We start from the raw sequence: 57,671 nt of genomic DNA on the forward strand, positions 1-57,671 counted from the left end.
AGGTTGCGTCGCACATGGTAGCGCGCCAGCAGCTCAGGCCCGCGATCCAGCAATCTCTCGTAAAGATTCCGCCGCTCGGCTGGTATCATCTCTCCGTACCGGTCGGTGAACCGCGCGAACTGAATTCCGAAATCTCGCAAGATCCTGTCCCAGGCATCTGCGTCGTACCAGCTCCCGACCGAATGACCGAGGCGTCGGTCGTCCCACCACGCCGCATGGATACGCGCGAGAGCCTCCACGATTTGCTCGGATTGCTGAGCCGTGGGTGGCAACGGCCACGCAGTCGCGACGAAATGCGAGTCCGTCAGGTCTTCCAGCAGCAGATGCCACGCGCTGGTATCCGTCGCCTCGACGGCCTCAAAACAGCGCGGCACCAATCGTTCCGATAACGCGGGGGCGATGTCGCGATAGAATGAAATCTCCCGGCCATTCGTGTAGGTCGAACGACCCGCATCATCGAGATGACCCATTTTGAGAATGACGGAGTTCGGGGCGTCTCCGGCCCGGCCTCCATAATCCAAGCGCAGCCGGAATGTGTGTGAACGCAACTTCTTTATCGGAGGTGTCATCCTCACGACGCTGCAAACCCGCGCCGGCCCCAGAACGCCGGACTTACGAAGCGCGTCGGTAAGACGTTCGGCATTTGCCGGCGGCGGCAAGGAGTCAGGTGTCATTGACAACCCACAGTGAGGCAGCGCAACCCGGCATATCCCCCAATGTCATACGCGGGCTTGACCCGCGTATCCATCGTTTCTTCGCAAGAAGCCTCTTTCGAAAGTGGATAGATGGCCGGGTCAAGCCCGGCCACGACGAGAAAACGCTGCGACGTCGGAACTTACACGTCGAAGAACACCGTCTCTTTGTCGCCCTGCAGGTGGATGTCGAAACGATAGACTGCATTGCCGCCCGGCTGGCGCGTCGCGATCAGCGTGGTGCGGCGATCGGCCGGCACCAGCGCCAGTACGGGATCTAACGCGTTGGCGGCCTCGCCGTCGAAATAGATCCGCGAATAATTGTGCAGCAGCATGCCGCGCGCGAACACCGCAAGCAGGATATGCGGCGCCTGCGGCTTGCCATCGGGATCGGGCACAGTGCCCGGCTTGATGGTGTCGAAGGCGTAGCCACCCTTGGCGTCGGTGCCGATGCGGCCGAATCCCTTGAATGACGTATTCGGCTGTGCCCGTTTATCCTGCGGGTGGGAGAAGCGCCCCTGGGCGTCTGCCTGCCAGATCTCCAGCATGCAATCCGGCACGACCGCGCCATCGCCGTCGAATACCTGCCCTTCGATGCGAATGCGTTCGCCCGACGTATCTGATGTCACCAGGTTGTTGTTGAACGCGTCGTTCCAGTCATATTTGCCGTTCGGCGTCAGGCCATAGGCGAAGTACGGACCGACGGTTTGCGACGGAGTAAGGCCGTCTGGCTTGGTCTGTTGCACTTACTTTTTCTCCATCGGCGTGGCGTTGCGCCCGCGCAGCACAATGTTGAAGCGGTAGCACAGCGCCCAATCCGGCTTGGTGTTCTCCAGATCGAACGACGAGATCATCCGGTTGCGCGCCTTCTCGTCGGTCACCGAATTGAAGATCGGATCGAACGGGAACAACGGATCGCCGGGGAAATACATCTGCGTCACCAGACGCGACACGAACGAGTGGCCGAACACCGAGAAGTGGATGTGGGCCGGCCGCCAGGCGTTGTGGTGATTGCCCCAGGGATAGGCGCCGGGCTTGATGGTGACGAAGCGGTAGTAACCCTGCGCGTCTGATTGCGCGCGGCCGGCGCCGGTGAAATTCGGATCGAGCGGCGCGGGATGCTGGTCGACGACATGGACATAGCGGCCGCAGGCATTGGCCTGCCAGAGTTCGACCAGCGTGTTCGGCACGCCGCGGCCGTCTTCGTCGAGCACGTGGCCGTGCACGATGATGCGCTCGCCGAGCGGCTCGCCCTTGCCCTGAACGGTGAGGTCGTGATCATTCTCGCGCACCGTCTCGTGGCCATAGACCGGCCCGGTCAATTCCGACAGCGTGTGCCGCATCGGAATCAGTGGCTTCGACGGCGAGCGCTTGACCGTGCTCTTGTAGGCGGGAGACAGCCGCGGCGGATGCGCCGCGAGACTTTGCACCGGATAGACCAATGTCATGACTTATCCCTCCCTCGCATCGCGATCGCGGCGCAAAATTGCTTTGCCCTTTTGTCGCAGAGCCGAGCCGCCGGATCATTATATGACATAACTAATTCGGGAAAGCGCTGTTTTTCGCTCTCCCAATTAGTTGTTTCAATTAATCTTTTCGATCGCGACCGCAACGCCCTGGCCGACGCCGACGCACATGGTTGCCAAGGCAAGCTTCCCGCCCCGCTTCTCCATGCCGTGCACCGCCGTCAACGCCAGCCGCGCGCCGCTCATGCCGAGCGGATGGCCGAGCGCAATCGCGCCGCCATGCGGGTTGACGAAGTCGGCGTCGTCCTTGACGCCCAGCTGCCGCAGACAGGCTATGCCCTGCGAGGCAAAGGCTTCATTGAGCTCGATCAAATCGAAGTCAGAGATCTTGATGCCGAGCCGCTCCATCAGTTTCTTCGTCGCCGGCACCGGGCCGATGCCCATGATGCGCGGCGGCACCGCGGCCGAGGCTAACCCAAGGATGCGCGCCCGCGGCGTCAGCCCGTGCTTCTTCGCAGCGGCTTCGGAGGCGAGGATCATCGCAGCCGCGCCATCGTTGACACCGGACGCGTTGCCGGCCGTCACCGTGCCGGGATTGCGCACGATCGGCTTGAGTTTGGTCAGGCCTTCTAGCGTGGTTTCGGGGCGTGGATGCTCGTCCTTGTCGACGATGACAGGCCCGGCCTTGCCGCCCGGCACCGACACCGGCGTGATTTCCTCGGCGAAGTAACCTGATGCGATCGCAGCACCTGCGCGTTGCTGCGAGCGGATCGCCATCGCATCCTGGTCGGCGCGCGACACCTGGAATTCCTCGGCAACGTTCTCGCCGGTCTCCGGCATCGCATCAACGCCGTACTGCGCCTTCATCAGCGGATTGATGAAACGCCAGCCGATAGTGGTGTCGTAGATCTCGGCCGAGCGCGCGAACGCTTCCGGCGCCTTGCCCATCACGAACGGTGCGCGGGTCATCGACTCGACGCCGCCGGCAATCGCGAAATCGATCTCGCCGGCTCGGATCGCCCGTCCCGCGGCGCCGACGGCATCGAGGCCCGACGCACAGAGACGGTTGAGGGTCTGGCCGGGAACCGATTCCGGAATGCCCGCCAGCAACAGCGCCATGCGCGCGACGTTGCGGTTGTCCTCGCCGGCCTGGTTGGCGCAGCCGAAAAACACCTCGTCCACCTGCGCCCAGTCGAGCCCGGGATGCTTCGCCATCAGCGCCTTGATCGGAACGGCAGCCAGATCGTCGGCGCGCACCTTGGCGAGCGAGCCGCCGAAACGGCCGATCGGGGTCCGGACGGCATCGCAAATGAACACATCATGCATTGAATTTCTCCCTGAATGCCGCGCTTTAGGCGTTGACCCGCTAGGTTTGATGGCGAGTTTTAGGAGCGCGCCCGCGACAGGTCAATTGAGGCGACGTTCCCGGGTGGTGCTTTCGCGGGAGGTCCGTCATGCCCTCAACGCTGGCGTGATGAACGGGAGGGCGGTGGGCGTGGAAAACTCTGACAACGCAGGTAAGGGAATAGGACCGGACGGCAAAATTTTGTAGTTTGCGGCCCCGGAGCCTGGCCGGCTCCAGCTTCTCATTTGGACGCGTTTTCCTGGCGCGAACCGGTACCCACTTCACTTGAAAACGCTCTGATGACGATCCAGCAATCCATCCCCGCCCCCGCGCCCCCTGAAGCCACGCCGGCTACCGACGCAAATTCGCGCGTCACGCCGATGATGGAACAATACTTGGAGATCAAGGCCGCCCATCCCGGGCTGTTGCTGTTCTACCGGATGGGCGATTTCTACGAGCTGTTCTTCGAGGACGCCGAAATCGCCTCCAGAACACTCGGCATCGTGCTGACCAAGCGCGGCAAGCATCAGGGCATGGACATCCCGATGTGCGGCGTGCCGGTGGAGCGCTCCGAGGATTATCTGCATCGTCTGATCAATGCAGGCCACCGCGTTGCCGTCTGCGAGCAGACCGAGAATCCCGCCGCGGCGCGCGCCCGCGGCAACAAGAGCGTGGTGGCCCGCGGCGTGGTGCGGCTGGTGACGCCGGGCACGCTGACCGAAGACACGCTCCTGGATGCCCGCACCAACAATTATTTGCTCGCAATCGCGCGCGCCCGTGCCTCCTCCGGCGGCGACCGCATTGGCCTCGCCTGGATCGATATTTCCACGTCCGAATTCATGGTCACGGAGTGCGCGACCGCCGAACTCGCGGCGACGCTGGCGCGCATCAATCCGAATGAAGTGATCGTCACCGACGCGCTCTATGGCGATGCCGATCTCGGTCCGCTGCTGCGCGAACTGCCATCAGTAACGCCGCTCACCCGCGACGTCTTCGATGGCGCCACCGCCGAGCGGCGGCTATGCGACTATTTCGCGGTCGCGACCATGGATGGCCTCTCCGCGATGTCGCGGCCGGAAGCGACCGCGGCCGCCGCCGCCGTCACCTATATCGACCGCACCCAGGTCGGCAAACGTCCGCCGCTGTCACCGCCGTCTCGCGAAGCCGCCGGCACCACGATGGCGATCGACCCCGCCACCCGCGCCAACCTCGAATTGACCCGCACGCTGGCCGGCGAACGGCGAGGATCGCTGCTCGATGCGATCGACTGCACCGTCACCGCGGCCGGCTCGCGACTATTGGCGCAACGCCTCGCCGCACCGCTCACGGACAGCGCGGGAATCGCGCGACGGCTGGATGCGATTGCAACTTTTGTCACCGATAGCGCTGCGCGCGACGATATCAGGACCACGCTCCGCGCTGCGCCCGACATGTCGCGCGCGTTGGCGCGGCTGTCAGTCGGACGCGGCGGCCCGCGTGATCTTGCAGGCCTGCGCGATGGCATTCTTGCCGCCGACCAGGCGCTGGCGCGGCTTGCGCAGCTCGAAGCGCCGCCATCAGAAGTCGTAGCCGTGATGGAAGCGCTACGCCGTCCCTCGCGCGACCTCGCGCGCGAGTTTGAACGCGCGCTCGCCGAGCAATTGCCGCTGATCAAGCGCGACGGCGGCTTCATCCGCGAAGGCTATGAGGCCGCGCTCGACGAGAGCCGGAATCTCCGCGATGCCTCCCGCCTCGTCGTTGCCGCGATGCAGGCGCGCTATGCCGACCTGACCTCCATCAAGGCGCTCAAGATCCGCCACAACAACGTGCTCGGCTATTTCGTCGAGGTTACCGCGCAGCACGGCGACAAGCTGATGGCGTCGCCGTTGAATGCGACCTTCATCCATCGCCAGACGCTGGCCGGCCAGGTTCGCTTTACGACGTCCGAACTCGGCGAGATCGAAGCCAAGATCGCCAATGCGGGCGACCGTGCGCTCAATCTGGAGCTGGAGATTTTTGAGCGGCTCTGCGCGATGGCGCTGGCGGCCAGCGACGACCTGCGCGCCGCAGCGCATGCGTTTGCACTGCTGGATGTTGCGACTGCGCTCGCAAAGCTGGCGGTCGATGACAATTATGTGTTGCGGCCCGAGGTCGATGGCTCGCTCGGCTTCGCCGTCGAGGGCGGCCGGCACCCCGTCGTCGAACAGGCGCTGAAGCGGGCCGGCCAGCCGTTCATCGCCAATGCCTGCGACCTGTCGCCCAGCCCCGCTCAGAAATCCGGCCAGATCTGGCTGGTCACCGGCCCCAACATGGCGGGTAAGTCGACCTTCCTGCGCCAGAATGCACTGATCGCGCTGATGGCGCAGATCGGTTCCTACGTGCCGGCGTCGCGCGCGCGGATCGGCGTCGTCGATCGCCTGTTCTCGCGCGTCGGCGCGGCGGATGATCTCGCGCGCGGCCGCTCCACCTTCATGGTCGAGATGGTCGAGACCGCCGTCATCCTCAACCAGGCCAGCGAGCGATCGCTTGTGATCCTCGACGAAATCGGCCGCGGCACCGCCACCTTCGACGGCCTGTCGATCGCCTGGGCCGCGATCGAGCATCTGCATGAGGCCAACCGCTGCCGCGCGCTGTTCGCCACGCATTATCACGAGCTGACCGCGCTTTCCGCCAAACTGCCGCGGATGTTCAACGCCACCGTGCGCGTCAAGGAGTGGCAGGGCGACGTCGTGTTCCTGCACGAGGTGCTCCCCGGCTCGGCCGACCGCTCCTACGGCATCCAGGTCGCCAAGCTCGCCGGCCTGCCGCCGGCGGTGATCATGCGCGCCAAGTCTGTGCTGGCAAAACTCGAAGCGCAGGACCGCGGCCAGACCGCCCGCGCGCTCGCCGACGATCTGCCGCTGTTCGCCGTCCCCTCCCGCGCCGCCGCCGAACCGGCACCACCGAGCGAAGCCGAGCAATTGATGGAAGCGGTGAAGGCGCTGCATCCCGACGAAATGTCGCCGCGTGAGGCGCTGGAGGCGTTGTATGCGCTGAAGGCGAAACTGCCGAAGTAGCAATAGTCTATTGCGGCACGCCGGCTCGCCCTTACCTTGGGTCGCTCGCCGGTGCGTGAGCGCAACTTCCAATTGTTGCAGATTCCTGCCAAGCTAGGCCATGGCATCGCATCGTCGATCAGTTCTCCCGCCGCCGCTGGCCGCCAAGTTGGCTGCGTTGGGCAACAAGCTCGGGCAATCTGACGACGAACTGGAAGACGTGTTGGCGGAGCTTTCTGCGCTTCCTGCCAATGAGATTGTGCCCGCCAGCCGAGAAATCGCGACAGCAGTCCGCTTCGGCTGGTGGCGAGAGCAAAATGGATTTTTGCTCCCGCCGCTATTTGGCGGGGCGGCGTCTACCCCGCAACTTCTCAGGAAAAATCACGATTATGCGTGGCTCTTTCTGTTTCACCCAAGTGGCTACGCGAGAGAAGCCGCACTGGACTCGATAAACGATCCTCCAGCATCAGCCTTCTTCTTTGCTACGCTGGCATGGCGGTTGAACGATTGGGTTCGACCGGTGCGCCAGGCAGCGCTGCGCTGCGCCGAACGGGTGCTGCATCAAACCACCACAGACGTCGCCGCGAAGGCCGCGCTATACTTACTTGATCGTCGTCTCGTATGGGGCCGTTGGACTGATGAGGCAAATATCCTGGATTCAGTGTTCGGGCGGAGAGATGTCATTGCAGGCTTGGCAACGCATTTGCAGGGGCAATCGACTGGAGCGGTCGCAACTTGCCTTCGCAGCGCTTCGCGTTATCCCGATATCGACGAGCACCTTCCACATATAGCCGCCGCGGCGGTTCAACCATCAGTTAGAGCGGTTGCTTACCAATGGCTGATTGCCGGGAAGGCGACTTGGCCGGTGGGCTTCGAATGGGCATGGATCGACAAGGTTTACGGCCTGCGAAGGCGCATACCGGTCCTTGCCTCGCGCGATATTCGAGCAACCCGTCCCGCCGCTGAATGGATCAGGGAGGGAATCCACGACAAGTCAGCATTCGTGCGAAGGATTGCCGCAGACGCCTTGGTCGGCGCTCGCGCGCAAATACCGGACGCGGACAATTTGATCGCCCATCTGGCGAAGGATCGAAGCCCTGCGATCAGATCGCGGGCGGACTTCATGCTACGACATCCGCTTTCAGCGCAGTCGTAGTGACTCCGTTAGCGCGTAATGTCCTTCCTCCGCCCGAGCCACCACAGGCTCAGATTCCAGCCGATACACGTCGCCAGCGCCAGGCCCAGGCCGATCGCCGAACCGAACTGCAGCGTGGCGACGTGCAGCACTGCGATCGCGATGCCGAGGCCGATCAGGCCCCAAGCGCTGTTGGCGAGTACGGCCGCGGTCGGCGGGCCGCCGATGCGCGGGTGGAGGATCAGCATCATGGAGGTGAACACGACCGGGAACAGCGCGATCATGCCGCTGACCTTGGGGCCGACCCAGTTCGAGGTGGTGACCACCGTCGCTACCAGCGTTGCGACCAGCGACGCCCGCAGCGGAATGTCGTACCAGCGGCGCTTGATCGGCGGCATTTTGGCGTGGCGATAGCGGGCGAGCAGCGGGACGCAGATCGCGTAAGCGACGGCGTTCGCGATCAGGCCGCCGGGCCAGCGACCATTGCACCGAGCGGATGATCGCAGCGAGCGACAGCCACACGGCCACGGCTGCGAAGCAACTGAGCAGCGCGCCATGGCGTTGCGCCAGCACGACATAGGTCAGCCCGAGGAAGATCGTCGCGGCGTTGATCGGCAGGCTTGCCAGCGCGCCCTCGGCGATGAAGGCGGCGTCATGATCGAGCGCGAGGAACACGTAGGACGGTCCCGCCGAGATCGGCAGCGTCGCGATCAGCGCGCCGATCACCGGACCTGATCGCTCAGTGACGATGGAAGCGGTCACCACGAACGCCGCGGTGACCGCCATGCGCAGAGCGAGCGTGAGGATGAAGGCGAGTTCGGGGGACATGGCGGCGGTCTCTTATCCTCCCCTGGAGGGGGAGGGTCGACGCTCATGAAATGAGCGGCGGGGTGGGGTGACAGTCTCTCCTCGCGAACGGTGCCCGAGTGGAGAGATCACCCCACCCCGTCTCGCATTTCGCTCCGCTCATGCGAGCCGACCCTCCCCCTCCAGGGGAGGGTTGCGAGCGCCTCACACCCGCTTCATCGAGACCGAGATCTTCGGGCCGTTCTTGATAGTCTGATACACCACGCAATAGCGTTCGGTGAGCTTGAGCAGCAGGTCGAGCTTGTCCTGCGGCGCGTCGGTGCCGACCTCGAAGCGCAGGCGGATTTCTTCGAAACCGACCGGGGCTTCCTTGTCGACGCCGAGCGTGCCGCGAAAATCGAGGTCGCCTTCGGCGATGACGTTGCCGCTTTTGAGCGGCACTTCAACGGCGGTGGCGACCGATTTCAGCGTGACGCCGGCACAGGCGACGAGGGCTTCCAGCAGCATGTCGCCGGAGCACAGCTCCAGCCCGGAGCCACCGGTGGCGGGGTGGAGTCCGGCCACAGCCAGCGCGCGGCCGGTCTCGACCTTGCAGGCGATGCCTTCATTGTCGATCGAGCCTTTGGCTTTGAGGGTGATGACGGCGGCCGAGGGATCGGACTTGTAACGTTCCTTGATCGGGGCCTGCATCGCGCGAAGTTCGGCGGCGTCCATTTTGTTCTCCCGACTTTGTTTGTGCACCGGATATAAAGCGCTATCGACGCGCTGTCATCCCGAGCCGCTGGTCATCCACACGCCGCGTCGGAAATCCACGTTTTTCCAACAGGTTATGGCTGGCATTCGCGGCGGCGGCAGCATAGCTTTGATCCGACCGTACAATCCACCGTGACAGCCTTTGTGCCGTCCGTTATCGGGTAGCCATGGACAGCATCGTGATTGAGGCCCCCTCGGGGGAAGATGAACGTTTCGATACCGCGCGGATCACCGCGGCGGTCGATGCGCTGGCCGAAAAACATGCCGGGCGCGAGGACGTGTTTCGCTCGGCGCTGGCGCAGCTCCTGAAGGCCGAGATGATCGCGGCGCGCGCGACCGCGCAGGCCGTGCTGCTCAGGGATCGCCACGGCCGCCGCTGCGCGGAGCGGCTCTGCTTCATGCAGGACGAAATCATCCGCATCCTCTACTCTGCCGCCACGCGGCATCTCTATCGCTCACATGTGCCCTCTGGCGCCGAGCGCATGGCCGTGGTCGCCACCGGCGGTTACGGCCGCGGCCTGATGGCGCCGGAATCCGACATCGATCTGTTGTTCATCCTGCCCTACAAGCAGACCGCCTGGGGCGAGCAGGTCGCGGAAGCCATTCTCTATTGCCTGTGGGACATGGGATTGAAGGTCGGCCACGCCACGCGCTCGGTCGACGAATGCATCCGCCAGGCGCGCGGCGACATGACGATCCGCACCGCGATCCTGGAGACGCGGTTTTTGACCGGCGACCAGCCGCTCTATGACGAACTGGTCGCCCGCTTCGACAAGGACGTCGTGCAGGGCACCGCCTCCGAATTCGTCACCGCGAAACTCGCCGAGCGCGAAGAACGCCACCGCCGCGCCGGGCAATCGCGCTATCTGGTCGAGCCCAACGTCAAGGACGGCAAGGGCGGCTTGCGCGACCTGCACACGCTGTTCTGGATCGCCAAATACGTCTACCGCGTGCGCGAGACCGGCGAACTGGTCGAGCGCGGCGTGTTCGACGCGCAGGAGTACCGCACCTTCCGCCGCTGCGCCGATTTCCTGTGGTCGGTGCGCTGCAATTTGCATTTCGTCTCGGGGCGCGCCGAAGAGCGGCTGTCGTTCGACATGCAGCGCGAGATCGCGGTCCGGCTCGGCTACACCTCGCATCCCGGCATGCAGGATGTCGAACGCTTCATGAAGCACTACTTCCTGGTCGCCAAGGACGTCGGCGATCTGACCGCGATCCTGTGCGCCAAGCTGGAAGAGGAACAGGCCAAACCCGCGCCGGTCTTGAGCCGCATGGTGGCGCGGCTGCGGCCGGGCACCAAGCGGCGGCGGGTGCCCGACAGCGACGACTTCATCATCGACAACAACCGCATCAACCTCGCCGCGCCCGACGTCTTCAAGCACGACCCGGTCAATCTGATCCGGATCTTCCAGCTGGCGCAGAAGAACAACCTCGCCTTCCACCCCGACGCGATGCGCACGGTGACGCGCTCATTGAAACAGGTGAACTCCCAGCTTCGCGAAAATCCGGAAGCCAACCGGCTGTTCATGGAGATCCTGACGTCCGACAACGCGGAGATCGTGTTGCGGCGCATGAACGAGACTGGCGTGCTCGGTCACTTCATCCGCGCCTTCGGCAAGATCGTGTCGATGATGCAGTTCAACATGTACCACCATTACACGGTGGACGAGCATCTGATCCGCTGCATAGGCCACCTGCAGGAGATCGAGCGCGGCGGCAATGACGAGTTCACGGTCGCGAGCGACCTGTTCCGCAAGATTCAACCCGAGCATCGCGCGGTGATCTACATCACCACGCTGCTGCACGACGTCGCCAAGGGCCGGCTTGAGGATCACTCGATCGCCGGCGCCAAGGTGGCGCGGCGATTGTGCCCGCGGCTCGGTTTCAGCACCGCCGATACCGAGCTGGTGGCATGGCTGATCGAAGAACATCTCACAATGTCGACGGTGGCGCAGTCGCGCGATCTCTCGGACCGCAAGACGATCGAGAATTTTGCCGCCGTCGTGCAATCCGTCGAGCAGATGAAGCTTTTGACCATCCTGACCACCGCCGACATCAGGGGCGTCGGCCCCGGCGTGTGGAACGGCTGGAAGGCGCAGCTGCTGCGCACGCTGTATTACGAGACCGAGCCGGCGCTGACCGGCGGCTTCTCGGAAGTGAACCGCGCGCAGCGCATTGCGGTAGCGCAATCCGAATTCCGCGCCGCGTTCAACGAGTGGCCGGAAGCTGAGCTCAACGCCTATATCGGGCGGCACTATCCCGCCTACTGGCTCAAGGTCGAGCTGCAACGCAAGATCCGCCAGGCCCGCTTCATCCGCGCCAGCGAACAGGCCGGACACCAGCTCGCGATCAATGTCGGCTTCGATGAGGCGCGCGGCGTCACCGAACTGACGATTCTCGCGACCGACCATCCCTGGCTGCTGTCGATCATTGCGGGCGCCTGCGCCTCGGCCGGCGCCAATATCGTCGACGCGCAGATCTACACGACCACCGATGGCCGCGCGCTCGACACCATCGCGATATCAAGGGAATACGACCGCGACGAGGACGAGGGACGGCGCGCGACCCGCATCGGCGAGATGATCGAGCAGGTGCTGGAAGGTAAATTGCGGCTGCCCGAAGTGGTGGCCCGCAAGGCGGCCAACCGCGGCAAGGTGCGCGCGTTCGTGGTCGAGCCTGAAGTGACCATCAACAATCAGTGGTCGGACCGCTACACCGTGATCGAGGTCTCCGGCCTCGACCGCCCCGGCCTGCTGTATCAGCTGACGACCGCGATCTCGAAGCTCAACCTCAATATTGCGTCGGCCCATGTCGCGACCTTCGGCGAACGCGCCCGCGACGTGTTCTACGTCACCGACCTCCTGGGTGCCCAGATCAACGCGCCGACCCGGCAGGCCGCGATCAAGAGCGCGCTGATTCATCTGCTCGCCAGCGAAGACAACGTCGCGCAACCGGCGGCGTGATAGGCTCGTGTCCTGTAGGATGGGTGGAGCGGAGCGATACCCATCAATGCCGACGCGGAAGGTGATGGGTTTCGCTTCGCTCTACCCATCCTACGAGCCCACCGGCCCCGCGTCGGTCTTCCGCTCTCTGCGATAGCGCAGCGCATCGATCAGCAGCGAGAGAATGGACGACCGCTGATGGCGCGTCGGGTAAGGCAGGTGGTCGTCCGTTATGTCCTGGTCGTCGTCGCAGAATTTCGGTGCGAAGGCGAGGAAGGCGCCGCCGAGATCCGAATGGTGGAATGGGTTTCGTGGTGGACGTCGCATCGGTCGTCAACCTTATGCAGGAGACGCGCGAGCTCGTTGCGATAGAGCCTCGCCCAGCTGACATTCAAGCTGGTGAGGAATTCGAGCTCGCGGCCTGTGAGTATCGACATGGGAAACGCCGGGATGCGGTAGCAGGAGACATCGGACCAATTACGCGAGGCCGTTACGTCTTCTGCATTCCGGCGAAGTGGCTGCTATAGGGCCGACATGTGACTGCGGAAGACAGGGCGATGCCGGAAACGGCGAGCGACAAGATAATGACCTGTGACGTCATGGGTAGACCTCCTCAACTAACCAACCAGACCTGCAACCGGCACGACGCCGATGCTGTCCGGAAACACGGTGCTTGCGAGCGCACGCTCGTCGACTCTCAGATGGTCGCGGAGCAGGCCCTTGAGCACGGCGCGCAGATCGGTGGTGGGTTTGAGATCGCGTTCCTCATGGAGCTGGGCTTGTTTCAGCCCCGGCCAGTCGGCGACCACGCGCCCGCCCCGCAAGGCGCCGCCGGCGAGAAACGCCACGGTGCCGGTGCCGTGATCGGTTCCGTTGGTGCCGTTGATGCGCGCGGTGCGTCCGAACTCGGTGATGACAGCGACTACCGTCTCGCGCCAGTCGTCGCCCATGTTCTTCTCGATCGCCGCAAGCGCGCCATCGAGCGCACCCAGTAGATTGGCGAGCTGACCGGAGGCCGCGCCCTCGTTGATGTGGGTGTCCCAGCCGATGAAGCCGACAGCCCCGACACGCGGGCCGTCGGGCTTGGCGAGAAAGCGAGCCGCGGTGCCGGCGGCCTCGGCAAAATAGGCCCGCACCCCGGCGATGCCGGGCGCTGAAAGCGCCGCGCCGTCGGCCATGGCGGCATCCGATAATCCGGTGGCGCCGAGCGCCGACAGACGCATCCTTGCCTCGAGCGCGACGGCCAGTTTCGGATCGGTATGTTTATAGAGATCGAGCAGCCGGGCCTGGGTGTCTTCGTTGGCCGGCAGCAATTTTTGCGGCACCCATGACAGCACCGGCGCGCGGCCACGGACCACCAGCGGGGTCACGGATCCGACGCCAAGGACGCGGCTGCCGCGCGGATCGACCCGGCCGTCCGACGCCAGCTCGGCCAGCGCGCGGTTGAGCCAGCCGGTGTCGACGGCGCCCGGCCGTGCGATGCCGCTTTCGAGAACGTCCTGGCCGTCGAAATGCGAGCGCTCGCGATAGGGCGTTGCGGTCGCGTGCACGATGGTTGCTTGCTGCGCCTGGTAGAGCCGGTGCAGGTTAGGCATCGCGGGATTGAGCGCGAAGAAACTGTCGAGCGGCAGCGCCGGCGGCTTGCCGTCGAGCACCAGCGCGCGGTCGCCGCGCAGGCCGATCCAGTCGGGATCGCCGACGGGGGCGACCGCACCGAGACCATCGAGCGCGCCCCGGAGCACGATGACGAGCATGCGCGGATCGCGGCCCTCGGCGCGCGCAAGCCGCGGCATCTGGCTCCACGCGAACAGGCTGCCGGCGCCGATCAGCGCCTCGCGGCGAGTTGGCAGATGACTTGGCAAATGACTTGGCAGATGGTGGCGAAAGGTCATGCTTCACCTCCTCTGGAATTCGGCCGACATGAACAACAGCACGAGCGCCTGCTGGCGGCTCTCGGCGCGGCCGACCGCCTGTTTCACCTCCGGCGACACCTGCGATCCGAGCACGGTCTCGATGACGTCCTGGGGATCGGTCCTGCCTGCGATGCGCTCGGCGAAATAATTGGCGACGTCGAGCCGCCGTCCCATGCCGTCGATCCAGGATGCTTCGTCGTCCGGGAAACCCTTGGGCGACGGCGGCCGCCACAACGGTTCGCCGAGCAGGACCTGTCCATCCGTGTACCGCACAGGGTCGGTCTGCGTGAGCCCGGTCGCGCGCACCATGCCGACCACCCACTCGCCGGGCCGCTTAAGTTTGGCCGGCGGCTCGCTCCACGCCTCGTCGGACGAGACCATCACCCTGGCGAGCTGCTTGAGATCGCCGCCGGTATCGAGGAACGCCTTCGCGATCCGTTCCACCAGCGCAGGCGGCGGCGTATCGGCCACGAAATAGCGGGCCAGCTTGGTCGCCACATGCGAAGCTGTCGCAGGATTGGCGGCGAGATCGCGCAGCGCGGCACGTCCCTGCTCCACCGTTTCGTCCTCGTAGGATTTTCCCAGCACCTTCTGCGCGCCGGGCTCGTGTAGGCGGGGATTGAAGGTGAATTCGCCGCCGTGCTCGGGATTGTCGCCGGGCGGCACCAGGGTCCATCCGGTGAGAATGTTGGCGAAGCCGATCACGTCATCCTGGGCGTAGCCGCTACGCACGCCGAGCGTATGCAACTCGAGAATCTCGCGCGCGAGATTCTCGTTAAGGCCGCGGCTGCGATTGAGGCCAGCGGTCGAGTTCGCGCCCATCGAAACCGTCTGGTCGAGATAGAACAACATCGCCGGATGGCCCTCGGCCGCCAGCAACAGGTCGGTGAAGCGGCCAAGCATATGAGGGCGGATGGCCTCGCGCTCATAAGCGCCGGACATGCTGCGGATCTTGTCGGCCGAGACGCAGAAATGATTGGACCAGAACCAGACCAGTCGCTCGACAAACCCGATCTCGGCGCCGAGCGCGGCCGCGATACGAATCCGCGCCTCGTCGAGATAGATCTGCCGCCCCGGATCGGGGACAGCTTCGGCGGCGATCTTTGCCGCCATCTCGCCCGCACCTTGCCCCTGGCCCTGCGCGGCGCCTTCCATCATTGCGGACGCTTCCGCCATCTGCTGGCGTTCCGCGTCCTGTTCTTTCTTGGCGACGATTGCCTTGGCCTGCCGCTTCGCAAACGCGTCGGTCACCGCGCGATAGGCCTTGGCACTCGACGGAAGATTGGCGGCAGCGAGTTCGCTGATCGCGGGACGATCGAGTTCGGCGATCAGCGCGCCGCGCGGATCGGCCTCGATCGCCGCGATCGATCCCGGACGCGGCCCCAACCCGAACCGATGGAGGGCCATTGCGGCTTCAGCCTTTGCAGAGCGGCTCATGGTAACGCCTCGGAACATGCGACGTATTGTAATGCTACGAATCGTAACATTTCGGGAACCATAATGCAAGCACAGATTGAGTGGGGTCGCCCGGCCGCGCGGTGGTGCCGCGGGCCTCACCATGATTGGCTGACATGTTTCGCGGGGAGGAGGAGGCGCACGCGTCGGCGTGCGTCTCGAAGGATGAAGCGGCTAATACTGCGGACCCAGCGCAATCCGTCCGATCGTGCCGTCCTTGAGCAGGCCGATCCGCCACTCCGCCGAACCATTGGCGAACTGGGCGATGTAGATGTCGCTATCGAGACCCGAGACGCCCCGGAACGACATCGCGCGCAAGGCGCCGAGCCGGGAAAGAATGGCCTCGTTGAACGGAAGCTGTTGCCGCGTCTGCGCCGCGACTTCGGACGTCATGCGCTCGTAGTTCGGCTCGCCGCGGCCCACGGCCTCGATATATTGCCGCAGCGCCGCTTCGCTCCCGGCCAGCGGAACGGTGCGCCGCGCCACGCGCCCTGGCTGACCGTTTGCCTGGGGCTCGCCGACGGTGTGCACGCGCGTCTGCTGTCCCGGCAGCAAGATCTCCAGGCATTTCCCGGAAGCGTCCGCGATCACCCACGGGCTCTCGACATTGGTCATGATCGGGAAAGACATCTCCTCGCCGACCGTGGCCAAGGCTACGCGTTTTCCTTCTGCGTCCAGCCTGAAGAGCTGAATGTCTGTCCCGCTGCCATTGTAGATCAGCACCCTGATCGGTGCGATCTCGCTAACGGCTCTCAAGTCCTGCTCGCCGGAGCAGGCAAGGACCCCGCCCGGTCTGTCGTTGCCGTCAGGCCGGAAGATTACGTCTTCGACCTTGCCGTCCGCCCCTTGCAACAAGCGGAATTCCGCAACGCCATTGACGAACTTCACGCCATAAATGTCGTAACCGCCAGGGCCCACGCCGCGAAAGAAAATCGACTCCACCGCACCGAACGCCTTGAACGTGGACTGCAGCTCGGAAAACTGACGACGGATCTTGGCCGCCAGCGATTCACTCATCCGCTCGTAGTTGGCAGCACCGCGCTGCAGATCCTCGATCCCCTGCAGGATCGCCTCCTTGCTGCCCGGCAGCGGGGTCTGCTCCCTGAACCGGTCCGGCGCCGCAGCAATTCGGCGCGCGAAGCCTTCCTCGATCGCCTTCGCTCTGTCGGCCGAGACTCGCAGCGCCGAACGTGCGCCGGACACCGGCTCGTGCAGCAGGACCTGGTTCACCTTGGCCTCGCCGGTGCGCAGGAAAATAACGAGATTGTCATGGCCGTCGTCAAAGGCATCGACGCCGCGCGCCACGATTTCGAATTTCGTCCGCCCCGTCTCCTGCACATGGAGCCGCTCGCCATCGCGGATGACGGTGAGGACGCGGCCGGGTCCCAACTGGTACGCGCCAACATACGAATCCAGCCGGCCAGCATCGACCGCGATCCCTTGCCACGACAATTCGGCTGTCCTGATCGCGCGGATGTCGCGGCCATTCTGGTTCAGCACCGGAGCGAATGGCTTCCGTTCATGGCTGACGGCCAACGTGATCGGGCCGGCCGCCGCCGGGTAGAAATAGGTTCCATCACCCAGCACCGCCAGCCGGAGTTTTCGCTGTCCGCTGACTTGCCCGAAGAAATCGTCGCCCTCCCGCGAAACGGTGAAGATCGACGCGCGATCCAACGCATAAAAGGAAACCGACTGCGGCTTGCGCGCTGCGGTCACGGCATCTGCCGCATGGTCAAGCGCGGCCGAAGCCGCCGGCGCGGCGCGATAGGCGATCGAGCCGGCAGAGACGATGACAACCGGCAGAATGACGGCTGCGGTCCCGATGCGTTTGCCCCAGCCCAGCTTTGCAGGAGCCGTGGTTGCTGCGAGAATGTGTTCCACCCGGCTGCGCACCGTGCACGCCCTTGCCATTTCGATGCCTGCCGGCGCCCGCCGAACGTGCTGCACCAGGTCGAGCAGGATCTCGGCGTAGGACAGCCTGTCCTCGACCACTTCGAGCGCCGTTGCATCGCTGATGATTTCGGCCAGTTCGGCCAGCCTTGTGAGGTGCCACCACGCGAACGGACTGAACCAGAACACCGAACGATTGAACGAGGCGAGCAGCAACAGATAGAAATCGCGGTTGGCGACGTGAGCGCCCTCATGGGCCAGCACGGCCTGACGCTTGCGCACATCCCAATCGAAGCATTGCGGCGGAAGCAGAATTGTCGAGCCGAAGGTGACGGGCCCGGCGATCACGCTGCTCACGCGCACGCTCCAGTCGGCGGTCCAGGGCTCGCGCATCGGCTTGGCGGCGCGCGCCAGCCGCCAGGTCAAATAGAGGCCGACCGCCAGCCTCGACAAGAGAAGACCGGCAACGAGCGCATAAACGGTGGTGGCCAGCGCCAGCCAGTTCAGGGCCTGCACAGGCGCCGAGCGGGGAGCGGCGGCCACGCCCCGCTCAGCCGCGAGCATGTCGGGCAGCGGCTCCGGCGACGGACTGTCCGATGGACCGGCAGGCCAGAAATGTTCGGCCGTCGGCACCGGCAGCGCGTCCACGGTGACGGTTACCGTGGTCCAATGCATCAGCAGCGGCATCGACAGTGACGCCAGCAGCGCCATAGCCCAGGAAGTCATGTGCATGTGCGGATTTCGCACCCGAAACAGATTCAAGCCGGCCCACACGACGCCCCCGAGCAACAGGGAGCGCAGCGCCGACTCCGCCAGAATCGCCAGCATTATCTCCTCCTACCCTTCGCCTCTGTTTTGGTATCGGCTTTGGCCTCAGTCTTGGTCTCGATTTTAGTGGTCGCGATTTTAGTCTTGGCCTTCGCAACCTGGTCGGCCAGCGTGCGCAGCTGACGCTGGTCGAGCATCTCGGTGTCCACCATGCCGACCAGGACCTCTTCGACGGAGCCGTTGCAGAACCAGTCGACGATGCGCTGGACGGCTTTCGCCGCAACCCGCGCGCGCGGCTCGGCGGCCTGATAGACATAGGTCCGTCCATCCACGGTGTGCGTGGTGTAGCCCTTGTCTTCCAGTCGTCGCAGCACGGTGCGGACCGTCGATTCCTTCAACGGGCGGGAAAGCCGTTCGCGGACGGCCTCGGCCGTGACAGGACCATTGGCCCAAACCAGTTGCATGACCTCGCGTTCGAGGTCGCCCAGTTCGGGCAGGCTGTCATCCATGGTGCTACCTTGCGATCTCGGGCCTCAATGCTACACAGCGTCGCATACGTGGCCGGAATCCGCAACTTCTGTTCCCTCGAGGGCCGCGCCTCGCCCGGACGGCGCCACAACCGGCGGCTCACGCTCTCGCGTTGCAGCAGCCAACGCTTCCGCGCGAGCACACCACTATGTTTGAGGCAGTGAACCACTGGCGCCGATCAGGCGATGACAGCGTGAAGACCGCGCCGATCGGGTTCGAGCCATCGGCGCGACTGACGGCGCAAACGGCGCGTATCCGAGTTTCGTACAAGTGCGCCGTAGCTCTGCGTGATCGCTGCTGAAGCAGCTTGCACTGAGCGCGATCTAGTTGGTCTGTTTGGGATCAGCCCAGCCATGGAGCTCGAGAACTGTCAGGCCCGCTGCAACGAAGGCCAGATAGTTTGTCTGGGAAACCAGGATGCCCAGATCGAACAGATCAAGCATGGCTTCCGAAAGCTTCTCTCTCGGCGCGTCGATGGCCGGCTTGCCTCCGTCGATGACGGATAGCTGGAAGCTGCGGTCCGATCTCCGGCGCCGTGCTTCGGGTCCGATGTCATCGGAGCAAAGGATCAAGTGCAGGCGTGCTTTCGGCATATCAATCCCCAAATTTGCGGTCGACGAGCGCTGGGTTACGGGTTTGACAACTGCAACGAGATGTTTGCGTTCGACGAGACGTCCGGTTGAAGGTCTCGCGCAAAGGCCTTTCCCGCAGGGCAATTTCATAAAAACTCTTATGCCATCGGGTTACCCGATAAGCTTCACCATTGAAACGAAACAGGCCATTAGACGGAGGTTGATCCACACATTACATTCGGTTGGCAGGATCATACCTAGGTTTGCGATCGCTATCCGGGCCGCGGCGGGCGATCGGAATGCCGCACACCCGGGAGGCGCATCGGGGCACGCAAGGACCGCCCCGGACTTTTACGTCCTCCGGAATTTCCTCCGGACGTCCAAAAGCTGCTAACATGCAGCCTGTTGGGAGGGCGACGTTGTCGCCGCTGATGATAGAGATCACCTAGCGACGCAGCGGGCCCCGTGTGGCCGAGCGATGCTGCCGATGATGCGTAACCAGACCATGAAATCCTGGCGCTCGGCCGAGCAATGGCTGCTGGGCAGCATGGTGCTGGCGTTGGCGATGGCGGCTTTCATCTGGCTTGTGCTCGGCCCCGCACCGGCGGCCCCCGCCTATTTGACCGCCGTCGTCTTGCTCATCGCCTCGCTTCTCGCCTCCCTGATCATGATGCTCCGGGTCGGCACGACCCGCAGGCAGATGGAAGCCGTGCTCCACGGCCGCGCGAGGGCCGAACAACACGCGATAGAAGCGCTGCGTCATAGCGAAGCGCAATGGAAGGAGGTATTCGAGCACAACCCGGTGATGTATTTCATGGTCGACGCGGCCGGCACCGTCCTGTCCGTCAACACATTCGGCGCTGCACAACTCGGCTACTCCGTCAGCGAATTGCTCGGGCAATCCGTGCTGAAAGTCTTTCCTGCCGAAGAGCAACGTGCGGCCCAGAGCAATGTTGCCATATGCCTGGAAAATATCGGCCGAACCCACAGTTGGGAGATCTGCAAGGTCCGCAAGGACGGTTCAGCGCTTTGGGTTCGTGAAAACGCCAAGGCCGTGCGGCGGCTGGATAATCAACTGATCGTGCTGATCGCATGCGAGGACATCACCGAGCGCAAGCAGGCTGAGAATGCGCTGCGGCAGAGCGAGATGTATCTGGCCGAAGCCCAGCGAGCGAGCCACACCGGCAGCTTTGGCTGGGGCGCCGGCAGCGGCGAAATTATCTGGTCGGAAGAAACCTTCAGAATATTTGGATTCGACAAGGCCCCTTCAATCAAGTTCGCCGCGGTCATGCAACGCATTCACCCGGATGATCGCGCGCGCGTGCAACAGACCATCGACTGCGCGTCCAGCGACGGGAAGGACTTCGAGCATGGATATCGTTTGCTGATGCCTGACGGCGCGGTCAAGCATGTCCACGCCACGGGCCATGCGGTCACGGACGCATCAGGCGGCGTCGAATTTGTCGGGGCCGTAACGGACGTCACCGCCCGCAAGCAAGCCGAGGTCGAATTGCATGAAGCGCAGACGAATCTGGCGCATGTCGCGCGAGTGACGGCGCTCGGGGAAATGGCCGCGTCGATCGCCCATGAGGTGAACCAGCCGCTCGCCGCCGTCGTCACCAATGCCGCCGCATGCCTGCGCTGGCTCGACCGCGAACCTGCCAACCTGAAGGAAGCGCGCGGCACCCTGCGGTCGATTATCAATGACGGCAATCGGGCGGGCGAGGTCATCCAGCGCGTCCGCGCGCTCGTGAACAAGACCACCGATCGGAAAGCGCTCCACATCAATGAAGTCGTCAACGAGGTCATGAGCCTTGTGCAGCATGAGCTGTTCACCCACCGGGTGGCGCTGCGGTTGGAACTTGCCCCCGCCCTTCCCCCGGTCCTCGCCGACCGGATCCAGCTGCAGCAAGTCATCCTCAACCTCGTCATCAACGGGATTGAAGCGATGCAGCCGGTCAAGGACCGGCCGCGCCAACTGGTGATCCGGACACGACAGGATGAGACAAGCCAGGTTCTGGTCACGGTGAGCGACTGCGGTGTCGGAGTGGCCGCCGAGAATGCCGATCGGTTGTTCGACGCCTTCTTCACCACCAAATCCAGCGGCATGGGCATGGGCCTGTCGATTTGCCGCTCGATCGTCACTGCACACGGAGGACGGCTATCGGCCTCCGGCAATGCCGGTCCCGGCGCGACGTTTCAGTTCACCTTGCCATTGCATCAGGAGGACGGTACGTGACCGGCCGCCCAGCATCGCCTCACAACCTCACAGGTGCCGAAGAACCAGTTGTCTTCGTTGTCGACGACGACGCATCGATGCGTGACGCTCTGAGCAATCTTTTCCGGTCGGTGGGCTTGCGGGTCGAAGTGTTCGGTTCGGCTCACGAGTTTCTGCAGAGCACGCTTCCGAACGTGGCCAGCTGCCTGATCCTCGACATCAGGCTACCCCGGTTGAGCGGTCTCGACTTTCAAGCCGAGCTGGCGAAGGCCGACATCCACATTCCGATCATCTTCATGACGGGTCACGGCGATATCCCGATGACGGTCAGGGCGATGAAGGCCGGAGCCGTCGACTTCCTGACCAAGCCATTCCGCGACCAGGACATGCTGGATGCCGTAACCACGGCAATCGAACGCGACCGGGTTAGCCGCAATGAAGCCAGGGCCCTCTCAGGCTTGCATGCTCGCTTCGCGACCCTGACCCCTCGGGAGCGAGAGGTGATGGCTCTGGTCACGACCGGCCTCATGAACAAGCAGATCGCCGCCGAAATCGGCATTGCCGAGATCACCGTGAAGATACACCGCGGGCACATCATGCGGAAAATGGCTGCGAAGTCGCTGCCTGACCTGGTGAGGATGGCGGAGATGCTCGGGATCAAGCCCGCATCCGGCGGGCCGCAAACCTAAGTATGATTCTCCGACTCCGATTTCGGACGCACTCTCCCATCACGCGGCTGTGCAGCACAAAGACGCCCTCTGGTCGTCTCCAGGAAGGACCGCTGTGTCCAACCCACCGGTAATTTCAATCATCGACGATGATGGATCCGTTCGCGCCGCGACCCACAACCTCGTGAGATCGCTTGGCTACGTCGTCCATTCGTTCGCGTCGGCCGAGGAGTTCTTGCGATCGTCCCAGCTGGGTGACACATCGTGCGTGATCACGGATATCAGAATGCCTGCCATGAGCGGGCTCGAATTGCAGGCCCACCTGCTCGCCCAGGGACATAGCCTGCCGTTCATTTTCATCACGGCTTTCGCCGTCGAGAGCGATCGCGCGCGCGCTCTGAAGGCCGGGGCGGTCTGCTATCTGACCAAGCCCTTCGACGGGGAAGTCTTGATCGGATGCCTCGATACCGCCCTGGAAGGAAAGGGCGCGACAACGGGCAAATGACCCAACAGGGCGGGCGCCGCGTTAGTGTGTTGCGGACCGGCTATACGCAAGGATGACCTCGCCAAACATGTAGACAGGTTGAAGAAAGGCGGAGCCGGCGCGAGACTTCGCATCGTCGCTCCTCGAGAGAACGAAGGCGACAGCAAAGCATCACATTTTGATCCGGCAAGTGGCAATTCCTTAAGAGGAGGTCGCCATGCGTTTAGAACCGCGCTGCTCTCATTGCGACAGTGAAGACCCGAAAATCATCTCTCTGCGAAATCCCGCGTTTGAACGCTACTGCGGGCGCTTCTGTCTCGACAAGGGTCACGAGAATTTCATTCGCTGGATACGGCGTACGAATGCGGAGGTCGCGTCATGACCAATTGTTGCGGAAATCCGGAATGCAAGCGCCCCTTCGGGCTGGTCCGGCGCAGCTGGTACCTCGAACAGTTTTGCTCGGCAAAGTGCCGCGAGATCTACAAGCGTCAGGTGGAACGCAACAAGGCCTACTGGAAATGGCTCTACAACCGCCCTGAGCCCTCGGTCGCGGAAAGAAGCTGATCCAGCCACGGAACGGACACCCAAGGAGCAATCATGACGACAGTGCAAGCGATGCTGGCGGGCGCGATACTGGCCTGGGCACCCACGATTCTTGTGTTCGTCTATATCGTGCGGGACATGCGAAACACGCGAGGCCTCGATTAGAGCGTGATGACTTTTCTTCGAATCGTCATCCCGCTCTATCCCTTTGATTTGAGCATGATCTCCGCGCAAACGCGTTCCGCGTTTGTCGCGAGGGAAAACCGGTACCCACTTTTCCGGATCATGCTCTAGCTGAAGTCTCGATCAAACTTGTGACGGGTCCTCAAGCACACCTCCCAGCCGCTTGATCGACCCGTCCCCTTTTTGGATCCGAGCGCCCTCGTGCTGCAACAGCCAGCGCTTACGCTCCAGCCCGCCGCCGTACTTCACCAGCGACCCGTTGGCGCCGATCAGGCGATGACAGGGCAGGACGACGCTGATCGGATTGGAGCCGTTGGCGTGGCCGACGGCGCGGACGGCTTTGGGCATATTGAGCTTCGCGGCGAGCGCGCCATAGCTCAGCGTCGTGCCTGCGGGAATCCGGGGCAGCGCGTTCCAGACCTTTTGCTGAAAAGGCGTGCCGGCGACGCGCCATTCGATCGATGCAAGGCGGTCGAGGTCGCCCTTGAAATAGCCGGTCAATGCGGCGCGCAGCCCGCGCGGCGCCCGCGCATTCTTCAGTTCCACCGCGCCGTAATGCAGCCGCAGCAACTGCTTCATGCGTGGCTCATGATCCTCCCAGTCCAGCGCGCGGAGCAGGCCGTCCGCATCGGTGACCAGCAGCGCCGTCCCGATTGGGGTTGGCAGGCGGTCGAGGTCAAAACTCTCTGGCATCGGCATTCCCTGAAAAATATCTGCCCTGAAAAATATCTGCCCTGAAAAATATCGGCAGGCGTTCCGCACTTTTCACCCGCCGCGTGCTAGCGTCCACCCGAATTCCGCTGCCGGTTGGGGGACCGCAACATGATCTTCATCGCCAATTTTCTCGTCGCGGTGGTTGCCGCGCTGCATGTGTTTTTTCTGGTGCTGGAGATGTTTCTCTGGACCAAGCCGCTGGGCCTGAAAATCTTCCGCAACGGAATCGAGAAGGCAAGGGACTCCGCGGTGCTGGCCGCCAACCAAGGCCTGTATAACGGCTTCCTGGCTGCAGGCCTCGTCTGGGGCCTGTTCCATCCCAATCCTGCCTTCGCCTTCCAGATCAAGGCGTTCTTTCTGCTCTGCGTGATCGTGGCCGGCGGCTATGGTGCGGCAACCGTCAACCGCCGAATCCTCTACGTGCAGGCGGCGCCCGCGGCGCTCGCTTTGGTTCTGCTCTGGCTGGCTTGACAGGCTCACACTTCCGTCACTGCCTTGCGTTGCCAAATCCGTTCCGCCAAACTCCCTGGCAACGATGACGGCTGGCCATCCGAACCGATGACCGGACACGATCATCGGTCAACACAACGGAGGCAGCGATATGAGAAGTGGCATTCTTCATCTCCTTGCAGGCGCGGCGGTTGCGATCGCGCTATCGGCGACATCTGCAAGTGCGCAGAAGAAATACGATATCGGCGCCAGCGATACCGAAATCAAGATCGGCCAGACCGTTCCGTTCTCGGGCCCGGCCTCCGCTTATGCCGGCATCGGCAAGACGCAGGCCGCCTATATGCGGATGATCAACGAACAGGGCGGCATCAAGGGCCGAAAGATCAACCTGATCCAGTATGACGACGCCTACTCGCCGCCGAAAGCCGTCGAGCAGGTGCGCAAGCTGATCGAGAGCGACGAGGTTCTGCTGACCTTCCAGATCATCGGCACGCCGTCGAACGCCGCCGTCCAGAAATATCTCAACGCCAAGAAGGTGCCGCAGCTCCTCGCCGCGACCGGGGCGTCGAAATTCACCGATCCCAAGAATTTCCCCTGGACGATGGGATACAATCCCAACTACCAGACGGAGGGCCGCATCTACGGCCAATACATTCTGAAGAACCATCCAACCGCCAAGATCGGTATTCTCTATCAGAACGACGATCTTGGCCGTGATTATGTCACCGGCTTGAAGGACGCCCTCGGCGCCAAGGCCCCGTCGATGATCGTCGCCGAAACGTCCTATGAGTTGACCGATCCGACCATCGACTCGCAGATCGTCAAGCTGAAGGCGGCGGGCGCCGACCTGCTCTACAATGCCTCGACGCCAAAATTCGCAGCGCAGGCAATCAAGAAGGTCGCCGACCTCGGCTGGAAGCCGGTGCATATCCTCGACATCAATGCGAGCCCGATCTCCGCCACGCTCAAGCCCGCAGGCCTCGATATCTCCAAGGACATCATCTCCACCAACTACGGCAAGGATCCGCTCGATCCGACATGGAAAGACGATCCCGGCATGAAGGCCTATTTCGCCTTCATGGACAAATATTATCCCGAGGGCGACAAGCTCAACACCGTCAACGTCTACGGCTATGCGACCGCGGAATTGCTGGTGAAGATCCTGCAGCAATGCGGCGACGATCTCACGCGCGAGAATATCATGCGGCAGGCCACCAGCCTGAAGAACGTCACCGGCAGCCTGTCGCTGCCGGGCATGGTCACCAACACCTCGCCGACCGACTACCGCATCAACAAGCAGATGCAGATGATGAAGTTCAACGGCGAACGCTGGGAGCTGTTCGGCCCGATCATCGAGGATACCGGACCGACCGGCTAGCGCCCCGCCCCGATTCAAGACAGAAGCCGTCGGCCATGATGCCGGCGGCTTTTGTTTTGACCCCGTAATGTCCCTGCCCGCGCACCTGCATCATTTTGCGGCTGACACCAGGTATGGGCTCTTTTTGAGCAAGCGGAACCTGATACCCGAAACCCGGCTGTTGGATACCTTGCATTGCAATATGGCTTCCGCCACTATTGTGGCAGCGATGACGCCGCCAGCCAAATCCAGCCCGCGGCAAGATCATCGGCTCAAGCATGAACACATGAGGAACGCAGCATTATGAGGAAGAGTATTTTCCATCTGGTCACCGGCACGGCGCTTGCGGTTGCGCTGTCGGTCTCGTCGGCCCACGCCCAGAAAAAATACGATACCGGCGCGACCGATACCGAGATCAAGATCGGCCAGACCGTGCCGTTCTCCGGCGCCTATTCCGTCTATGCCAATATCGGCAAGACGCAGGCAGCTTACATGAAGATGATCAACGATCAGGGCGGCATCAACGGCCGAAAGGTCAACCTGATCCAGTATGATGACGCCTATTCGCCGCCGAAGACAGTCGAGCAGATCCGCAAGCTGGTGGAAGGCGACGAGGTCCTCCTGACCTTCCAGGTCATCGGCACAGCGGCCAACGCCGCCGTGCAGAAGTATCTCAACACCAAGAAGGTGCCGCAGCTGTTCGCCGCCACCGGCGCCTCGAAGTTCACCGATCCCAAGAACTTCCCCTGGACCATGGGCTACAACCCCAACTATTTCGTCGAGGGCAAAATCTACGGCCAGTTCATTCTGAAGGAGTATCCGAGCGCGAAGATCGGCATTCTTTATCAGAATGACGATCTCGGTAAGGATTACATCAACGGGCTGAAGGCGGGCCTTGGCGACAAGGCATCGAAGATGGTCGTCGCAGAAGCTTCCTACGAAGTTTCCGATCCCACCATCGATTCGCAGGTGCTGAAGATCAAGGACGCCGGCGCGGATCTGTTCTACAGCGCCTCGACGCCGAAGCAGGCCGCTCAGGCGATCCGCAAGATCCACGAGCTTGGCTGGAAGCCGGTCCATATCGTCGACATCAACGCGAGCCCGGTGAGCGCCACGCTGCAACCCGCCGGCCTCGAAGCGTCGAAGGGTGTGATCAGCGTCCAGTACGGCAAGGATCCGGCCGATCCGACATGGAAGGACGATCCCGGCCTGAAGAAGTATCTCGACTTCATGACGAAGTACTTCCCCGAAGGCGACAAGATGAACACCGTCAACACCTACGGTTATTCGACTGCGCAGCTGCTGGTGCAGGTACTCAAGCAGTGCGGCGACGACCTGACACGTGAGAACGTGATGAAGCAGGCCGCCAACCTGAAGGACGTCGTGCTCGATCTCGGCCTGCCCGGCATGAAGATCAACACCAGCCCCACCGACTACCGCGTCAACAAGCAGCTGCAGCTGATGAAGTTCAACGGCGAGCGCTGGGAATTGTTCGGCCCGATCCTCGAGGACGCAGGTCCTGCGGGTTAGTCGCGGCAATCCAATCGGAACGATCGGCGGAAAGAAGCGATCGGCGGCCCCTCGGGGCCGCCGATTTTTTGAACCCTACTCCGGTATCTCCCCAAACGTCTTGCCGGCCGGCAGCACCGCGTGCCGGATCAGGCGGGAATCCTCGACCGCGGCCTGGCGGTGCTTGACCGCTTCGCGGTAGACGGGATCGCGGATCATCTCGGCGAACGCCGCGACGCTTGGATATTCGGCGATGAAGCAGTGGTCCCAGCGCTCCGCCTCGGGTCCGATCAGCATCAGTTCGAACCTGCCCTGCCAGACGATGCGGCCGCCGAGCCGTTCGAATACCGGGCCGCTTTCGCGCCCATAGGCCGCGTAGGCCTCCGCGCCCGTCGCCTTGCGGCCGTCGGGATAGGCGGCCTGCGCGCGCAAACGAACCAGATTGAGCATGTGGACCGGACCCGGCCGGTCATTGGCCCTGAATTGCGCGAATACTTCCCTCGTCGGATCGATGTGGCCCATGCGGTTTTTCCCTGAGAATGCTGTGGTTTGCAGCCATCCTAATATGGACCCCGCCGCACCTCCTAATCCCGCGTTAACCTTTCCGTAACCGTCCCTTAAACAGCCCCCGCTAGCGTGCGGTGAGACGGGTGTGAACGGCGTTTGTCATGGCGTGGGGACGGAAAAAGCGCGGCGGACGCGAGGAGCCGCTGTTTGGGCTTCCTGCAGCGCTCGCCGATCTGCGCCTCTCTCCCGAGGATCGCATCCCCGCCGCCGTCGACGACGACAAACCGAAGAAACCAGTGCCCAAGCGCAAGCACGAAGAGGACGACGACGAGCCGCCGCCGCGCGAGAGGAAGCCGCGCGCGGCCAAGGGCGGCGCCAAGCGGCGCGCGAAATCACGCGGCCGGATCAGGTTCGGCCGGCTGATCTATTGGGGCGCGGTGCTCGGCCTGTGGACCGCGATCGCGATCATCGGCGTCGTGGTCTGGGTCGGCGCGCATCTGCCGGCGATCCAGTCGCTGGAAATTCCAAAGCGCCCGCCGACCATTCAGATTGTCGGCGTCGACGGCAGCCTGCTGGCCTCGCGCGGCGAAATGGCCGGCACCAATGTCGCGCTGAAGGATCTGCCGCCTTATCTGCCGAAGGCGTTCATCGCCATCGAGGATCGCCGCTTCTATTCGCATTACGGCATCGATCCCATCGGCATCGCGCGCGCGGCGGTCGCCAACATCCTGCATCGCGGCGTGTCGCAGGGCGGTTCGACGCTGACGCAGCAGCTCGCCAAAAACCTGTTCCTGACCCAGGAACGGACCATGGCGCGCAAGCTCCAGGAGGTGGAACTGGCGCTGTGGCTGGAGCGCAAGCACTCCAAGAACGAAATTCTCGAGCTCTACCTCAACCGCGTCTATTTCGGCTCCGGCGCCTATGGCGTCGAGGCGGCTTCGCAACGCTATTTCGGCAAATCCGCCAAGAACGTCACGGTCGCGGAAGCCGCGATGCTGGCGGGCCTCGTCAAATCGCCGTCGCGGCTGGCGCCGAACCGCAACCCCGAAGGCGCAGAGGCGCGCGCTCAGATCGTGCTCGCGGCGATGGCGGAGGGCAAATTCATCAGCGCCGCCCAGGCCAAGGCCTCGATCGGACATCCCTCCTACAAGGTGAAGCCGGCCGGCGCCGGCACGGTCAATTACGTCGCCGACTGGATCGGCGAGGTGCTCGACGATCTCGTCGGCCAGATCGACCAGAGCATCGTGGTCGAGACCACGATCGATCCGAAACTGCAGAGCGTCGCGGAAGCCGCAATCATCGACGAGCTCGCCGCAAAGAGCGTGAAATTCAACGTCACGCAGGGCGCGCTGGTGGCGATGACGCCCGAAGGCGCGGTGCGCGCCATGGTCGGCGGGCGGAACTATGCCGACAGCCAGTACAACCGCGCGGTGACGGCCAAACGCCAGCCCGGCTCGGCGTTCAAGCCGTTCATCTATCTGACGGCGATCGAAGGCGGCCTGACGCCGGAAACGATCCGCCAGGACGCGCCGCTCGATCTCAAGGGCTGGAAACCTGAGAACTACACCCATGAATATTTCGGCTCGGTGACGCTGACACAGGCGCTGGCGATGTCGCTCAACACGGTCGCGGTGCGGCTCGGCCTCGAGGTCGGGCCAAAGAACGTGGTGCGGACCGCGCACCGGCTGGGGATTTCATCGAAGCTCGAGGCCAATCCTTCGATCGCGCTCGGTACCTCGGAAGTCTCGGTCATCGAACTGGTCGGCGCCTATGCACCCTTTGCCAATGGCGGGCTCGGCGTCTCCCCGCATGTCGTGACCAAGATCCGTACCCATGAGGGCAAGGTGCTGTATGTGCGGCAGCCCGACCGGCCCGGCCAGGTGATCGAGCCGCGCCATGCCGCGATGATGAACACGATGATGCTGGAAACCCTGCTGTCCGGCACGGCGCGCAAGGCGGAGATTCCGGGCTGGATGGCCGCCGGCAAGACCGGCACCAGCCAGGATTTCCGCGACGCCTGGTTTATCGGCTACACGGCGAACCTCGTCACCGGCGTCTGGCTCGGCAATGACGATAACTCGCCGACCAGGAAGGCCACCGGCGGCGGCCTGCCGGTGGAAGTGTGGACCCGCTTCATGCGCACGGCGCATCAGGGCGTTCCGGTGGCGAGCCTGCCGAACGCGCAGCGCGGCGGCTTCATGTCGAACCTGTTCCAGACCGCGTCGCAGGTCAGCGCCGCGCCGCAGCCGGCGCCGGTCCCACAGGGCGGCGGATATCGGCCGCCACCGGCACGAACCTCGGCGCCATCGCCGAATCCGTCGGCGCGGCCGGAAGCCGCGGCGGGACTGGATGGCTGGCTGGTGGACCGGCTGTTTGGGAGGTAGGCGGTAATCTCGCGACCACCACAAGCCGTCATACCCCGCGAAAGCGGGGTATCCAGTACGCCGCGGCCTCTCGGTTTATCGCTGACGTCTCTGGAATACTGGGTCACCCGCCTTCGCGGGTGACGACACCGCGATATGCGGCGACGACAGAACTAATCCTCGACCCCGTAGCGATGCAAATCGTTGCCGTAGGTGTCGAGCCAGCGCTTGGCGCGTTCGACATGGTCGCAAATACGATCCACGACGCGCCAGAACCTGGGCGAGTGGTTCATCTCGACGAGATGGGCGACTTCATGGGCGGCGAGATAGTCCAGCACATAAGGCGGCGCGAGGATCAATCGCCAGGAATACGACAGCGATCCGGCCGAGGTGCATGAACCCCAGCGGCTCGACTGGTCGCGGATCGACACCCGCCTGACCCGCACACCGAGATCCGCGGCGTAGGCGAGCGATGCCTTGTGCAGATCCTTGCGCGCTTCGCGCTTGAGAAAATCGTGGACGCGCCGGTCCATGTGTTCGAAATCGCCGGCCACACACAAAATCTTCTCGCCGCTGTCGCGGGTTTCAGTCCACACCGTGCCGCGCTCGCCCGCGCGATGCACGATCCGGTGCGGCACACCGCGCAACGGTATGACAGTGCCGGCCTGAAACGGTGCGGCCTTCGGCAGACGGCCGAGACGGGCGGCGATCCAGCCGCCGTGAAGCTGCGCAAAATCCTTGGCTTCCATGATCGTGCCGCGCGGCGGCATCGTCAGGATGGCTTCGCGATCCGTTGGATGAATGCGCAAGGTGTATCGCCGCGCGCGGCGGTGCCGGCGCAGCCTGATCGCAAAGACTTGCGAGCCGTGCTTGACCAAAAGAGTCGCGGGTTCGGCGGGCCGCCGATAAAGGAGGGCGCGAGTAGCCATGTCTTGGAGTCCGGGGAGTAGGAGTTCGCCCGGATTCTGCCATATCCGCCGCCAGGGAAATCGCATCTAAATTGCTCGGCGCAAAAACAAATCATTTGCCCAATATACAGGGGCTTGGCGGCAAATGGCCTCTAGGGAATGGGGCTGGAACCCAAAATTTCGGCTGGAACCGGGGGTCAAAAACGGCCTCAAGGAATGAGTCTGAACTCACCGCTTGATTCGACCGGAATCCGGAATGTTTGAATCTTCTCAGCAACTTATAGGCGACCCGGAATCGATGCCGCCCGGGCACTATTCGGCTGCACGGACCAATGTTGGCTTGGTAGTAGCCGCTGAAATCTTGGTATTGGCCGCCGACATCATGAAATCGGAGATGCGCGGCACGATTTCGGAACGGAATCGCGATCCGTTGAACACGCCGTAATGGCCGACACCCTTCTGCACGTAATGCACACGTCGATGATCGGGAATATGCGGGCACAATGCGTGCGTCGCTTCGGTCTGACCGAGCCCGGAGATGTCGTCTTTCTCGCCTTCCACCGTCATCAGCGCCACGCGGCGGATCTGCGACGGATCGACCGGCTTGCCGCGATGGGTCATCTCGCCCTTGGGCAGCGCGTGCTTGACGAATACGACATCGACGGTCTGCAGGTAATACTCCGCCGTCAGATCCATCACCGCGAGATACTCGTCATAGAATTCGCGGTGCTTGTCGACCATGTCGCCGTCGCCCTTCACCAGATTGTTGAACAGGGCCTTGTGCGCGTCGGTATGGCGATCGAGATTCATGGTGATGAAGCCCGAGAGCTGCAAAAAGCCCGGATAGACGTCGCGCATCACGCCGGGATGCGGGAACGGCACCTTGGTGATGACATGGTTGCGGAACCATTCGATGCCGCGCTCGGCCGCGAGGTTGTTCACTGACGTGGGATTGCGGCGGGTATCGATCGGGCCGCCCATCAGCGTCATCGACAGCGGCACGAAGGGATCGCGCGCGGCTTCCATCACGGAGACCGCCGCCACCACCGGCACCGAAGGCTGGCACACCGCGATTACATGCATGTTGCCGCCGAGCACGTGCAGCATCTCGATGACGTAATCGACATAGTCATCGAGATCGAAGCGGCCCTCGGTGAGAGGAACCATCCGCGCGTCGGACCAGTCGGTGATGTAGACTTCATGCGTCGGCAGGAACGCCTCGACCGTGCCGCGCAGCAGCGTCGCGTAATGGCCGGACATCGGCGCCACGATCAGCACGCGCGGATGCGGGCTGCGCAGCGGCCGGGTCAGCTTGCGATCGAAATGCAGCAGACGGCAGAACGGCTTTTCCCAGATCGAGCGGACTTCGACCGGCGTGCGGACGCCGTTGACTTCGGTGGTGTCGAGACCCCATTCGGGCTTGCCGTAGCGGCGCGTGGTGCGCTCGAACAATTCGCAGGCCGCGGCGATCGATTTGCCGAATTCGGTGTGCGACCAGGGATTCAGCGGGTTTTGAAACAGGATTTTGGTGGCATCGGTCACGGCGCGTGCCGGGTTGAGCGACGCGTGACCCATCTCGTACATCCAGTACATCGGCGTCGTGAGCGCCGGACTGCCTTCGGCCACCAGGGGCGGTGCGCCGCCAAACTCACCAATCGGCATTTTATTTCTGACCTCTGTTTGCGCCGCAGCATAGTGCAGAATGCGTAATAATGCGTCAATGCACCGAACGCGCCTATCCAGATGTATAAGGGACGCAAAACCCCGGAAAACCACGGGAAACTGTGACTTATTCGCCACCCCCGAGCAAAGATCCGTGATGTTTAGCGCTGCGCAAAAGGGCAAGGAAGATCGCAAAGGAGGCAACGAACAGCACCACGTTGATGACAAGCGACCAGACCATCAGGTCGGCCCTGAAGACGTGATCGATTAAGAGTGCGCGCATGCCCTCGAACACATAGGTCGGCGGCAGCGTCCAGGCGATATATTGCAGCCAGCCGGGCAGCACCGCGACCGGGTAATAGATGCAGGCGAGCGGCATCAGGCCGAACATCAAGGTCCAGACGATGCTCTCGGCGCCGAGGCCGTTGCGCAGCACCAGGCCGGATACGAAAATTCCGACCGACCAGCTCGTGAAGATCAGGTTGCAGAAGAACGCGATCAGCGGCAACCCGATCGCGAAGAAGTTGAAATCGAAGAAGAACAGCGCCAGCAGCGTCATCGGGATGACGCCGATCGCGAGCCGGATCAGGCTCATGATCATCAGCGAGATCAGGAATTCGATCGGCTTCAGCGGGCTCATCATCAGGTTGCCGAGGTTGCGCGCCCACATCTCCTCGAGGAACGAGATCGAGAAGCCGAGCTGGCCACGAAACAGGATGTCCCACAGGATCACCGCCCCGATCAGCGTGCCGCCGGCACGCGCAAAGAAGCCGTCGTTCTGCGAAATGTAGCTCTGCAGAAAGCCCCAGGTGATGATCTGCAGCGCCGGCCAGTAGATCAGCTCCAACAGCCGCGGCCAGGACGACATCAGGAGATACCAGTAGCGCAGCACCATCGCCTGGATGCGATGCCAGGAAATGGCGTAATGGGCGGCGGTCTCGCGGGCGACCTCGCTCATGGCGTCTCCTCCCGCACCCGGCCGCGCGCGACGTCGAGGAATACGTCTTCCAGCGTGGTGCGGTTGTAGCGCGCCATGATCTGGTCGGGGCTGTCGTCATCCTCGATGCGGCCGCGCTTCATGATGATGACGCGGTCGCACAGCCGCTCCACTTCCAGCATGTTGTGCGACGCCAGCAGGATGGTGGCGTCATGGGTCTTGCGGTAGTTCGCCAGATGCTGCCGCACCCAGTCGGCGGTATCGGGATCGAGCGAGGCCGTCGGCTCGTCGAGCAGCAGCAGCTCGGGCTGGTTGATCAGCGCTTTCGCCAGCGCGACGCGGGTCTTCTGGCCGGCCGAGAGTTTTCCGTTGGCGCGATCAAGAAATTCCTTGAGATCGAGGTCGGACGCAAGCTGTTCGATGCGCTCGGCGAGATTCTGCACCGCGTAAAGCCGGCCGAAGATGGTGAGGTTCTGCCGCACCGTGAGCCGCATCGGCATGTCGACATAGGGGCTCTCGAAATTCATCCGGCCGAGCACCTCGGCGCTTCCCTCCGGCATCGGATGACCGAGCACCTGGACGCGCCCCGAGGTCGGCAGCACCAGTCCCATGATCATGGCGATCGTCGTGGTCTTGCCGGCGCCATTGCCGCCGAGCAGGCCGGTGATGCTGCCGCGCGCGATCCGGAACGACACGTCATCCACTGCGCGGGTGGTCTTGTAGAGTTTTATGAGATGCGCGACGTCGATCGCGGCGGAGCTTTCCGGCCCGGCCGCGGGAGGCTTTGCTGGCGCTGTCTCACTATTGTCCATGACTGCCCGTTCATTGGGCCATCACGGGGGTGAGCGCAAGAACCTCGTCATGCAAGGTCGTCATGGCCGGGCTTGTCCCGGGTATCCACTTCCTTTCGATCTGTCGGCAAGTAAAGACGTGGATGGCCGGGCATAGGCGAACGGCAGCGACGCCGTCCTTCCGGACGGCTATGCCCGGCCATGACGGAGAAAGCGAACCTGACCGCGCGAATTTGTGATCATACGCCCGCACGGCTAAACTCCAGATATGACCGACGTCGCCGCCTCCGATTTCCGCCTGCCGCACCGATATGTCCGTCTCGATACGATCCTCCGGCTGCGCTGGCTGGCCGCGCTCGGCCAGCTCACCGCGATCTTCATCGTGGCGCATGGGCTGGAATTCGCCTTTCCCGTCATTGCCTGCGTCGCCATCGTCGGCATCTCGGCGCTGCTCAATCTCGCGCTGCAGATTGCCTTCGACCCGATGCAGCGGCTGGAACCGGCCTATGCAGCGGCGCTGCTCGCGCTCAACATCGTCGAACTCGCCGCGCTGCTGTTCCTGACCGGGGGATTGCAGAACCCGTTCTCGTTCCTGTTCCTTGGTCCGGTCCTGATCTCGGCGACGGTGCTGCCGATTCGGATGACGGTCGGCCTCGGCCTGCTCGCGGTCGCCTGCGCCTCGGCGCTGGTGTTCTTCCATTTGCCGCTGCCGTGGGACAGCGAAGACCCGCTGGTGCTGCCGCCGATCTATCTGTTCGGGGTCTGGCTCTCGATCGTGCTCGCGATCGGCGTCACCAGCCTCTATGCGTTCCAGGCGACCGAGGAGGCGCGAAAACTTTCCGACGCGCTGGCCGCGACCGAGCTGGTGCTGACGCGCGAGCAGCATCTGACCCAGCTCGATGGCCTTGCGGCTGCCGCCGCGCATGAGCTCGGCACGCCGCTGTCGACGATCTTCCTGATTTCGCGGGAGCTGGAAAGGACGGTCGACGGCAACGACTCATTGGCGTCCGATCTGAAAACCCTGCGCGAGCAGGCGCAGCGCTGCCGCGACATCCTGGCCAAGATCACCCAGCTTTCCTCCTCCGGCGCGCCGTTCGACCTGATGCCGATCTCGACGCTGATCGAGGAAGCGGTGGCGCCGCATCGCGATTTTGGCGTCGCCATCAAGGTGCGGCTAGCTGTCGCAGCCACGCGGGAGCCGGTCGTCGCGCGGAACCCGGCCATCCTGTACGGCGTCGGCAACATCCTGGAAAATGCCGTGGATTTCGCGCGGACAACGGTGGAGGTGAACGCCTGGTGGAACGCCGATTCGGTCGTAATCGTCATTTCGGACGACGGCCCCGGCATCGCGCCCGATATGCTGAAACGGATCGGGGAACCCTATTTATCAAGGCGCCGCAGCGCCGATGAGGCCCACCGCGAACGCACAGGCCTCGGCCTCGGCGTGTTCATCGCCCGCACGCTGCTGGAACGGACCGGCGCCAAGGTTTCCTTCTCCAACCGGACCTTTCCCGATCACGGTGCCGTGGTGCAGATCGCCTGGCCCCGCGCCCGTTTCGAGGCCGAGGAAAGTGCTGTAGGCCCAGCGGATTAGGCGAAAGCGAGCCGATCAACTTTGTGGGGCCTTGGCAGTGCAAAACTACCGCGCCATATGCTCTATATGATGATCTACATCCGCAACCCCGGGGGAACCCGACTTTGAACGCCATCGCCGAACTGAACGATCTCGCCGACCGCTCGCTGCTGATCGTCGAGGACGACAAGCCGTTTCTCGAGCGCCTGTCGCGCGCGATGGAAACCCGCGGCTTCGCGGTGACATCCTGCGACACCGTGTCCGACGGACTGGCGCAGATCAACAAGGCCGCACCGGCCTTCGCGGTGGTGGACCTGCGGCTTGGCGACGGCAACGGGCTCGACGTGGTCTCGGCGCTGAAGCGCAAGCGCCCCGACGCGCGCACCATCGTGCTGACCGGCTACGGCAACATCGCAACCGCCGTCACGGCGGTGAAGATGGGCGCGGTAGATTATCTCTCGAAGCCTGCGGATGCCGACGACGTCGTCGCGGCGCTGCTCGCCAGCGGCACCGAGAAATCCGAGTTGCCGTCGAATCCGATGTCGGCAGATCGCGTGCGCTGGGAACACATCCAGCGCATCTACGAGATGTGCAACCGCAACGTCTCCGAAACCGCGCGGCGGCTCAACATGCACCGCCGCACCTTGCAACGGATTCTGGCGAAACGCGCGCCGCGCTGAGGTTTCCGATCGCGTAGCCCGGATGGAGCGAAGCGCAATCAGGGAATCTCGCAAGCGGATCGGCCGACGCGGATTTCGCTCCGCTCCACCGGGCTCCGATTCGAACCTTTCTCTAAAACTCCACATGCCCCTGCGGATCGACTAGCCGATTGATCCGCTGCGCCGCGGCCATCGCAAAGCGTACCGTCATCGATTTGCGCGTTGCCGCGGGCAGGCGATGCTCAGGCGCTTCGCAATGCAGATGGGCGCCATAGGCATCGGCGATGATCAGGCCGGTGTCTTCGGGGAAAATCTCGCAGGGCAAATCCTGCGTGAAGGCAAAGAACAGCCGGTCGCAATGCATCCGGTAATCCTGCCATTTCTGGTCGGCACGCAGATCTTCCACCGATGACTTGATCTCGACGATCCAGATTTCGCCGCGCTCGTTCAGCGCCACCAGATCGGCGCGCCGCCCCGAGGGCAGCGGCAATTCGCTGATGCAGGAGAACCCCAGCGACCGCAACAGCCGCGCGGTGCCGCGTGCGATCGCCAGCGCCGTCTCCGACTGGCGGCGGTCCAATGGAGGCACGAGGCTGATCTGGCGGGCAGGCGATTCCATGATCGTGAACCCTATCCGATTTCACGACGACCACCCAGCAGCGACGCCAAGTCCGGCGCAAAGCCGGCCACAAATTTGTCCGTAACCCGCCCTTTTTTGGACCTCAGCGCACCGTGAAGCCAAGGGAACCTTGGCTTTGAGGGACAAAACACTGGAGGAGATCTGACGATGCCCCGCATCGCTACATCAGCTTTTGCCCTCGCCCTCACTGCCCTGTCGCTGTCCGCCGGCCCGTCGCCGGCCCTTGCAAAACCCGCCGTCGAAGTCGCCTTCGTGCTCGACACCACGGGCTCGATGGGCGGCCTGCTCGAAGGCGCCAAACGCAAGATCTGGTCGATCGCGACCGCGATCGTCGATTCCAACCCCGACGCCGACATCCGCATGGGCCTCGTCGCCTATCGCGACATCGGCGACGACTATGTGACCAAGAAGGTCGAACTCACCACCGACATCCAGGATCTCTACGCCCACCTTCTGGAACTCAAGGCTCGCGGCGGCGGCGACTGGCCGGAAAGCGTCAACGAGGCACTCGATGTCGCCGTCAACAAGCTGCAATGGACCTCGGGCGGCGATACCAGGCGGATCGTGTTCCTGGTCGGCGACGCCCCGCCGCACATGGATTACGCGCAGGATACCAAATATCCGCGCACGCTTTCAGTGGCGAAGCAGAAGGATATCATCGTCAACGCGGTGCTGGCCGGCGATGCCCGCGATACCGAGCGGGTGTGGCGTGACATCGCCCAGAACGGCAACGGCCGCTTCATCCCGATCCCGCAGGACGGCGGCCAGGTCGTCATCATCGAAACGCCTTACGACGAGGAGATCATCATCCTGCAGCGGGAGATCAACGGCACCGTGATCCCTTACGGACCGAAACACCTGCAGAAGCGCACCGAAGGCAAGACCAAGCAATTGTCCGAGGTCGCCGCCGCTGCGCCCGCGCAGGCCTCGGAGATGGCGAGCTATCTCAACAAGCGCTCGAAGGTGACGTCGGAGGCCGTCACCGGCGATGGCGATCTGGTCGCCGACGTGACCGCAGGCCGCAGCAGGCTTTCCGCCATCAAGGAAGAAGACCTCCCCGACAATCTGCGCGCGTTGAAGCCCGAACAGCGCATCGACGAGGTCAACAAGCAGATGGGCCAGCGCAAGGCGCTCAACGACAAACTGTCGGCGCTGGTGGCGAAGCGCGACAAATACGTCGCCGACCAGCGCGCCAAGGCCGCGCCGAAAGCGTCATCGTTCGATCGCGTGGTCGAGGATACGCTGAAGGCGCAGATCAAGCGGTGAGTTGTTGACGTCGCGAGGCCCCTCAACGAGTCGTCCCCGCGAAAGCCGGGACCCATAGCCACCGGCGCATGTTGTTACGCCAGGCTGGAGCTACAGCCGTCGCACAACACACGCCTGTGTTTATGGGTCCCGGCTCGCGCTTCGCTTGGCCGGGACGACAGAGATCAGGGGTGCCGGCCCATGGCGAGCTGATAGATCGTAATAATCACCTCGAACAGGATCAGAAGCACGATAATCACTTCGAGCCGCAACGAGCGCCGCGTGTCGATGATATCGGTCAGCACCTGCGCGCTCTCGGCGATCACGGCGAGCTTGCCGTTCAGCGATTCCGCGCGCTCCTTGAGCTCATACTCGTCCTCCAGCCGGGCATACAGTCGCTCCAGATGCGGCTTGTCCCAGAGCACGTCGGGCTTTTCTTCCACTTCGACCGGCCCCGACACACGGTGCCGTACCAGAAGCGCACCGCCGATGTTTTTCAGGATCGAGCGACGGCTGCCGCGCATACGCCCGCTCTGCGCCAGTTCCCGCGCGACCGGTTCGGTCGTATCAAAGACGCTGGCGACCTCGCGTTCATGCCGGGCCAGGACGACGCTCTTCGCCAGTGCCTCGCAAATCAGGATCAGCCGGTCAGGCGACAGGCTTTGCAGGCAGATCGGGCCGCCGGGTGCAATCTGGTCCTCCTTTTCCGGGGCCAGCTCGATGATTGCGATTTCCTCGTCGCGCCGCGCAAACTTCCCCGTCATGCGGTGGTCCAGGCCGCGGAGGAATTCCTCCTCTTCCAGCGCATTCAGCCCGATCAGGACCACCACGCCATAGCGAAAGAGAACCGCGACGCCGTTTTCATTGACGCGAAACGCCAGCGGTGTCGTCGCCAGCACGTCGCCGCGCTCGAGGCCCGACGTATTGAGGCGATCGCTGACAAAAAACGCTCGCGCCGTCGTTCGGATCCCACCGAGCGGCGATTTGGAGGCTTGGTTCATGACCTGCGCATCCCGGCCGAAATCGCGGTCCGCGCCGATGCGATTTCCGTCTTTCGCCACTAGATATTCCTTCCGTGCAAACCTATCACGGACTGGAACGGATCCCATATCGGTTCCCGTCCGTGTTGACCCCTTTTCAAGGTAGAATATGGTGCCCCGCCATGGATGATAAAACCGAGACCCAGGCGAAAGCCGGCGCGATGATTGTGCCGGTGACGCTGTTCGAGCAGAACTGCACCATCATCTGGCACGAGCCTTCCAAGAAGGCCGTGGTGATCGACCCCGGCGGCGACGTTCCCAAGATCCTGGAGGCGATCAAGCAGACCGGCGTCACGGTCGAGAAGATCTGGCTCACCCACGGCCATATCGACCATGTCGGCGGCGCGGCCGATTTGCGCGACGCGCTGCAGGTAAAGATCGAGGGCCCGCATATCGCCGACAAGTATCTGCTCGACAATGTCGTCTCGAGCGGCGCGCGTTTCGGCATGACCGGCGTGCGCGATTTCGGCCCCGACCGCTGGCTCGACGAGGGCGATCAGGTCTCGATCGGTGATCTCACCTTCGACATCCTGCACTGCCCCGGCCATTCACCGGGAAGCGTGGTGTTCTTCAACAAGGAATTGCGCTTCGCCCATGTCGGCGACGTGCTGTTCAACGGCTCGGTCGGGCGCACGGATCTGCCCGGCGGCAGCCACGCCACGCTGATCAACTCGATCAAGGAAAAGCTGCTGCCGCTCGGCGACGATGTCGGCTTCATCTGCGGCCATGGCGCCGGCTCCAGCATCGGCCAGGAACGCCTGACCAACCCGTTCATCACCGGCGAGATGTAATCGCGACTGGAGTGGGTAAGTGGTGGATCGAATCAGTCGTGAATGATAGCCGTCACTTCGATTTCTATGCGAGCCGGAGCGGGCGTTAGAGCGGCGACCTGTACAAGGGTGCTTGCCGGACGCGACTGACCGAATGTCTCTTCATGCGCGCGGGCTACTTGGGGGATATCCGCCATATCGAGAACATAGACAACGGTTCGTACGACATGACGTAGCTCCGCTCCAGCCTCACCGAGCGCCATCGCGACCGTGGCGATTGCGGCCATCATCTGCTCATAGGCATCGCCATCGAGGTGGTGAGCGCGGGCCGTCGTTCCGGACACGAAGACCTGGTCTCCGACGCGAACGGCGCGCGCATAGCCGTATACGTCCTCGTAAGGATAGCCCGAAGAGAAATTTGTTCTGATCAACGGCCAATCCCTCCGCGGGGTGCTTCAGTAGAGCACGCGCCTCAATGGATGTCAGCCATCCGTTCCTGCCGTCTCCTGGTAGGTCACCTGCCGCGACGTCGCGGTTACGCCGATCGAACCGATCACCGAAACCGCGCACCTAACGCGCTATTTCATCAGCCCCGCGGCCGTCAGCGCGCGGGTGATGACGCCACCGACATCGATGCCGCGGCGCTTCGGTTCGCGCGGTGCTGGCTTGGGTTGGTGAACCGGCTTGTGGGTCCTCGACCAGAGCGTGGCGGCGAGATCGGACGACTGCAGGGATTCCGTGGCAGCGGATAGAACGATCTTCGACGCCGGCGCCGGCTTGGCCGCTTCGTTGGCCGGACTGACGCGATCGGTGAGGCCGAAGAAATCAGCGATGTGATAGGACGACGAGATCCCCGCTTCGATCAGGAATGCGCCTTCCGCACCATAGCGCTCGTCGTTGCCGGAAAGCCCAAGCGGCGTGCCGTGGGCCATGTCGGTGATGGTGTAGGATTCGACGACAGTTTCGCCGTCGGCATTCCACCAGACCTCGCGCGGATGCCCGTCGACATCCCCGATCGACATCGGCTCGCCCGGCAGGCCGTGAACGTCGAGCCACTGTTTGACGATTTCATTGGCATTGCCCGGATTAACGGTGCGATCGGCGCTGCCGTGCCACACCGACACTTTCGGCCACGGGCCCTTGTGCTTGGAGGCCTTGCGGACGAGATCGCCCAGTTTGCCGGCGGGACGCGACGTCGACTGCATCATGCCGCCGAGCGCTTCCCGGACATTGCTGGCGATACCGTAGGGGAGACCGGCGATGATCGCGCCGCCCGCGAACACTTCCGGATAGGCCGCCAGCATCACCGACGTCATCGCACCGCCGGCGGAAAGGCCAGTCACATAAATGCGGCGGGGATCGATTTTGTGATCGGCGACCATCCGCGCGATCATCTGCCGGATCGACGCGGCTTCGCCGCGGCCGCGCGCGATGTCGCCCGGATTGAACCAGTTGAAACAGGTGTTGGCGTTGTTCGCGCCCTGCTGTTCGGGCATCAGCAGCGCAAAGCCATAGCGCTTGGCGAGCGTCGACCAGCCGGTGCCGAAGTCATAGCCCGCTGCGGTCTGGCCGCAGCCGTGCAGGACGACGACGAGCGCGGACGCGCGCGGCAACTGCTCCGGCGCATAGGCGAACATTTTTAGCGCGCCGGGATTGGTGCCGAATCCGTTGATCTCAACGAGCGGGCTCTGCCCCGCCGGCGAAGTGGTTCGGCCATAGATTCCCAAGCCATTGAACCCGTTCAACTTCGGGAAATGGCGCAAGAATTCGACGTTCTTCGCGAGCGACAAGATGGCTCCTGGGGCGATTGTGTGGGACGTTTGTTCTTAATCACATTACCTGACAGATAGTTGCTGCACTGCGAAATAAAAAGGCCGTGCACTGTCATTCTCCACAATCAAATTTTGGCAGATGACGTTAATTTGTCATCCCGTGACCTGACGCATCCATGTCAGGAATGCGGCGCAGGCGATAATCGACAGCGCTAGCAGTGCGCACGCAGCAAGCAGCGCCAGCCGAGCCGATTGACCAGCCTCGATCGCAAAGAACACCGCGCCGATCGCGGCCACGCCGGCCGCGTTGGCGATTTGCGCTGTCGTGCCGTACATGCCGGAGCCCGCGCCGGCGCTGGCCGGCTTCACGGTCGAGAGCACGGCGCTCGACAATGGCGCCATCACGAGCCCCTGGCCGTACCCGAAGATCGTCAGCACCAGGGCAAGAACCGTCGCGGACGGCATATCGATCCATTCGATCGCCATCACCAACGCCGCAAGGCCGGCAATCTGCACGGCGCAGCCCTCGATCAGCACCAGCGTGCCGCGATGTTTGGCGCGCACTCCACTATGCCGCGAGGCGATCACGAAGGTCAGCGCCAGCGGCAGGAAGACGAGCCCGGCCTGCAGCGGCGGAATATGCATCCCCTTCTGCATGAACATGGTCATGACCAGATAGAACGACAGATTGGCGAAGAAGAAAAAGAACACCGCGGCAAGCCCGCGCATGAATGCTTTGTCCGTCAGCAGTATGAGATCGATCAGCGGCATGCCGCCGCGGCGGGCAACCGCGCGCTCCAGCCGCAGGAACGCGGCGACAATGCCGACGCCTGCGGCCATCACCAGCCACGTCAGGGGTAACCAGTGCAGATCGTGGCCGAACAGCAGCGGGCCGATCAGGCATAGCAGGCCGAGAAACAGCACGATGGCACCGGGAATATCCAGCCGCGTGCCGGCGCGGCGCGGTACCATCGGCATGATCTTCCAGGCCGCAACCATGATGATCGCGCCAAAGGGCACGTTGACGAAAAACACCGCGCGCCAGCCGAACCCTAAGAGGTCTGATGTCACCAGGATGCCGCCGAGCAGGAAGCCTGCCGCGCCGGCAAGTCCGAGTACGATGCCGTAGATGCCGAAGGCGCGGGCGCGCGAGGCATCCGCGAACAATAGATGAATGGTGGCGAGCACCTGCGGCACCATCAATGCCGCGGTTGCGCCCTGCGCTAGCCGCGCCGCGATCAATTCCGGGCCAGAAAGCGCCAGCGCGCACCACAGCGAGGTGACCGTGAAGCCCGCCACGCCCGCGATGAACACGTTTCGCGTGCCGTAGATATCGCCGAGCCGCCCGCCGGTGATCACCAGCGTGGCATAGGCGATCAGATAGACCGCAATCACTGCCTCGATCTGCGCCGCGCTGGCGTGCAGTTCGGTCGCTATCGTCGGGATCGCAACGTTGACGATAAAGGCGTCGACCCCGAACATGAATTGCGCCGCGACAACGGTCGCGAGCACCCACCAGCGGCGCGAAGTATCGACGGGGGCTGAGACGATCTGATGCATGAGGAGGAGCCTTTTCCTGTATCTCTTGCATCCGACGATCTCAGGCTTTGGTTATCCCGGCGATTACCTCTGACGTAAGCAGCCCTGCTTTCAATTCTGCGGGCATGCTCAATATCGAGCGGCGATAGGCTGATCTGCTCCAAATTTGTAGGAAACGCCGGCGCGAACTACCTCGATGGTCTGGCGGCCACGATGTTCCGAAAAAGGCACGTCGCCCGGCACCGTCGATGTGAACGTCCTCGCGTTCTCAAACTTGCCGAAATCGTAATGCAGGTATTCGACCCGCCCCACCCAGTTCGGCCCAAACGGCATCCATTCCGCACCGGCGCCGATCACCGCCCCGAAGCGGTCCGAAGGCGAGGTTGCCGTCTCCGTTTGGGTGAGTGCTCCCGGGCCGATTTGAGCGATGACTCGGGATCGCTCCAGCCGCTCCCACGCAAAACCGCCAGTGGCATAGAGCAAGAAATTATCCGCCGGCAGCCAGCCGAGACGCGTCCGCGCCGCGGCCAAATATTCCAACTTGTCCGACAGCGTGATGGTCTGCGTGCCGCCGCCAAAGATGTTGATGGTTGGCGTTGAGGTCCCCTTGATATCGCCAAGGCTGAAATCGATCTCCAGGCCCGTCACCACGCGGCCATACTGCCAGTTGTAACCGGCATGGCCACCAGCGAGCGCGCCGCGTGACTTGATGCCGCCGGTCGGCGTGTCGCCAATAATGCGCTGGGTAAAGTCGTTGTCCTTCCAGCCGTAGCCGCCATGGGCGCCGAGGTAGAAACCGGCCCAGGTCGACGACGGCAGAACTGCAAGGGACGTTACAGGAGCCTTGGCATCAAGAGCCTTGGCATAACGCGCCGGTGCCGCGGCTGCCGGTTCGCCGAACTTGTAGGACAAGCCGGCGCGCAGAACGTCGACGCCGTGGTTACCGGCCGTCGAGACGGTGCTGACACCGGCGACGGTCTCGACGGCCGCGCCCTGAACCGTGCCGAAACCGTAGTGCAGATATTCGAGCCGGCCGATCCAGTTGCCGCCGGGCAACATGGCTTCTATGCCGGCGCCGGCGACCCAGCCGAAGCGGTCGGCCGCCGAGGCGCTCACCGAGGTGGTCACACCACCTGCAGGCGTTGTCGAACGGGTAAACGTTCTATCGAGTCGTTCCCAGCCGAGGCCGGCGGTGCCGTAGAACATTAAATTTTCCGTCGGCAGCCAACCCAGCCGAGCGCGGATCGAGCCGAGCGCTTCAACCTTGTTGGCCCAGATTGTCGTAACCGCGCCGGGCGCAGGCAGGAAATAATTGACCTGTGTCGAGCCCTTGATGTCGACGGCGCTGAAATCGAGTTCGAAACCGGTCACGGCGCGGCCGAATTGCCAGTTGTAACCGGCATGGCCGCCGTAAACTCCACCCTTCAATTTAAGACCGTCGATTTGCACGGGCGGAACTTCGTTTTCATTCTGGGAGAAATTGTTTTCACCCCAGCCATAGCCGCCGTGAGCGCCGAGATAGAATCCGGCCCAGCCGGATAGCGCCGCGACGGCCGGAGCTTTCGCATACGCCGCGGGCGTGGCGGCGCCGGCGTCGCCGAATTTGTAGGACAGCGCCGCGCGCACCGTGTCGATGGTCTGTCGGCCTGCATGGTCCGAGAAAGATCCATTGGGCACGCTCGAGATACGGCTCGCGGTTTGCGTGACGGCGCCGAAATCGTAATGCAGATATTCGAGACGCCCGATCCAGCTCGAACCGAACAGCATCGTCTCGACGCCGACGCCCGCGACCCAGCCGAGCCGATCAAACGGCGCGTTGCCGGAGGCGTTGACATTGATCGGCGGGCCCACCGAAATATTTCGTCCCTCGTCGACTCGTGCCCATGCCGCGCCCGCGGTGCCGTAGAGCAGCAAATTGACCGTCGGCAACCAACCCAGCCGGCCCCGCGTGGTCCCGAGATATTTCACGCGATCGAATCGGTTGCTCGCAAGGGTGCCCTGCCCTGGAAACTCCTGCGCGGCCGTCGTCGAATTGCCGCTGATGTCAGCGGCGCTGAAGTCGATTTCGAACCCGGTCACTGCGCGACCAAATTGCCAGTTGTAGCCGGCCTGAGCGCCGTAAAGCCCACCTTGCGACTTGAAGCCCTGAACGGCCGCGTAGGGAGGCAATGGGAAAAGCGTCTGGCTGAAATTGTTGTCACCCCAGCCGTAGCCGCCATGAATGCCGAGGTAGAATCCGGCCCAGGATTGCGCTGTCGCCGGCGATGCCTTGGTCAATACCGGCAGGTCCGCCGCGGAGGCAGCGGCTCCCAGCAGCATCCAGGATGACGTTCCGATAAGCAGGTTGCGCAGCATCTGATCCGGCCTCTCTCTTCCAATTCCAATCGGCCCGACGCATCGGGACGTTGTGGAACGATACCGGACTTCGGGTTCCATACTGTAAATATTACGGCGATATCGCGCACTTCCCGTCTTTATTGTGGCTTTTGCGACACCTTCCGGAAATTAATCGGACGATTGGCTGTAAAGCTCGCTGAAAGCCTTTGCGGACCCTGCAAGATCGGTCTAATTCCGTAAGACTTGCGAAATTCCGGGCGAGGCCTCGATGGCAAAACTGGACGACACCGACCGGCAACTCCTGATGCTGCTGCAGGAGGACGACCGGCAGCCGCTGGCTGCGCTCAGCGAAAAGATCGGCGTCGCCGTCTCCACCATCAACGATCGCATCAAGCGGCTGGTCCGGTCCGGCATCATTTCGGGCTTTCATGCCCACGTCGCGCCGGAAGCGGCGGGGCTCAATCTGCTCGCCTTTATCATGGTGGGCTGGAGCAACCCGAAGGTCGAGGCGATATTTCTGGAGAAGGTGAAGGCCTCACCCGACGTACTGGAGTGCCATCACGTCACCGGCGCCTGGAATCACCTTCTGAAAGTTCGAGTCGGCACCACGCGCGATCTCGAACGGTTTCTCAGCGAAACGATCAAGGCGGTGGACGGCGTGGAGCGAACTGAAACACTGATCACGCTGTCGTCGGCGAAGGAGACGTGGAAGGTTAGTCTCGAGGCCGCTCCATCCTGACAGGCAGGCGACGCCGAACGCGGCATAAGCAACTGCACCGCAAGAGAGCAATCACCCACGAATTCCGGGCCGCGGCATGCCGTCCGACTTTGCGCGACAACCATGCGCTGGCCGCCCGGCTTCGAGCATTGCCTTGCCGTTTCCCGCCCCGTAGTTTGTGAGCTTAAGCAAATTCCAAAAGCAAAATAAATCCGGAGAGGAACACGCATGGCACGCCTGAAGTTCGGAGCCTTTCTCGCCCCGCATCATCCGATCGGTGAAAATCCGCTGCTGCAGTTCCGCCGCGATCTCGATTTCGTCGAACAGATCGACGCGCTCGGCTTCGATGAATTCTGGTGCGGCGAGCACCATTCCTCCGGCTGGGAAATGATCGCCTCGCCGGAAATGTTTCTGGCGGCTGCCGGCGAGCGCACCAAGCGCATCAAGCTCGGCACCGGCGTGGTTTCGCTGCCCTATCACCACCCCTACAACGTCGCGCAGCGCATGGTGCAGCTCGACTGGATGACCGGCGGCCGCGCCATTTTCGGTTCCGGCCCGGGCGCACTGGCCTCCGATGCGCACACGCTCGGCATCGATCCGATGACGCAGCGCGACCGTCAGGACGAGGCGATCGCGATCATCCGCCGCCTGTTCAAGGGCGAGCGCGTCACCGCCAAGAGCGACTGGTTCACCGTGCAGGACGCCGCGCTGCAATTGCTGCCGCTGCAGGAGGACATGCCGTTCGTGGTGGCCTCGCAGATCTCGCCGTCGGGCATGACGCTCGCCGGCAAGTACGGCATCGGCATCATCTCGCTCGGCTCGATGTCGACGCAGGGCCTGATGGCGCTGCCGACGCAGTGGGGCTTTGCCGAAGACGCCGCCAAGAAGGCCGGCACCACCGTGAGCCGTTCCGACTGGCGCGTGCTGCTGAGCTGGCACATCGCCGAGACCCGCGAACAGGCGCAGCGCGAGGCCGGCCCGGGCCTGATGCGCTGGCACAACGAATATAACGTCCGCACGCTGCAGCGGCCGGGGCTGGAGCCGTTCACCTCGCCCGAGGATGCGATTGAGAAAACCGCCGGCGGCGAGAACGCTGCCTCCACCATCGGCACGCCGGATGACCTTGTCAAAACCATCAAGAATTTGATGCAGGTCTCGGGCGGCGTCGGCACCATCATCGGCTTCGTGCATGACTGGGCCAACCCGGAAAATACCCGCCGAAGCTGGGACATGGTCGCGCGCTACGTGATCCCGGAGATCAACGGCTATGTCAGGGGACTGCGCGAATCACAGAAATTCCTGATCGAGAACCGCACGGTGTTCGAGCGGGCGGGTCAGGCCGTGATGGCGAAAATCATGGAGAACGAAAAAGCCGCCGCCGCGCTCGCCCATACCGGCCCGGGCCGGGTGGCGATCCCGACCATCAACGCGCCGGACCTGCAGAAGGAAGCGGCCAAGCGCAAGGCGTGATGGCCTTCCGCGTCGAGGCGACGTGAGGTCTTTCAACGTCATTGCCTGCGACAAACGCGAAGCGTTTGCGCAAGGGAGCGTAAGCGACGGCGATGGCCACGCCGCGATATTCGATCCGCGACAAAGCTGCCGATACGATGGATAATATCTGCCATATCCGAGACTTGAACCGGAGCAAATGCCATGTCCATGCAGAGTGTTGCTTCTCCCGTCAATATCCCGGTGCCGCCGAACCCCAAGGCGTTACGGCACATTCCCGGTAACGAGGGCTGGCCGTTCATCGGCAACACGCTGGCGGTGCTGGCCGACCCCAAAGGACAGATTGAGAAGTCGGCCGCCAAATACGGTCTGATCTACCGCACCCATCTGTTCGGCGAGACCAGCGTGACGATGCTCGGGCCCGAGGCCAACGAGCTCGTGCTGTTCGACCAGTCGCGCCTGTTCTCCTCCACCCATGGCTGGGGACCAATCCTCGGCCTGCTGTTTCCGCGCGGGCTGATGCTGCTGGATTTTGAAGAGCACCGCCTGCACCGCCGCGCGCTGTCGGTCGCGTTCAAGTCGGGACCGATGAGGTCCTACCTCGTCGATCTCGACCGCGGCATTGCCGCGCGGGTCAAGCAGTGGAAGGCGCAGCCGGGCGAGATGCCGGTGTATCCGGCGATGAAGCAGCTCACGCTCGATCTGGCGGCGACGTCGTTCCTCGGCGCCGACATCGGGCCTGAGGTCGACGAGATCACGCGCGCCTTCATCGACATGGTGGCCGCAGCCGTGGCGCCGATCCGGCGGCCGCTGCCGTTCACGCAGATGGGCCGCGGCGTTGCAGGCCGCAAGCGGATCGTTGCCTACTTCGCCGAACAGATTCCGATCCGCCGCGCGCGAGGCGGCGGCAATGACCTGTTCTCGCAACTGTGCCAGGCGACGCACGAGGACGGCGCGCTGCTGTCAACCCAGGACATCATCGACCACATGAGTTTTCTGATGATGGCGGCGCATGACACGCTGACATCGTCGCTGACCTCCTTTGTCGGCGAGCTTGCCGCCCACCCCGAATGGCAGCAGCAGTTGCGCGAGGAAGTCAAAGGTCTCGGCATCGAGGCCAACGATCCCTCCAGCATCGACAATCTCGAAAAGATGCCGCTGTCGGAAATGGCGTTCAAGGAAGCGCTGCGGCTGAAGCCGCCGGTGCCGTCGATGCCGCGCCGGGCGGTGCGCGCCTTTTCGTTTAAGGGTTACGACCTTCCCGCCGGCACGCTGGTCGGCGTCAATCCGCTGTTCACGCATCACATGCCCGACATCTGGTCCGAGCCTGAAAATTTCGATCCCATGCGCTTCACCGACGAGGCGCAGCGCAACCGCCATCGTTTTGCATGGGTGCCGTATGGCGGCGGCGCGCATATGTGCCTCGGCCTGCACTTCGCCTACATGCAGGCGAAATGTTTTGCGCGGCATTTCCTGCAGAACCTCGAAGTGTCGCTGGAGCCCGGCTATAAGCCGGACTGGCAGATGTGGCCGATTCCGAAACCGCGGGATGGGCTACGGGTGGTGCTGAAGGCGGTGTGAGTGCCGTAGGGTGGGCAAAGCGTAGCTTGCCCACCATCTATCCGCGACCATTGTCTTGAATGGTGGGCACGCTTCGCTTTGCCCACCCTACAATCCGTGTCGCCGCTAGCTACTTCACGAGCGTCGTGAGTTGCGCGCCCTCGTCAGCCACGAACACCGCGATCAATTCGGCGGGCTCGGTCATGCTGGCATTGGCCGAAACCAGATGCACGGCGCCGGGCGGCTCGAAGAACGACTGACCGACCCCAAACGTCTCGACCGGACCGCCCGCCAATTGCGAGCGGATTTCGCCCTTGGTGACATAGGCGGTGACCGACCCGGCATGCCGGTGCGCAGGCGTGAAGCCGCCGGGGCCGTAGAACACGCGTACGATCGTCACGCGCTTGCCCGGCACGTTCGGCAATGCATGCGATGAGATCGGCTCGACGACGTCCTGTGTCGAGCCCGACGAGACACTGTTTGCGCACAGCGGCTCGATGACCGCCGAGATCGCGTCCATGGTCGATGGCAACGTCTTGCCGATGACCAAGGCACAGGCGAGGCCGGCGATGATGGCGAGGTAGAACGGACGAAAGTCGCCCTGCTGCGATGATCTGAATGCTACAGACATTTGCGTCTCCCTTTGTGTCGCCCAAATTTCACCGTCTACCTTGATCGAACGCCTTCTTCAGCGTGACATAACCCTGCTGCTGCTGGCTCCAGTTGCGGCCGCCGGTCATGGCACCGTCGACCACCAGACCGTGGCCGTTGATGAAGGAGGATTCGTAGCTCGCCAGAAACACCGCGGCATGCGCGATATCCTCAGGCAGTCCGGCGCGCGGTATCGGCTGGGCCGATTTGTAGACCTCGCTCACGACCGCGGGCGGCCAGGCGGCCGAATTTCTCCACCGAAACGGCGATCAGCGCCTTCACTGCTCTTCCACCGTGACGTCGGTCTGGCGAAAGATGCAGTTTATGCCAAGCTTTTTGGCCAGTGCCTCGCCCTCCGGCGCGCGACGCCCGGCGATCACGATTTTTGCGCCTTCGGCGACGAATAGTTCCGCGGTGTGCAATCCGATGCCGCTCGTCGCACCGGTGATCACCGCAACCTTGCCGTCCAGCCGTCCCATATCGTCCCCCTGTCGCAATCGGTTTCGCCAATATTCCCGCCTCTCGCCCACAAGGCAAGCGAGCTTGTTCCATCGTGATCGCCCATCGCCTGGCCGCTTTGCTGCCATCGGGCGCCCCGAAATCCCCTGATTTCGGTATGCTCGGCCATATTTTGGATTCGCTGATCACGTGAAGTGACTAGTCCGATGAAGAAATTGATCGACGAGTTCACGCACGGCTGGCAGGGAATTTCCCAGCCCTCGCTGCTTTTCAGCTCGGTCTTCGTGGCCGGCTGCCTCGCTTTGTCGACAATCGCCCGGTGGGGCATAGCCCACATCCGTCCCGACGTATTCTTCACGCCCTATTTCCCGGCCGTGTTCCTGGCCGCCGCCATCGGCGGCGCCCGGGTCGGGATCGTGACGGCAATCGCGGGAGGCGCGCTCGGCGTCACCGTCAATTTTGATAGCTCTATTGCGGATTCCGCGCGGTTTGCGCTGCTGCTGATGTTCTGGGCGGTTTGCGGCTTCGCCATCTGGGGCGTCGAGCATTACCGAACGATCGTCGCGCAACAGCGGGAGGATTCGAAGCGCCTGATCCAGGAAGAGGAATACCGCAAGCTCCTGGTCGAGGAATTGCAGCACCGGCTCAAGAACAAGACGTCGACCATCCACGCCGTGCTGCACCAGGTGCTGCAGAACCAGCCGCAGATCTGGGGCAGCATCGATAGCCGCCTCCGCGCGCTATCGGCGACCGACGATTTGATCGCGCGCCTGGACGGCCGCGGCTGCGACATCAAGGACATGCTGCATTCCGAGCTCGGGCCATACGGCCATGTACGGTTCAATCTGAACGGCGATGCACTGTTCCTGCCGGCCAAGCTGGCAGTCAGCCTGGCGCTGATCTTTCACGAACTGGCCACCAACGCCGGCAAGTACGGCGCGTTCTCTTCGGCGCGCGGGCTGTTGCAGGTGTCGTGGTCGGTGTCGGAGAGCCGCCTCAACGTCACCTGGGATGAAACGGAAGGTCCCGCGGTCGAAAACGTCGGCCCTGCGGGCTTCGGCACCAAGCTGTTGCAGTCGGCGCTTCGCGCGTTCGACGGCAAGACCGAGATCCGCTTCCTCAAGACCGGCGTGCATTGCACGATGCAATGCCGGATTCCCGCGAATTAGGGCGTTTGCAGCGAAGTCCCGACGCAAAATCCGTCGCGCTGGCCAAACGCGTGAACCGATATTCACCTCGCACGCGGCCCTCTCTATCGGCGTTGACATTCTGTTAATGACGATCACGCCCAATGCCGTTGAAAATCGCCGACTTCTACGGTTGTCCCGGTTTTTCGCAGTTCCACTTAACCAATGCTACAAGGGACTTTGCCAAGCTCCGTGGCATGCATAGTCCCACCAAGCACGACTTTCAGGCGGCCGCGACGCAGGCCGGCGATGAAAGCATATTTGAATCCGAACTGAACATCCTGCGGGATGTCTTCAGGTTGCTTCCGGCCGGCGTGACGGTTCAGGACGAGCACGGCGAGTTCGTACTGATGAACGATGCCGCGACCACCCTGCTGGAGAAAGCCGCCGCGGCGCCATCGGCCTCGCAACTGAGCGATCGCCGCGAAACCTGTCTCGAATTGCTGCGTACCGGCCGCCCGGCCGTGCTGGAGGAAGCCGTTGCCGGCGGTCCGGCCAAGCAGGTGTTTCTCACCTCGCATCGGCCGGTCGAGGTCGCCGGGCGCAAGCTGCTGATTTCGAGCTCGACCGACATCACCGAACAGAAGGCGTTCGAGGATCACCTGTTCCGCTCCGCCTATTACGACGAGCTGACCGGCCTGCCGACGCGGCGCGTGATCGAGCATCGCGTCAACAGTCTGCTGAAGTACGACAACGGACAGGGCCGTTTCGCGCTCGCGTTTCTCGACATCGACAATTTCAAGCACATCAACGACTATTACGGACACGCGGTCGGCGACGCACTGCTGGTGGAGATGGCCAAGCGGCTGGGGCTGGACCTGCGCGACTCCGACATCCTGTCGCGGATCAGCGGCGACGAGTTCGTGCTGCTGCTCAACCCGATCCAGAACGACGCCGAGGTCGAAGAGTTCATCCACTTCATCCTGCAGCGGCTGAAGGCGCCGTTCTTCATCGACCAATCCGAGATATTCGCCTCGACCTCGATCGGCGTCAGCCTCTATCCCGAGCACGGCCGCAGCTACGAGGTGCTGCGCCAGAACGCCGACATCGCGATGTACCGCGTCAAGAACGGCAGCAAGGGCGCCGCGGCATTCTTCGATACCAGCATGGAGCGCGAGGCGCTGGCTCGGATGAAGATCGAGCAATCGCTGCGGCTGGCTATCCTGGAAAAGCGCTTTTGCTGCGCCTTCCAGCCCAAGGTCGATATCCGGACCCAGGAGATCACGGGTGTCGAGGCGCTGGTGCGCCTGCGCGACGACGAGGGGGTGATTCAGGCCCCCAGCACCTTCATCAACCTAGCCACCGAACTGGGCCTGATCGACGAACTGACCCATCTGGTGCTGGCGGAGATCGTCAAGTCGATCGACCTGATCAACGAGACCTTCGGCCCCGACACCACGATCAGCATGAACGTCGCAGCCAAGCAGGCCGGCAATCCCGAATTCATGCGGCCGTTCGCCGAGGCACTCGAAGCCACCGGATTTCCGGCGCGATTCATGATCGAGGTGACGGAAGACGCCTTCGTCACCAAGACGCATTTTCAGGACGAGATCCTGCCGATCTTCCGCAAGCTCGGCGTCAAGATCTCGATCGACGATTTCGGCATCGGCTATTCGTCGCTGTCGGCGTTGGCCGACATTACCGCCGACGAGATCAAGATCGACCGCTCCTTCATCACCGACATCCATAAGCGTCCGCGCAGCCAGGGCATCTTGCGGGCGATCGAGTCGTTGAGCGAAGCGCTCGGAATGACCGTGATCGCCGAAGGGCTCGAAAGCTTCGAGGAACTGGCCTATCTGCAGGCCGCGACCAAGATCCGTTACGCCCAGGGCTATTACTTCTCGAAGCCGACTTTCCTGGAAGACCTCAAGCTGGCGCCCCCCCGCGCCAGCGAGGCGCGCGCCAGCCTGGCTAGCCGGCCGGCACAGGAAAACCGTCCCACCTATTCGCGCGCCGGCGGTTATCGCCGCTGAAGGGTGGGCCGCTTGCCGCCGACGGAGGCTTCATCCCCGCCAACAGAACAGCAGAAGCAGCAGATTACCGCTTCGTCGCGCGATCGCGGCGGAAGGACACGCGATTAAGCCTTGGGTAACCGGATTTCCTAACGGCTTATGACATCCGCCCATCGTATGCATGTTCCCGGGAGAAGGGAGAATGCACGGTCTGTTTCACCACCTGCACGGCATGAAGGCCCGAACCGCAGCCACCGGGCGGCACCTTGCCGCGACCATCCGGGGCCCGGTGTTGTGGCTGACCCTTTGCGGCGGTCTGCTGGTCGCGGCGATTTTCGTCGGCACCATCATGATGACCAGTGAATTCCGCGAGCGCGCGCTCCTCAACAGCGAACGCGAGCTGGAGAACACCGTCCTCCTGCTTGCCCGTCACTTCGACCAGCAGTTCGAGGACTCCGACACGCTCGCCGACGACGTGATTTCCCGGCTGCAAATTTCCGGCATCACCTCGGAAAAGGAATTCCGGAAACATGCCGCGAGCTCGGAAGCACACGAGATCCTGAGATCCAAGGCGGGCGTCCTGTCCTATCTCGGCGACATCTCGATTTTCGATTCCAATGGCGACATGGTCAACTGGTCGCGGCCGCTGCCGGCTCCACCCCTCAACATTTCCGAGCGGGCTTACTTCAAGAGCTTCAAATTCGATTCGCGATCGCCATCCATTCTGACCGAGTCGGTTCGCAGCTATCTCACCGGCAATCTGAATTCCGTCATCGCCCATCGATTGCGAGGCGAGGACGGCGTCTTCCTCGGCGTGATGACGCGGCGCATCAACCCGGTCAATTACGAAAAATTCTTTGCCTCCGTAGCCCTCGGAACCGGCGCCGCCATCTCGATGTTTCATGCCGACGGCACCCTGCTGGCGCGCTATCCGCGGGTCGACGAGCTGATCGGCCAGAATTTCGCGAAAGCGCCGCTGCTGCAGCAGGTCCGGGAGCGGGGCACCCGGCAGACGCTGCGTGTCCACAGCCCGATCGACGAGACCGACAGGCTGGGATCTGCAGCCCCGCTCGGCCACTACTCGGGCGTGGTGGTCGCGACAAACACGGTTGCCGCCGCGCTCGCCGACTGGCGCGAACAAACCAGGTTACTGGTTATCGCGGCGACGCTGGCGGCCGCGGTGATCGCCCTGATCCTATTCCTGATCATCAGGCAGATCACCCGGCAGAACCGCGAGGCGCAGCAACGGCTGGAAGCGGAACGGGGCCGGCTCGACACCGCGCTCAATAACATGATCCAGGGACTGGTGACGTTCGACGCCTCGGCGCGCCTCGTCACCTTCAACCGTCGCTACATCGACATGTACAATCTGTCGACCGAGGTCGTGAAACCGGGCTGCCATTTCCGCGACCTGATGCAGCACCGCAAGGACTGCGGATCGTTCGCCGGCGACGTCGATGAATTCTGCTCCACGATCATGCGGAACATCGCGCGCGGCGAGGTCGATCACAGCATCATGCAAGGCCCGGACGGGCGCTCCTTCATGGGGGTGAGCAAGCCCCTGGCGGACGGCGGCTGGGTCGCCACCATGGAAGACATCACCGAGCGGCGCAATCTCGAGCAGGAGCGCGACCGCAACTACGCCTTCCTGAGCCAGATCATCGATCACATCCCGTCGCAGATCACCGTGAAGGACGTGCACGACCGGCGCTATTTGCTGGTCAACCGCGTGGCGGAAACCCAGTTCGGCATTTCGCGCGACCTGATCATCGGCAAAACGACCTCCGACCTCTTTCCAAAGGCCGCCGCCGAACGCATCGCGGCCGACGAGGAGAAAACGCTGCAATCGCCCGACGGCCTGTTCAAGGACGAGCACGTCTGGGAAACCCCGGGGATGGGCCCGCGCTACATCACCTCCAAGCGGCTCGGAATCAGCAATTCGGCGGGTCAGGCGCGCTACATCATCAACGTCGTCGACGACGTGACCGAGCGCCGGCTTGCCAACGAGAAGATCGCGCATCTGGCGCATTACGACGCGCTGACTGACCTTCCGAACCGGGTGCTGTTCCGCGAGCAGATCGAGCGCGAGCTGCGCAAGGCCGTTGGCGGCCAGCAATTCGCACTGCTCTATATCGATATCGACGAATTCAAAGGCATCAACGACTCGCTCGGACACCATGTCGGCGATGAACTTTTGAAGGCGGTCGCGGCCAGCCTCAAGGATTGCACCAAGCCGGGCGACCTCATCGCCCGTCTCGGCGGCGACGAATTTGCGGTGATCCAGACCGCGGTCAGCGGCCGCACCGAGGTCGAGGAATTCGTGACCCGCATTTACGAGGCGATACGCCAGCCCTATCAATGCCTCGGCCACCATCTTTCGACCGACGCCAGCGTCGGCATCGCGATCGCGCCCGAAGACGGCACTGAACTTGACCAGTTGATCAAGCACGCCGACCTCGCGATGTACGCCGCCAAGGCCGAGGGACGCCGCATCCATCGCTTCTTCGAGCCTGCCATGGATGCCCGCGCCAAGGCGCGGCTCACGATGGAGCAGGATCTGCGGCAGGCGCTGGTCGATGACGACTTCGAAATCTACTACCAGCCGCTGCTCGATCTCGCGAGCGGCGAGGTGACGGGCTGCGAGGCGCTGTTGCGCTGGCGCCATCCCGAACGCGGCATGGTCTCGCCGGCGGAATTCATCCCCGTAGCCGAGGATACCGGCCTGATCAACGAACTCGGCGACTGGGTCATGCAGACCGCCTGCAACGAGGCGGCCGGCTGGCCGTCGCGGGTCAGGCTCGCCGTCAACGTTTCTCCGATCCAGTTGAAATCACCGACGCTGGCGCTGCGGATCACCGGCGCGCTTGCCGCCTCCGGCCTGCCGCCCGATCGGCTCGAGATCGAAATCACCGAGGCGGTGCTGATCCATGACGACGAAAGCGCGCTGGCGATCCTGCATCAGCTCCGCGCCATCGGCGTGCGCATCGCGCTCGACGATTTCGGCACCGGCTTCTCCTCGTTGAGCTACCTGAAGCGGTTCCCGTTCGACAAGATCAAGATCGACCGCTGCTTCGTCAGCGACATCGAGGTCGACGGCTCGGCCGCGATCGTGCAGGCGGTGGTGAACATCGCAGCGGCGCGCAACATGACCACCACCGCGGAAGGCGTCGAGACCGAGCAGCAGCGCGAGATGCTGCGCCAGCTCGGCTGCACCCAGATGCAGGGCTACCTGTTCAGCGCGCCGAAGCCGGCGGCCGAGGCGAGGCGATTGTTGGGCACGCGATTGGAAGCTGCGACAGCCGTCGCCTGACGCCGTTCCAGCGCGCCGGTGTCGAGTATGGCTGCAATCGCCGAACTGTCTCCCGCCTCCAGCGCCGCGATGGCCTCTTTGGCCCAGAGGTAGGAGGCATCAAAGATCTCGGTGTGGCGATCGAAATCCGTTACGTCGATCCCGATCGGAAACGGCGGCCGCATCACCGTATCGAACGGCCCGACCGGCAACGTATCGTAGCGCTGATGCGCCACGAGGCTTCGCCACAGCACGTT

General features: G+C 63.1%; 45 protein-coding genes and 3 pseudogenes (2 of these 48 only partly in view). 21 read left to right on the forward strand and 27 right to left on the reverse strand.

The window, feature by feature from the left end; translation table 11 throughout:
- From V1294_RS01955 to pcaF, 4 genes are all read right to left on the reverse strand, one after another.
- Window positions 1–674 carry the 5' portion of a phosphotransferase gene (locus V1294_RS01955; protein ID WP_334494826.1) on the reverse strand. The gene continues 394 nt to the left of window position 1, outside the view, so only the first 674 of its 1,068 coding nucleotides appear in the window; it begins with the start codon at window positions 672–674; its stop codon lies beyond the left edge, outside the window.
- 161 nt (window positions 675–835) lie between these two features.
- Complete coding sequence (pcaG, locus tag V1294_RS01960; protein ID WP_334494828.1) at window positions 836–1,438, reverse strand: protocatechuate 3,4-dioxygenase subunit alpha; 603 nt, start codon at window positions 1,436–1,438, stop codon at window positions 836–838.
- Window positions 1,439–2,140, reverse strand: a complete 702-nt coding sequence (pcaH, locus tag V1294_RS01965) for a protocatechuate 3,4-dioxygenase subunit beta (protein ID WP_334494829.1) — start codon at window positions 2,138–2,140, stop codon at window positions 1,439–1,441.
- Between the two features lie 135 nt (window positions 2,141–2,275).
- Window positions 2,276–3,484, reverse strand: a complete 1,209-nt coding sequence (gene pcaF / locus V1294_RS01970; protein ID WP_334494831.1) for a 3-oxoadipyl-CoA thiolase — start codon at window positions 3,482–3,484, stop codon at window positions 2,276–2,278.
- A 318-nt stretch (window positions 3,485–3,802) separates the two neighbouring features.
- Here pcaF and mutS point away from each other — a divergent pair, with 318 nt between their 5' ends.
- Window positions 3,803–6,538: a DNA mismatch repair protein MutS gene (gene mutS / locus V1294_RS01975; protein WP_334494832.1), complete on the forward strand. Its 2,736-nt coding sequence runs from the start codon at window positions 3,803–3,805 to the stop codon at window positions 6,536–6,538.
- A 100-nt stretch (window positions 6,539–6,638) separates the two neighbouring features.
- The gene (locus tag V1294_RS01980) at window positions 6,639–7,673 is read left to right on the forward strand and encodes a hypothetical protein (RefSeq protein WP_334494834.1); all 1,035 of its coding nucleotides are present in this window, start codon (window positions 6,639–6,641) and stop codon (window positions 7,671–7,673) included.
- Window positions 7,674–7,681: 8 nt separating this feature from the next.
- Here the strand turns inward: V1294_RS01980 and V1294_RS01985 are convergent.
- A pseudogene (locus V1294_RS01985) lies at window positions 7,682–8,480 on the reverse strand (hypothetical protein).
- 183 nt (window positions 8,481–8,663) lie between these two features.
- Complete coding sequence (locus V1294_RS01990) at window positions 8,664–9,173, reverse strand: OsmC family protein (protein WP_334494836.1); 510 nt, start codon at window positions 9,171–9,173, stop codon at window positions 8,664–8,666.
- Window positions 9,174–9,379: 206 nt separating this feature from the next.
- Here V1294_RS01990 and V1294_RS01995 point away from each other — a divergent pair, with 206 nt between their 5' ends.
- On the forward strand, window positions 9,380–12,175 hold the full coding sequence (locus V1294_RS01995) for a [protein-PII] uridylyltransferase (protein WP_334494837.1): 2,796 nt from the start codon (window positions 9,380–9,382) through the stop codon (window positions 12,173–12,175).
- Between the two features lie 90 nt (window positions 12,176–12,265).
- On the opposite strand, the gene V1294_RS02000 is transcribed toward V1294_RS01995, so the two are convergent.
- The 6 genes from V1294_RS02000 to V1294_RS02025 form a co-directional block, all read right to left on the reverse strand.
- A complete protein-coding gene (locus V1294_RS02000; RefSeq protein ID WP_334494839.1) occupies window positions 12,266–12,481 on the reverse strand; it encodes a hypothetical protein in 216 nt (71 codons plus the stop codon).
- Window positions 12,482–12,771: 290 nt separating this feature from the next.
- A complete protein-coding gene (locus V1294_RS02005) occupies window positions 12,772–14,046 on the reverse strand; it encodes a DUF1501 domain-containing protein (RefSeq protein WP_334494840.1) in 1,275 nt (424 codons plus the stop codon).
- Between the two features lie 3 nt (window positions 14,047–14,049).
- Complete coding sequence (locus V1294_RS02010; RefSeq protein ID WP_334494842.1) at window positions 14,050–15,504, reverse strand: DUF1800 domain-containing protein; 1,455 nt, start codon at window positions 15,502–15,504, stop codon at window positions 14,050–14,052.
- Window positions 15,505–15,696: 192 nt separating this feature from the next.
- Complete coding sequence (locus V1294_RS02015; protein ID WP_334494844.1) at window positions 15,697–18,240, reverse strand: M56 family metallopeptidase; 2,544 nt, start codon at window positions 18,238–18,240, stop codon at window positions 15,697–15,699.
- Window positions 18,240–18,689, reverse strand: coding sequence for a BlaI/MecI/CopY family transcriptional regulator (locus V1294_RS02020; protein ID WP_334487162.1), 450 nt, complete (start codon window positions 18,687–18,689; stop codon window positions 18,240–18,242). Before V1294_RS02020 ends, V1294_RS02015 begins: the two co-directional genes overlap by 1 nt.
- Before the next feature lie 342 nt (window positions 18,690–19,031).
- The gene (locus tag V1294_RS02025; protein ID WP_334494846.1) at window positions 19,032–19,301 is read right to left on the reverse strand and encodes a hypothetical protein; all 270 of its coding nucleotides are present in this window, start codon (window positions 19,299–19,301) and stop codon (window positions 19,032–19,034) included.
- A gap of 457 nt (window positions 19,302–19,758) precedes the next feature.
- Here V1294_RS02025 and V1294_RS02030 point away from each other — a divergent pair, with 457 nt between their 5' ends.
- From V1294_RS02030 to V1294_RS02045, 4 genes are all read left to right on the forward strand, one after another.
- Entirely contained in the window at window positions 19,759–21,519 is a 1,761-nt protein-coding gene (locus V1294_RS02030; protein WP_334494848.1) for a PAS domain-containing sensor histidine kinase, read from the forward strand.
- Window positions 21,516–22,187 (forward strand): response regulator transcription factor, encoded by a 672-nt coding sequence (locus V1294_RS02035; RefSeq protein WP_334487172.1) that lies wholly within the window; start codon window positions 21,516–21,518, stop codon window positions 22,185–22,187. The genes V1294_RS02030 and V1294_RS02035 overlap by 4 nt, the downstream gene beginning before the upstream one ends.
- Window positions 22,188–22,281: 94 nt before the next feature.
- The gene (locus tag V1294_RS02040; protein WP_334494849.1) at window positions 22,282–22,671 is read left to right on the forward strand and encodes a response regulator transcription factor; all 390 of its coding nucleotides are present in this window, start codon (window positions 22,282–22,284) and stop codon (window positions 22,669–22,671) included.
- Between the two features lie 357 nt (window positions 22,672–23,028).
- Window positions 23,029–23,214 (forward strand): hypothetical protein, encoded by a 186-nt coding sequence (locus tag V1294_RS02045; RefSeq protein ID WP_334494850.1) that lies wholly within the window; start codon window positions 23,029–23,031, stop codon window positions 23,212–23,214.
- A 285-nt stretch (window positions 23,215–23,499) separates the two neighbouring features.
- On the opposite strand, the gene V1294_RS02050 is transcribed toward V1294_RS02045, so the two are convergent.
- The gene (locus V1294_RS02050) at window positions 23,500–24,069 is read right to left on the reverse strand and encodes a methylated-DNA--[protein]-cysteine S-methyltransferase (RefSeq protein WP_442895310.1); all 570 of its coding nucleotides are present in this window, start codon (window positions 24,067–24,069) and stop codon (window positions 23,500–23,502) included.
- 129 nt (window positions 24,070–24,198) lie between these two features.
- Between V1294_RS02050 and V1294_RS02055 the strand changes: the two genes are divergently transcribed.
- The 3 genes from V1294_RS02055 to V1294_RS02065 all read left to right on the forward strand — a co-directional run bounded on the left by V1294_RS02055 (window position 24,199) and on the right by V1294_RS02065 (window position 27,427).
- The gene (locus V1294_RS02055; RefSeq protein WP_334494853.1) at window positions 24,199–24,561 is read left to right on the forward strand and encodes a DUF1304 domain-containing protein; all 363 of its coding nucleotides are present in this window, start codon (window positions 24,199–24,201) and stop codon (window positions 24,559–24,561) included.
- A gap of 130 nt (window positions 24,562–24,691) precedes the next feature.
- A complete protein-coding gene (locus V1294_RS02060) occupies window positions 24,692–25,918 on the forward strand; it encodes an ABC transporter substrate-binding protein (RefSeq protein ID WP_334494854.1) in 1,227 nt (408 codons plus the stop codon).
- A 282-nt stretch (window positions 25,919–26,200) separates the two neighbouring features.
- Complete coding sequence (locus V1294_RS02065; RefSeq protein ID WP_334494856.1) at window positions 26,201–27,427, forward strand: ABC transporter substrate-binding protein; 1,227 nt, start codon at window positions 26,201–26,203, stop codon at window positions 27,425–27,427.
- A gap of 75 nt (window positions 27,428–27,502) precedes the next feature.
- Here the strand turns inward: V1294_RS02065 and V1294_RS02070 are convergent, their stop codons facing one another.
- On the reverse strand, window positions 27,503–27,928 hold the full coding sequence (locus tag V1294_RS02070; protein ID WP_334494858.1) for a DUF1330 domain-containing protein: 426 nt from the start codon (window positions 27,926–27,928) through the stop codon (window positions 27,503–27,505).
- Window positions 27,929–28,074: 146 nt separating this feature from the next.
- Between V1294_RS02070 and V1294_RS02075 the strand changes: the two genes are divergently transcribed.
- Window positions 28,075–30,297, forward strand: a complete 2,223-nt coding sequence (locus V1294_RS02075) for a penicillin-binding protein 1A (protein ID WP_334494861.1) — start codon at window positions 28,075–28,077, stop codon at window positions 30,295–30,297.
- Between the two features lie 152 nt (window positions 30,298–30,449).
- Here V1294_RS02075 and V1294_RS02080 read toward each other — a convergent pair.
- From V1294_RS02080 to V1294_RS02095, 4 genes and pseudogenes are all read right to left on the reverse strand, one after another.
- Window positions 30,450–31,300: pseudogene (locus V1294_RS02080) on the reverse strand (M48 family metallopeptidase).
- Window positions 31,301–31,496: 196 nt separating this feature from the next.
- On the reverse strand, window positions 31,497–32,846 hold the full coding sequence (locus tag V1294_RS02085) for a polyhydroxyalkanoate depolymerase (protein WP_334487191.1): 1,350 nt from the start codon (window positions 32,844–32,846) through the stop codon (window positions 31,497–31,499).
- A gap of 127 nt (window positions 32,847–32,973) precedes the next feature.
- Window positions 32,974–33,804: an ABC transporter permease gene (locus tag V1294_RS02090; RefSeq protein WP_334494863.1), complete on the reverse strand. Its 831-nt coding sequence runs from the start codon at window positions 33,802–33,804 to the stop codon at window positions 32,974–32,976.
- A complete protein-coding gene (locus tag V1294_RS02095; protein WP_334494865.1) occupies window positions 33,801–34,595 on the reverse strand; it encodes an ABC transporter ATP-binding protein in 795 nt (264 codons plus the stop codon). The genes V1294_RS02090 and V1294_RS02095 overlap by 4 nt, the downstream gene beginning before the upstream one ends.
- A 247-nt stretch (window positions 34,596–34,842) precedes the next feature.
- Here V1294_RS02095 and V1294_RS02100 point away from each other — a divergent pair, with 247 nt between their 5' ends.
- Both V1294_RS02100 and V1294_RS02105 read left to right on the forward strand, forming a co-directional pair.
- The gene (locus V1294_RS02100; protein WP_334494867.1) at window positions 34,843–36,168 is read left to right on the forward strand and encodes an ActS/PrrB/RegB family redox-sensitive histidine kinase; all 1,326 of its coding nucleotides are present in this window, start codon (window positions 34,843–34,845) and stop codon (window positions 36,166–36,168) included.
- A gap of 104 nt (window positions 36,169–36,272) precedes the next feature.
- The gene (locus tag V1294_RS02105) at window positions 36,273–36,827 is read left to right on the forward strand and encodes an ActR/PrrA/RegA family redox response regulator transcription factor (RefSeq protein WP_057852373.1); all 555 of its coding nucleotides are present in this window, start codon (window positions 36,273–36,275) and stop codon (window positions 36,825–36,827) included.
- A 112-nt stretch (window positions 36,828–36,939) separates the two neighbouring features.
- Here V1294_RS02105 and V1294_RS02110 read toward each other — a convergent pair whose 3' ends face one another.
- A complete protein-coding gene (locus tag V1294_RS02110) occupies window positions 36,940–37,425 on the reverse strand; it encodes an MmcB family DNA repair protein (RefSeq protein ID WP_334487197.1) in 486 nt (161 codons plus the stop codon).
- Window positions 37,426–37,593: 168 nt separating this feature from the next.
- Here V1294_RS02110 and V1294_RS02115 point away from each other — a divergent pair, with 168 nt between their 5' ends.
- The gene (locus V1294_RS02115) at window positions 37,594–38,712 is read left to right on the forward strand and encodes a vWA domain-containing protein (protein WP_334487198.1); all 1,119 of its coding nucleotides are present in this window, start codon (window positions 37,594–37,596) and stop codon (window positions 38,710–38,712) included.
- A gap of 164 nt (window positions 38,713–38,876) precedes the next feature.
- Here the strand turns inward: V1294_RS02115 and V1294_RS02120 are convergent, their stop codons facing one another.
- Window positions 38,877–39,692, reverse strand: coding sequence for an RMD1 family protein (locus tag V1294_RS02120; RefSeq protein ID WP_334504458.1), 816 nt, complete (start codon window positions 39,690–39,692; stop codon window positions 38,877–38,879).
- Between the two features lie 161 nt (window positions 39,693–39,853).
- On the opposite strand from V1294_RS02120, the gene V1294_RS02125 reads away from it, so the two are divergent.
- The gene (locus V1294_RS02125; protein ID WP_108512558.1) at window positions 39,854–40,522 is read left to right on the forward strand and encodes an MBL fold metallo-hydrolase; all 669 of its coding nucleotides are present in this window, start codon (window positions 39,854–39,856) and stop codon (window positions 40,520–40,522) included.
- Between the two features lie 32 nt (window positions 40,523–40,554).
- Here the strand turns inward: V1294_RS02125 and V1294_RS02130 are convergent, their stop codons facing one another.
- The 4 genes from V1294_RS02130 to V1294_RS02145 all read right to left on the reverse strand — a co-directional run bounded on the left by V1294_RS02130 (window position 40,555) and on the right by V1294_RS02145 (window position 46,167).
- Window positions 40,555–40,932: a Rid family hydrolase gene (locus tag V1294_RS02130; RefSeq protein ID WP_334494869.1), complete on the reverse strand. Its 378-nt coding sequence runs from the start codon at window positions 40,930–40,932 to the stop codon at window positions 40,555–40,557.
- Between the two features lie 147 nt (window positions 40,933–41,079).
- Complete coding sequence (locus V1294_RS02135) at window positions 41,080–42,291, reverse strand: extracellular catalytic domain type 1 short-chain-length polyhydroxyalkanoate depolymerase (protein WP_334494871.1); 1,212 nt, start codon at window positions 42,289–42,291, stop codon at window positions 41,080–41,082.
- A gap of 135 nt (window positions 42,292–42,426) precedes the next feature.
- On the reverse strand, window positions 42,427–43,833 hold the full coding sequence (locus V1294_RS02140; RefSeq protein WP_334494872.1) for an MFS transporter: 1,407 nt from the start codon (window positions 43,831–43,833) through the stop codon (window positions 42,427–42,429).
- 108 nt (window positions 43,834–43,941) lie between these two features.
- Window positions 43,942–46,167, reverse strand: a complete 2,226-nt coding sequence (locus tag V1294_RS02145) for an outer membrane protein (protein ID WP_334494873.1) — start codon at window positions 46,165–46,167, stop codon at window positions 43,942–43,944.
- A 250-nt stretch (window positions 46,168–46,417) separates the two neighbouring features.
- On the opposite strand from V1294_RS02145, the gene V1294_RS02150 reads away from it, so the two are divergent.
- From V1294_RS02150 to V1294_RS02160, 3 genes are all read left to right on the forward strand, one after another.
- Window positions 46,418–46,888, forward strand: coding sequence for an Lrp/AsnC family transcriptional regulator (locus V1294_RS02150; protein ID WP_108512562.1), 471 nt, complete (start codon window positions 46,418–46,420; stop codon window positions 46,886–46,888).
- A gap of 207 nt (window positions 46,889–47,095) precedes the next feature.
- Window positions 47,096–48,337 (forward strand): LLM class flavin-dependent oxidoreductase, encoded by a 1,242-nt coding sequence (locus tag V1294_RS02155; RefSeq protein WP_334494875.1) that lies wholly within the window; start codon window positions 47,096–47,098, stop codon window positions 48,335–48,337.
- Window positions 48,338–48,520: 183 nt separating this feature from the next.
- On the forward strand, window positions 48,521–49,897 hold the full coding sequence (locus V1294_RS02160; RefSeq protein WP_334494876.1) for a cytochrome P450: 1,377 nt from the start codon (window positions 48,521–48,523) through the stop codon (window positions 49,895–49,897).
- A gap of 109 nt (window positions 49,898–50,006) precedes the next feature.
- Here the strand turns inward: V1294_RS02160 and V1294_RS02165 are convergent, their stop codons facing one another.
- Together V1294_RS02165 and V1294_RS02170 are read right to left on the reverse strand one after the other, a co-directional pair.
- Window positions 50,007–50,507, reverse strand: a complete 501-nt coding sequence (locus V1294_RS02165; protein ID WP_334487208.1) for a cupin domain-containing protein — start codon at window positions 50,505–50,507, stop codon at window positions 50,007–50,009.
- A 28-nt stretch (window positions 50,508–50,535) separates the two neighbouring features.
- Window positions 50,536–51,006 (reverse strand): annotated as a pseudogene (locus V1294_RS02170) (SDR family NAD(P)-dependent oxidoreductase).
- 186 nt (window positions 51,007–51,192) lie between these two features.
- Between V1294_RS02170 and V1294_RS02175 the strand changes: the two are divergent.
- The 3 genes from V1294_RS02175 (at window position 51,193) to V1294_RS02185 (ending at window position 57,435) form a co-directional block, all read left to right on the forward strand.
- The gene (locus V1294_RS02175) at window positions 51,193–52,155 is read left to right on the forward strand and encodes a sensor histidine kinase (RefSeq protein WP_334494878.1); all 963 of its coding nucleotides are present in this window, start codon (window positions 51,193–51,195) and stop codon (window positions 52,153–52,155) included.
- Window positions 52,156–52,370: 215 nt separating this feature from the next.
- On the forward strand, window positions 52,371–54,146 hold the full coding sequence (locus V1294_RS02180) for a putative bifunctional diguanylate cyclase/phosphodiesterase (RefSeq protein WP_334494879.1): 1,776 nt from the start codon (window positions 52,371–52,373) through the stop codon (window positions 54,144–54,146).
- A 181-nt stretch (window positions 54,147–54,327) separates the two neighbouring features.
- On the forward strand, window positions 54,328–57,435 hold the full coding sequence (locus V1294_RS02185) for a bifunctional diguanylate cyclase/phosphodiesterase (protein WP_442895311.1): 3,108 nt from the start codon (window positions 54,328–54,330) through the stop codon (window positions 57,433–57,435).
- Here V1294_RS02185 and V1294_RS02190 read toward each other — a convergent pair.
- On the reverse strand, window positions 57,351–57,671 hold the 3' end of the coding sequence (locus V1294_RS02190) for a patatin-like phospholipase family protein (RefSeq protein WP_334494880.1). The gene runs 1,614 nt beyond the window's last position; only the last 321 of its 1,935 coding nucleotides appear in the window; its start codon lies beyond the right edge, outside the window — the gene reads right to left on this strand; it ends in the stop codon at window positions 57,351–57,353. The genes V1294_RS02185 and V1294_RS02190 overlap by 85 nt on opposite strands.

It is taken from the genome of Bradyrhizobium sp. AZCC 1678 (genome assembly GCF_036924765.1).
GTDB lineage: Bacteria > Pseudomonadota > Alphaproteobacteria > Rhizobiales > Xanthobacteraceae > Bradyrhizobium > Bradyrhizobium algeriense.

What these genes read in the sequence shown, in the direction of transcription:
- pcaH (WP_334494829.1), bottom strand. Translation starts at nt 2,140, where the DNA reads ATGACATTGGTCTATCCGGTGCAAAGTCTCGCGGCGCATCCGCCGCGG.
- pcaF (WP_334494831.1), bottom strand. Translation starts at nt 3,484, where the DNA reads ATGCATGATGTGTTCATTTGCGATGCCGTCCGGACCCCGATCGGCCGT.
- mutS (WP_334494832.1), top strand. Translation starts at nt 3,803, where the DNA reads ATGACGATCCAGCAATCCATCCCCGCCCCCGCGCCCCCTGAAGCCACG.
- V1294_RS01980 (WP_334494834.1), top strand. Translation starts at nt 6,639, where the DNA reads ATGGCATCGCATCGTCGATCAGTTCTCCCGCCGCCGCTGGCCGCCAAG.
- V1294_RS01990 (WP_334494836.1), bottom strand. Translation starts at nt 9,173, where the DNA reads ATGGACGCCGCCGAACTTCGCGCGATGCAGGCCCCGATCAAGGAACGT.
- V1294_RS01995 (WP_334494837.1), top strand. Translation starts at nt 9,380, where the DNA reads ATGGACAGCATCGTGATTGAGGCCCCCTCGGGGGAAGATGAACGTTTC.
- V1294_RS02000 (WP_334494839.1), bottom strand. Translation starts at nt 12,481, where the DNA reads ATGCGACGTCCACCACGAAACCCATTCCACCATTCGGATCTCGGCGGC.
- V1294_RS02005 (WP_334494840.1), bottom strand. Translation starts at nt 14,046, where the DNA reads ATGACCTTTCGCCACCATCTGCCAAGTCATTTGCCAAGTCATCTGCCA.
- V1294_RS02010 (WP_334494842.1), bottom strand. Translation starts at nt 15,504, where the DNA reads ATGAGCCGCTCTGCAAAGGCTGAAGCCGCAATGGCCCTCCATCGGTTC.
- V1294_RS02015 (WP_334494844.1), bottom strand. Translation starts at nt 18,240, where the DNA reads ATGCTGGCGATTCTGGCGGAGTCGGCGCTGCGCTCCCTGTTGCTCGGG.
- V1294_RS02020 (WP_334487162.1), bottom strand. Translation starts at nt 18,689, where the DNA reads ATGGATGACAGCCTGCCCGAACTGGGCGACCTCGAACGCGAGGTCATG.
- V1294_RS02025 (WP_334494846.1), bottom strand. Translation starts at nt 19,301, where the DNA reads ATGCCGAAAGCACGCCTGCACTTGATCCTTTGCTCCGATGACATCGGA.
- V1294_RS02030 (WP_334494848.1), top strand. Translation starts at nt 19,759, where the DNA reads ATGCTGCCGATGATGCGTAACCAGACCATGAAATCCTGGCGCTCGGCC.
- V1294_RS02045 (WP_334494850.1), top strand. Translation starts at nt 23,029, where the DNA reads ATGACCAATTGTTGCGGAAATCCGGAATGCAAGCGCCCCTTCGGGCTG.
- V1294_RS02050 (WP_442895310.1), bottom strand. Translation starts at nt 24,069, where the DNA reads ATGCCAGAGAGTTTTGACCTCGACCGCCTGCCAACCCCAATCGGGACG.
- V1294_RS02055 (WP_334494853.1), top strand. Translation starts at nt 24,199, where the DNA reads ATGATCTTCATCGCCAATTTTCTCGTCGCGGTGGTTGCCGCGCTGCAT.
- V1294_RS02060 (WP_334494854.1), top strand. Translation starts at nt 24,692, where the DNA reads ATGAGAAGTGGCATTCTTCATCTCCTTGCAGGCGCGGCGGTTGCGATC.
- V1294_RS02065 (WP_334494856.1), top strand. Translation starts at nt 26,201, where the DNA reads ATGAGGAAGAGTATTTTCCATCTGGTCACCGGCACGGCGCTTGCGGTT.
- V1294_RS02070 (WP_334494858.1), bottom strand. Translation starts at nt 27,928, where the DNA reads ATGGGCCACATCGATCCGACGAGGGAAGTATTCGCGCAATTCAGGGCC.
- V1294_RS02075 (WP_334494861.1), top strand. Translation starts at nt 28,075, where the DNA reads ATGGCGTGGGGACGGAAAAAGCGCGGCGGACGCGAGGAGCCGCTGTTT.
- V1294_RS02085 (WP_334487191.1), bottom strand. Translation starts at nt 32,846, where the DNA reads ATGCCGATTGGTGAGTTTGGCGGCGCACCGCCCCTGGTGGCCGAAGGC.
- V1294_RS02090 (WP_334494863.1), bottom strand. Translation starts at nt 33,804, where the DNA reads ATGAGCGAGGTCGCCCGCGAGACCGCCGCCCATTACGCCATTTCCTGG.
- V1294_RS02095 (WP_334494865.1), bottom strand. Translation starts at nt 34,595, where the DNA reads ATGGACAATAGTGAGACAGCGCCAGCAAAGCCTCCCGCGGCCGGGCCG.
- V1294_RS02100 (WP_334494867.1), top strand. Translation starts at nt 34,843, where the DNA reads ATGACCGACGTCGCCGCCTCCGATTTCCGCCTGCCGCACCGATATGTC.
- V1294_RS02110 (WP_334487197.1), bottom strand. Translation starts at nt 37,425, where the DNA reads ATGGAATCGCCTGCCCGCCAGATCAGCCTCGTGCCTCCATTGGACCGC.
- V1294_RS02115 (WP_334487198.1), top strand. Translation starts at nt 37,594, where the DNA reads ATGCCCCGCATCGCTACATCAGCTTTTGCCCTCGCCCTCACTGCCCTG.
- V1294_RS02120 (WP_334504458.1), bottom strand. Translation starts at nt 39,692, where the DNA reads ATGAACCAAGCCTCCAAATCGCCGCTCGGTGGGATCCGAACGACGGCG.
- V1294_RS02125 (WP_108512558.1), top strand. Translation starts at nt 39,854, where the DNA reads ATGGATGATAAAACCGAGACCCAGGCGAAAGCCGGCGCGATGATTGTG.
- V1294_RS02140 (WP_334494872.1), bottom strand. Translation starts at nt 43,833, where the DNA reads ATGCATCAGATCGTCTCAGCCCCCGTCGATACTTCGCGCCGCTGGTGG.
- V1294_RS02145 (WP_334494873.1), bottom strand. Translation starts at nt 46,167, where the DNA reads ATGCTGCGCAACCTGCTTATCGGAACGTCATCCTGGATGCTGCTGGGA.
- V1294_RS02150 (WP_108512562.1), top strand. Translation starts at nt 46,418, where the DNA reads ATGGCAAAACTGGACGACACCGACCGGCAACTCCTGATGCTGCTGCAG.
- V1294_RS02155 (WP_334494875.1), top strand. Translation starts at nt 47,096, where the DNA reads ATGGCACGCCTGAAGTTCGGAGCCTTTCTCGCCCCGCATCATCCGATC.
- V1294_RS02160 (WP_334494876.1), top strand. Translation starts at nt 48,521, where the DNA reads ATGTCCATGCAGAGTGTTGCTTCTCCCGTCAATATCCCGGTGCCGCCG.
- V1294_RS02165 (WP_334487208.1), bottom strand. Translation starts at nt 50,507, where the DNA reads ATGTCTGTAGCATTCAGATCATCGCAGCAGGGCGACTTTCGTCCGTTC.
- V1294_RS02175 (WP_334494878.1), top strand. Translation starts at nt 51,193, where the DNA reads ATGAAGAAATTGATCGACGAGTTCACGCACGGCTGGCAGGGAATTTCC.
- V1294_RS02180 (WP_334494879.1), top strand. Translation starts at nt 52,371, where the DNA reads ATGCATAGTCCCACCAAGCACGACTTTCAGGCGGCCGCGACGCAGGCC.
- V1294_RS02185 (WP_442895311.1), top strand. Translation starts at nt 54,328, where the DNA reads ATGCACGGTCTGTTTCACCACCTGCACGGCATGAAGGCCCGAACCGCA.